This is a genomic window from Streptomyces malaysiensis subsp. malaysiensis (genome assembly GCF_040653035.1).
Classification (GTDB): Bacteria; Actinomycetota; Actinomycetes; order Streptomycetales; family Streptomycetaceae; genus Streptomyces; species Streptomyces malaysiensis.
The window spans coordinates 169,786-227,456 of sequence record NZ_JBEZNG010000017.1 but is presented as its reverse complement, the minus strand read 5'-3'; the positions used below and the strand labels follow the sequence as shown (position 1 = coordinate 227,456).

At 72.8% G+C, this 57,671-nt stretch carries 17 protein-coding genes (2 of these 17 only partly in view); 2 read left to right on the top strand and 15 right to left on the bottom strand.

Annotated elements, in window-relative coordinates:
• From AB0E24_RS29875 to AB0E24_RS29850, 6 genes are all read right to left on the bottom strand, one after another.
• Positions 1-4,586 carry part of the coding region annotated (locus AB0E24_RS29875) for a type I polyketide synthase (protein WP_359381573.1) on the bottom strand (this coding region is incomplete at its 3' end). 16,023 nt of the annotated region lie to the left of the window's left edge, so 4,586 of the 20,609 annotated nt are shown.
• A 25-nt stretch (positions 4,587-4,611) separates the two neighbouring features.
• The gene (locus AB0E24_RS29870) at positions 4,612-14,991 is read right to left on the bottom strand and encodes a type I polyketide synthase (protein ID WP_359381571.1); all 10,380 of its coding nucleotides are present in this window, start codon (positions 14,989-14,991) and stop codon (positions 4,612-4,614) included.
• A 47-nt stretch (positions 14,992-15,038) separates the two neighbouring features.
• A complete protein-coding gene (locus AB0E24_RS29865; protein ID WP_435865336.1) occupies positions 15,039-39,656 on the bottom strand; it encodes a type I polyketide synthase in 24,618 nt (8,205 codons plus the stop codon).
• Positions 39,657-39,955: 299 nt separating this feature from the next.
• On the bottom strand, positions 39,956-41,500 hold the full coding sequence (locus AB0E24_RS29860; protein ID WP_069864140.1) for a PH domain-containing protein: 1,545 nt from the start codon (positions 41,498-41,500) through the stop codon (positions 39,956-39,958).
• A complete protein-coding gene (locus tag AB0E24_RS29855; RefSeq protein ID WP_173963290.1) occupies positions 41,497-41,997 on the bottom strand; it encodes a PH domain-containing protein in 501 nt (166 codons plus the stop codon). Before AB0E24_RS29855 ends, AB0E24_RS29860 begins: the two co-directional genes overlap by 4 nt.
• Before the next feature lie 78 nt (positions 41,998-42,075).
• Positions 42,076-42,621, bottom strand: a complete 546-nt coding sequence (locus AB0E24_RS29850; RefSeq protein WP_231981448.1) for a hypothetical protein — start codon at positions 42,619-42,621, stop codon at positions 42,076-42,078.
• A gap of 188 nt (positions 42,622-42,809) precedes the next feature.
• Here AB0E24_RS29850 and AB0E24_RS29845 point away from each other — a divergent pair, with 188 nt between their 5' ends.
• A complete protein-coding gene (locus tag AB0E24_RS29845; protein WP_079152983.1) occupies positions 42,810-44,054 on the top strand; it encodes a sensor histidine kinase in 1,245 nt (414 codons plus the stop codon).
• The gene (locus tag AB0E24_RS29840) at positions 44,047-44,706 is read left to right on the top strand and encodes a response regulator transcription factor (protein ID WP_079152982.1); all 660 of its coding nucleotides are present in this window, start codon (positions 44,047-44,049) and stop codon (positions 44,704-44,706) included. The genes AB0E24_RS29845 and AB0E24_RS29840 overlap by 8 nt, the downstream gene beginning before the upstream one ends.
• A 52-nt stretch (positions 44,707-44,758) precedes the next feature.
• Here AB0E24_RS29840 and AB0E24_RS29835 read toward each other — a convergent pair whose 3' ends face one another.
• The 9 genes from AB0E24_RS29835 to iolC all read right to left on the bottom strand — a co-directional run.
• The gene (locus AB0E24_RS29835) at positions 44,759-47,572 is read right to left on the bottom strand and encodes a helix-turn-helix transcriptional regulator (protein ID WP_069864128.1); all 2,814 of its coding nucleotides are present in this window, start codon (positions 47,570-47,572) and stop codon (positions 44,759-44,761) included.
• 100 nt (positions 47,573-47,672) lie between these two features.
• Entirely contained in the window at positions 47,673-48,434 is a 762-nt protein-coding gene (locus AB0E24_RS29830; protein ID WP_069864125.1) for a thioesterase II family protein, read from the bottom strand.
• Between the two features lie 141 nt (positions 48,435-48,575).
• Complete coding sequence (locus tag AB0E24_RS29825; RefSeq protein WP_099013793.1) at positions 48,576-50,690, bottom strand: FUSC family protein; 2,115 nt, start codon at positions 50,688-50,690, stop codon at positions 48,576-48,578.
• A 124-nt stretch (positions 50,691-50,814) separates the two neighbouring features.
• Positions 50,815-51,279 (bottom strand): hypothetical protein, encoded by a 465-nt coding sequence (locus AB0E24_RS29820; RefSeq protein WP_087684214.1) that lies wholly within the window; start codon positions 51,277-51,279, stop codon positions 50,815-50,817.
• 208 nt (positions 51,280-51,487) lie between these two features.
• Complete coding sequence (locus AB0E24_RS29815; RefSeq protein WP_347234928.1) at positions 51,488-52,984, bottom strand: CoA-acylating methylmalonate-semialdehyde dehydrogenase; 1,497 nt, start codon at positions 52,982-52,984, stop codon at positions 51,488-51,490.
• Positions 52,985-53,011: 27 nt separating this feature from the next.
• The gene (gene iolD, locus AB0E24_RS29810; protein ID WP_359381564.1) at positions 53,012-54,898 is read right to left on the bottom strand and encodes a 3D-(3,5/4)-trihydroxycyclohexane-1,2-dione acylhydrolase (decyclizing); all 1,887 of its coding nucleotides are present in this window, start codon (positions 54,896-54,898) and stop codon (positions 53,012-53,014) included.
• Positions 54,895-55,827, bottom strand: a complete 933-nt coding sequence (gene iolB, locus AB0E24_RS29805; protein WP_069864118.1) for a 5-deoxy-glucuronate isomerase — start codon at positions 55,825-55,827, stop codon at positions 54,895-54,897. The genes iolD and iolB overlap by 4 nt, the downstream gene beginning before the upstream one ends.
• A 42-nt stretch (positions 55,828-55,869) precedes the next feature.
• Complete coding sequence (locus AB0E24_RS29800) at positions 55,870-56,757, bottom strand: Cgl0159 family (beta/alpha)8-fold protein (protein ID WP_079257706.1); 888 nt, start codon at positions 56,755-56,757, stop codon at positions 55,870-55,872.
• Positions 56,758-57,015: 258 nt separating this feature from the next.
• Positions 57,016-57,671, bottom strand: the 3' portion of a protein-coding gene (iolC, locus tag AB0E24_RS29795) for a 5-dehydro-2-deoxygluconokinase (RefSeq protein WP_069864114.1). Its footprint extends 292 nt past the window's final position; 656 of the gene's 948 nt are visible here — the last part of the coding sequence; its start codon lies beyond the right edge, outside the window; its stop codon occupies positions 57,016-57,018.

The window sequence follows — 57,671 nt, the reverse complement described above, 5'->3', positions numbered from 1 at the left end:
ATGGCGGCCAGGGTCGCGGCGAGCGCGTCGCGGTCCGCGGCGTCGCAGGCGGCGAGAGTGATCTCGGCGCCGCGCTCGCGGAGTTCGGCGGCCAGCTCGGTGGCGCCATCGGCGTCCGCGCCACGGCGGCTGGTCAGCAGCAGATGGCGTACGCCGTGCTCGGCGACCAGGTGGCGGGCGAGCAGCCGGCCCAGGGCGCCGGTGCCGCCGGTGATGAGCACGGTGCCGTCGGCGTCGAACGCGGTCGCGGCGGGCCGGGAGTTGGCGTTCGGAGCCGGGGCCGAACCGGAGCCCGCGGCCGGGGCGGTGGCGCGGGTCAGTCGGGGGGCGAGGGCGCGGCCCGCGCGCAGGGCGAGTTCCGGCTCGCCGGTGGCCAGTGCGTCGGAGAGCGCGTCGGCGAAGGTACCGGGGACCTCGGCGGCGCCAGCGGTCCCAGCGGCCTCGGCGGCCCCGACGCCCCCGGCGGCTTCAGCCGCCCCAGCTGCCTCGGCGGCCTCGTCTACGTCCAGGAGGACGAAACGGCCGGGGTTCTCGGTTTCGGCGGAGCGCACCAGACCCCACAGGGGCGCATGCACCAGGTCGGTAACGCCCTCCTCCGCGTCGGCGGCCATCGCGCCCCGGGTGACGATCACCAAGCGCGCGTCGCCGAACCGCTCATCGGCCAGCCAGCCCTGCACCAGGGCCAGCGCACACCGCGCCGCCCGGTGCGCGGCCTCGGCCACACCCTCGTCCGACCCGCCGGATACGGGCGTGGAGGATACGGGCGCGAAGGACGCGAGGACGAGCTCGGGGGCGGCGGTTTCGCCCGCCTCGACGGACGCGCCCAGCGCGGCCAGATCGGGCGCGGAGGTGGCGGCCACTCCGGCCGTGACCAGCCCGAACGGGTCGTCGCCCAGGACGATGCGGCGGGTGGCGGCGTCCGGACCGGCGGAAGCGGTCTGCGGGGCCACCCAGTCCAGCTGGAACAGGCTCCGCCGCGCCACGTCCGCGTCACCCGCGAGGTCGTCCGGGAGCGGACGGCAGCGCAGCGCGTCAACGGCGGCGACCGGCTCGCCCGTGGCGTCGGCGAGCGCCACGCTCACCGTGTCGGCTCCGGCGGGCGCGATCCGTACGCGCAGCGCGGACGCGCCCTCCGCGTACAGCGAGACGCCCTGCCAGACATCGGTCAGCCGGGCTCCCTCACGGCCGTGGAGGGCGTGCAGGGCGGCGTCCAGCAGCGCCGGGTGCACGGCGAACTCCTCGGCGCCCGGCTTGGCGTCGTCGTCCAGCCGGACCTCGGCGAAGAGCTCGTCCCCGCGCCGCCAAGCTGCCGTGACCCCCTGGAACAGCGGGCCGTACCGCAGCCCTGCCTCGGCCAGCCGGGCGTAGAGCGCCTCGGCCTCGATGACCTCGGCGGCGGTCGGCGGCCACTGGGCCAGGTCGAACGACGGGCCGGGGGCACCGGAGGCCAGCACACCACCGGCGTTCCGCAGCCACACCGTGTCGGCGGCGGCGTCCTCCGCGCGGGAGGAGACGGTGAACGAGCGGCGCCCGTCCCCGTCCGGCGCGCCGACCGTGACCTGAAGCCGGACGCCACCGCGTGCGGGCAGCACCAGCGGGGCGTGCAGGGTCAGCTCGTCGAGCAGATCACAGCCGACCTGGTCACCGGCGCGAACGGCGAGTTCCACGAACGCCGAACCCGGCACCACCACCGCGTCCCGGACCGTGTGCTCGGCCAGCCACGGATGGGTGTCCGGACCCAGCCGCCCGGTGAACACCAGCCCATCGGACTCCGCCAGCGGCACCGCCGCGCCGAGCAGCGGATGGCCCGCCAACTCCAGCCCCACGGAAGCCACATCACCCACGGAGGCCGCACCCGGCTCCAGCCAGAACCGCTCCCGCTGGAAGGCGTACGTCGGCAGGTCGACGCCGTGCGCACCGGTCCCGGCGAAGTACGCGGCCCAGTCCGGGGCCACACCACGGACATGCGCGCGGGCGACGGCCGTGGTCAGCGCCTCGGCCTCGGGGCGGTCCTTGCGCAGCGCGGCGATGAACCCCGCGTCCTCGCCGGTCACACAGTCCTGGGCCATGGCGGTGAGCACACCGTCGGGGCCCAGCTCGATGAACGTGGAGACGTTCTGCGCCTCAAGAGTCCGCACACCGTCGAGGAAACGCACGGCCTCGCGGACATGGCGCACCCAGAAGTCGGCAGTCGTGATCTCCTCGGCGGACACCACACCACCGGTCAGATTCGACACGATGGGAATACGCGGGGCCTCGTAGGTGAGCCCCTCGGCCACCTCGCGGAACGCGTCCAACATGCCGTCCATACGCGGCGAGTGGAACGCATGGCTTACGGTGAGCCGCTTGGTCTTACGACCCTGCGCCTCGAAGCCCGCCGCAATCGCGACAGCCGCGTCCTCGTCACCCGCGATGACCACCGACATCGGCCCGTTGAGCGCGGCAATGCTGACCCGCTCGGTCAGCAGCGGCGCCACCTCGTCCTCCGACGCCTGCACCGCGATCATCGCGCCACCCGCCGGAAGCTCCTGCATCAAACGGCCACGCGCCGCCACCAACTTCGCCGCGTCCGCCAGCGACAACACACCCGCCACATGCGCGGCGGCAAGCTCACCAATCGAATGCCCCGAAAGGAAGTCCGCCTTCAGACCCCACGCCTCGACAAGGCGGAACAGCGCCACCTCAACCGCGAACAACGCGGGCTGGGTGAAGCCGGTCCGATCCAGCGCTTCGGCGTCGCTCCCGAACAGCACATCCCGCAGCGGCCGCTCCAGATGGGCGTCCAGCTCCGCACACGCCGCGTCCAGCGCCTCGGCGAACACCGGAAAGGCGTCATACAGCTCACGCCCCATCCCCAGCCGCTGACTCCCCTGCCCCGTGAACAGGAACGCCACCTTGCCACCGGCCACCGAGCCCTCGACAAGACCCGGCGCGGACTCATCCCGCGCCAGCGCACCCAGCCCCGTCAGCAGCCCCGCGCGGTCCTCGGCCACCACCACCGCACGGTGCTCGAAGGCCGCCCGGCTCGTCGCCAGCGCGTACCCCACATCGACCGGGCGCAGTTCGTCGTGGGCCTCCACATGCGCGATCAGCCGCTCGGCCTGGGCGCGCAGCGCGGCGGCGCCCCGGCCCGAGAGCACCCACGGCAGCACGGCCGGAGTCACGGCGGGGGCCGCGGAAGTCTCCGCCGGTTCGCTCTCCGGCGCCTGCTCGATGATGGTGTGGACGTTGGTGCCGCTCACGCCGAAGGACGAGACACCGGCCCGGCGCGGCCCGCCGGTCTCGGGCCACGGCCGCGCCTCGGTCAGCAGGGACACCTCGCCCGCCGACCAGTCGACATGCGGGGTGGGCTCGTCCACGTGCAGCGTCCGCGGCAGCACACCGTGCCGCATCGCCATGACCATCTTGATGACGCCGCCGATACCGGCGACGTTCTGGGTGTGGCCGATGTTCGACTTCAGCGAGCCGAGCCACAGCGGCCGCCCCTCCGGCCGCTCCTGGCCGTAGGTGGAGATCAGGGCCTGCGCCTCGATGGGGTCGCCCAGCGTGGTGCCCGTGCCATGGGCCTCCACCGCGTCCACGTCGGCGGGGGTGAGCCGGGCGTTCTCCAGGGCCTGGCGGATGACGCGCCGCTGCGAGGGGCCGTTCGGCGCCGTCAGGCCGTTCGACGCGCCGTCCTGGTTGACGGCCGAGCCACGGACGATGGCCAGCACCGGGTGGCCGTTGCGCCGTGCGTCCGACAGCCGCTCGACCAGCAGCACGGCGACGCCCTCTGACCAGCCGGTGCCGTCCGCCGAGGCCGCGAAGGACTTGCAGCGGCCGTCGGCGGAGAGCCCGCGCTGACGGCTGAACTCCACGAACACATCGGGGGAGGACAGCACGGTCGCGCCCGCCGCCAGCGCGAGCGAGCACTCGCTCTGCCGCAGCGCCTGGACGGCCAGGTGCAGCGCGACCGAGGAGGACGAGCAGGCGGTGTCGATGGTGGCCGCCGGGCCCTCGAGCCCGAAGGCGTACGAGAGCCGCCCGGACGCGACGCTGGAGGCGGTGCCGGTGAGCAGATGGCCCTCGACACCCTCCGGCAGGTCGTACTCCCCCGCCCCGTACGCCTGTGTGGACGCGCCCACGAAGACACCCGTGCGCGAGCCCCGCGCCGACGCCGGGTCGATCCCGGCCCGCTCGAACGCCTCCCACGAGGTCTCCAGCAGCAGCCGCTGCTGCGGGTCCATCGCGAGCGCCTCACGCGGCGAGATCCCGAAGAAGCCCGGGTCGAAGCGGCTCGCGTCGTACAGGAAGCCGCCCCCGCGGGCGTAGAACGTGCCCTCGCGCTCCGGGTCCGGGTCGTACAGCGACTCGATGTCCCAGCCGCGGTCGGTGGGGAAGCCGGAGATGGCGTCCTGGCCGTCCGCCACGAGCCGCCACAGCTCCTCGGGGCTGCCGACGCCGCCGGGGAACCGGCAGCTCATGCCGACGATCGCGATCGGTTCCCGGGACGCGTCGGTGAGCTGCTGGTTCTGTTTCCGCAGCCGCTCGGTTTCCTTCAGCGAGGCCCGCAGCGCGTCAACGAGCTTTTCGTTGGGGGTTGTCATCGTGTACTCCGTGCTTGGGCCCGCGTCAGGATTCGTTGCCGTCGAGGCTGTCGAGGTCGAGCGCCATGTCGATGAGGTGCTGGACGTCCATCTCGTCGATGGACTCCGCGTCGTCCTCGACGCGATTGGGGTCGGAAGTGGTGGCTTGTGGATCGGCCAGCCGGAGCAGCGTGTCCAGCAGCCCGGCCTCCCGGATCCGGCTCATCGGGATGGTGGCCAGGGTGCGGCGCAGCTCGGCGTCCTGCGGATCGGTGTCCGCGTAGGCCGGGGTATAGCCGTGGCCGTGGCCGGGGCCGTGGCCCGGTCCGTCCGGGATCAGCTCGGTCAGCAGATGCTCGGCGAGCGCGGCCGGTGTCGGGTAGTCGTAGACCAGGCTCGCGGGCAGCTTGAGGCCGGTGGCCGCGCCGAGCCGGGTGCGGAGTTCGACCGCGGTGAGCGAGTCGAAGCCCAGCTCGTTGAAGGCGCGGCGGGCCTCGACCTCATCGGCGGAGGCGTGGCCGAGTGCGCTGGCCACATGGCCGCGGACCACCTCGAGCACCGCGTCCTCGCGGTCGGCCCCGGACAGTCCGGCGAGCCGCTCGCGCAGCGCCGACGCGCCGTCCTTCGCCGCCGTGTCCGCCGACTCGCCCTCGCCGCCGCCCCGCAGGACCGTGGCAACCTGCGGCACATCGTCGATCAGCGGGCGGGGCCGGGCGGCGGTGAAGGCCGGGGCGAAACGCTCCCAGTCGACATCGGCCACGGTCACGGCGGTCTCCTCGCGGGAGAGCACCCGCTGGAAGGCGACCATGTTCAACTCCGGTGCCATCGGCGGCAGTCCACGGCGGCGCAGCTGCTCCTCCGCGTCGCCCTCGGCGGCCATACCGCCCTCCGCCCACGGGCCCCAGGCCACCGAGGTGGCGGTGAGACCGCGCGCCCGGCGCTGTTCGGCCAGCGCGTCCAGGAAGGCGTTCCCGGCCGCGTAGGCGCCCTGGCCGCCACTGCCCCACACCCCGGCGATCGAGGAGAAGAGCACAAAGGCGTCCAGCGGGTCGGCGTCCTCGCCGAAGAGGGCGTCGAGGTGGACCGCGCCGGTCGTCTTGGCCGCCACGATCCGGGCGAACTCCGGGAGTTCGGTGCCGGTGCCCGGCTCCTGCGAGATCCCGGCCGAGTGCACCACGGCCCGTACCGGAGTGCCGCCCACGGCCAGCTTCTCCACGAGCACGGCGAGCGCGTCCCGGTCGGCCACATCGCACGCCTCGACGGACACGGCGGTGTCGGTGCCGGACAGCTCGGCCACGATCTCGGCCGCGCCCGGCGCGTCGGGGCCACGGCGGCTGAGCAGCACCACGCGCTCGGCCCCGTTGTGAGCGAGCCAGCGGGCCACATGCCGCCCCAGGGCGCCCGTACCACCGGTCACCAGCACGGTGCCGCGCGGCGTCCAGGGCTCGGCGGCGGAGGTGGCGGCGGTGCGCGGGGCCGGGGCGAGGCGGCGTACGAACACACCGGTGGCGCGGATCGCCACCTGGTCCTCGTCGCCGGACCCGGCGAGCACGGCCGCGAGCCGGTCCAGCGCCCGCTCGTCCACCGTCTCCGGCAGATCGATCAGACCGCCCCAGCGCTCGGGCTGCTCCAGGGCGACCACCCGGCCGTAGCCCCAGACCTGGGCCTGGGTGGCGCTGTCCAGCCGGTCGGCGCCGCCGGTCGAGACCGCGCCCCGGGTGGCGCACCACAGCCGCGCCGGGCCGTCGTCGCCCCGCCGCGCCAGCGCCTCGGCCAGCGCACCGGTCAGCGCGAGGCCGACCGGCACCGCCGGATGCTCCGGATGCGGCCGCTCGTCCAGCGCCAGCAGGGACAGCACTCCGGCCACCGGGCCGTCGGCCGTCGCCGCGGCGAGGCGGTCGGCCACGGTCGCGGGGTCGGTGTCGACGGCGTCCAGTTCGACGCGTACGACCCGTACTCCGCGCCGTGTCAGATCGTCGGCCACCGCGGCGATCCGCGGATCGTCCGCGTGGCTCGCGGGGACGACGGTCAGCCAGGTGCCGGACGGGGCCGGGGAGCCCGACGGGCCCTGCGGACGCGGCTTCCACACCACGTTGTAGAGGTGGCCGTCGGCCGCGGACCGCTCGCGCTGGGCGCGGCGCCACGACGACAGGGCGGGCAGCACCGCGCTGAGCGGCTGATCGCCCTCGACCCGTAGCTCGGTGGCGAGCGACTCCCAGTCCTCGCTCTCCACGGCCTCCCAGAACCGCGCGTCCACCGTGTCCACGGCGCCCTCGGCCCGCGCCCCGGTCTCCAGGGCGTCCGGCCAGTAGCGGCGGCGCTGGAACGCGTACGTCGGCAGGTCCACGCGGTGTGCGCCGGTCCCGGCGAAGTACCCGGCCCAGTCCACCTCGGCGCCCCGGACATACGCCTGGGCGAGCGCGGCGGTGACGGTCTCGGCCTCGGCGCGGTCCTTGCGCAGCGCGGCGGCGAACCCGGCCGCGTCGGCGTCGGTGACGCACTCCTGGGCCATCGCGGTGAGCACACCGTCGGGGCCCAGCTCGACATAGGTGGTGACCCCCTGGGCCTCCAACGTCCGCACGCCATCGAGGAAGCGCACGGCCTCCCGGACGTGGCGCACCCAGAAGTCGGGGGTCGTGATCTCCTCGGCGCGGACGACGGTCCCGGTGAGGTTGGAGACGATCGGGATCCGCGAAGCCTCGTACGTGAGCCCCTCGGCCACCTCGCGGAACGCCTCCAACATGCCGTCCATGCGGGGCGAGTGGAAGGCGTGGCTCACGGCGAGGCGCTTCGTCTTACGGCCCTGCGCCTCGAAACCGGCCGCGATCGCGAGGGCCTCGTCCTCATCACCCGCGATGACGACGGAGTTCGGCCCGTTGAGCGCGGCAATGCTCACCCGCTCGGTCAGCAGCGGCGCCACCTCCTCCTCCGACGCCTGGACGGCGAACATCGCGCCACCGGCGGGCAGCTCCTGCATCAGACGGCCACGCGCGGCCACCAACTTCGCCGCGTCCGCCAGCGACAACACACCCGCCACATGCGCGGCGGCCAGCTCACCAATCGAATGCCCCGAAAGGAAGTCCGCCTTCAGACCCCACGCCTCGACAAGACGGAACAACGCCACCTCGACCGCGAACAGCGCGGGCTGAGTGAACCCGGTCCGGTCCAGCGCCTCGGCGTCCTCCCCGAACAGCACATCCCGCAGCGGCCGCTCCACGTGCGCGTCCAGCTCCGCACAGACCGCGTCCAGTGCCTCGGCGAACACCGGGTAGGCGTCGTACAGCTCACGCCCCATCCCCAGCCGCTGACTCCCCTGCCCGGTGAAGAGGAACGCCAGCTTGCCACCGGACACCGAGCCCTCGACGAGCCCCGTGGCGTCGCGCCCCTCGGCCAGCGCCGCGAGCTGCTCGCCGAGCAGGTCGCCGTCCCGGCCGAGCAGGACGGCCCGGTGTTCCAGGGCGGCGCGGGAGGTGGCCAGGGAGTAGGCGAGGTCGAGCGGGCGCGGCGACTCGGCCCCTGCGTCCGCGTCCACGGAGGGGCGCAGCCGTGCGGCCTGGTCCCGTAGCGCGTCCTCGGTACGGGCCGAGACCGGCCAGGCGAGGACGGGCAGGGAGCGCTCCGGAGCGGGTGCGGAGACCGCGTTCGCGGCCGGGGCCTGCTCGATGATGGCGTGCGAGTTGGTGCCGCTGAAGCCGAACGAGGACACGCCCGCGCGGCGCGGACGGCCGGTCTCCGGCCAGGGCCGGGCCTCGGTCAGCAGCTCGATGTCGCCCGCCGACCAGTCGACGTGCGGGGTGGGCTCGCTGACGTGCAGGGTCCGCGGCAGCACCCCGTGGCGCATCGCCATGACCATCTTCATGATGGCGGCGGCGCCCGCCGCGGCCTGGGTGTGGCCGATGTTGGACTTCGCCGAGCCCAGCCACAGCGGCCGGCCCTCGGGCCGGTCCTGGCCGTAGGTGGCGAGCAGCGCCTGTGCCTCGATCGGGTCGCCCAGCGCCGTACCGGTGCCGTGGGCCTCCACGACGTCGATGTCCGCGGGCGACAGCCCGGCGTTGGCGAGGGCCTGCCGGATGACGCGCTGCTGGGACGGGCCGTTGGGCGCCGTCAGACCGTTCGACGCGCCGTCCTGGTTGATGGCGGTGGAGCGCAGGACGGCGAGCACCGGATGGCCGTTCCTGCGGGCGTCCGAGAGCCGCTCCACCAGGAAGACGCCCGCGCCTTCGGCCCAGTTGGTGCCGTCCGCGTCACCGGAGAACGCCTTGATCCGGCCGTCGGCGGCCAGTCCGCGCTGCCGGCTGAACTCCAGGAAGGCGCCCGGCGTCGACATCACCGAGACGCCACCGGCCAGCGCGAGCGAGCATTCGCCGCCGCGCAGCGCCTGCGCGGCCAGGTGCAGCGCCACCACCGACGACGAGCAGGCGGTGTCGATGGTGACCGCCGGGCCTTCGAGCCCGAAGGCGTAGGAGAGGCGGCCGGAGGCCACGCTGGAGGAGTTGCCGGTGCCGAGGTGTCCTTCGAGGCCCTGCGGCTCGTTCAGCCACAGCGTCAGATAGTCCCGGTCGTTGGAGCCGATGTAGACGCCGGTGCTGGTGCCGCGCAGCGTGGCCGGGTCGATCCCGGCCCGCTCGAACGCCTCCCAGGACGTCTCCATCAGCAGCCGCTGTTGCGGATCCATGGCGAGGGCCTCACGCGGCGAGATGCCGAAGAACGAGGCGTCGAAGTCGGCCACGTCGTGCAGGAAACCGCCCTCGCGGGTGTAGCTGGTGCCCTCGCGGTCGGGGTCGTCGCTGTAGAGGGTGGCGAGGTCCCAGCCGCGGTCGGCGGGGAACGGGGTGATCGCGTCCTCACCGGCCAGCAGCAGCTGCCACAGCTCCTCGGGCGACCGTACGCCGCCGGGGAAACGGCAGCTCATCGCGACGATCGCGATCGGGTCCTCGCGGTCCACGGCGCTGAGCACCCGGTCGGGGACGATCGCCGCGGCCGTGTCCCCGACGATCTCCTCGCGCAGATGGCCCGCCAGGGCGGTCGAGGTGGGGTAGTCGAAGACGAGCGTCGGCGGCAGCCGCAGCCCGGTCGCCTCGCGCAGCAGATTGCGCAGTTCGACGGCGGTCAGGGAGTCGAAGCCCAGGTCCTTGAAGGCCCGACCCTCCTCGACGGCCTGCGGGCCCGCATAGCCGAGGACGGCCGCCACCTGGGTACGGACCAGGTCCAGCAGCAGCCGGTCCCGCTCGGCCTCGCTCAGCCCGGCCAGCCGCTCCGCCAGCGCGGAACCGCCGCCCGCGGCGGCGTCCACCGCGCGGCGCACCGGGACCCGCACCAGCCCGCGCAGCAGCGGCGCGAGCGCGCCCGCGGCGGCCTGGGCGCGCAGCGCCACGGCGTCCACCCGCATCGGGACCGGTGCCACCTCGTCCGTGGTGAGCGCCGAGTCCAGGAGCGCCAGGCCCTCCGCCGGGGACAGCGGCGGCAGTCCGGCGCGCCGCATCCGGCTGATGTCGGCCTCGTCCAGGCCACCGGCCATACCGGCGCCCGCCCAGGGGCCCCAGGCCAGCGAGACGGCGGGGCGGCCCTCGGCCCGGCGGTGTGCGGCCAGGGCGTCCAGGAAGGCGTTGGCGGCCGCGTAGTTGCCCTGGCCCGGGGTGCCGAACACGCCCGAGGCAGAGGAGAAGAGGACGAAGGCGGTCAGGTCCAGGTCGCGGGTGAGCTCATGGAGGTTCCACGCCGCGTCCACCTTCGGACGCATCACATGGTCGACACGCTCGGGCGTCAGCGAACCGATCACACCGTCGTCCAGCACACCGGCCGTGTGCACCACGGCCGTCAGCGGATGCTCGGCGGGAACGGTGGCGAGGGTCGCGGCCAGCGCGCCCCGGTCCGCCACATCACAGGCGGCCCAGACCACCTCGGCACCCAACCCGGTGAGCTCGGCGGCGAGTTCAGCGGCACCCGGCGCCCGCTCACCACGCCGGCTCACCAGCAGCAGATGCCGAACACCACGCTCCGCCACCAGATGCCGGGCCACCAGACCGCCCAGCGAACCGGACGCACCGGTCACCAGCACCGTCCCGGCCGCGCCGAAGTCGGCCGCCATGCCCGCCTCTTCCGCGACCGGCACCCTGGCCAGCCGCGGGATGCGGACCACGCCCGCACGGACGGCGAGCTGCTCCTCGCCCGCCGCCAGCGCGGCCGGGAGCGCCGCGAGCGACGTGTCCTGGCCGTCGATGTCCAGGAGCACGAAGCGGTCCGGGTTCTCGGCCTGCGCCGTGCGCAGCAGACCCCACACCGCGGACTGCGCCGGATCGCGCACCGGCTCGCCCTCGCCGAGGGTCATGAACACCAGCCGCGAGGTGGCAAACCGCTCATCGGCCAGCCACTGATGGAGCAGGCCCAGCACCTGGGTGGTGGCCTGGTGCGCCGTGGTGGCGGGCGAGGGGCTTTCCCCCACCCCGCCCCTTCCCGCGGCATCGATATGCGGCTCCGCCGCGTGGAGGGGCTCCGCCCCTTGAACCCCACCGGGGCTCCGCCCCGGACCCCGGTCCTCAAGCGCCGGACGGGCTTGAATTGCCGCACCCGGTCGTTCAAGTGCCGGGCACACCACTACGTACTCCGGCAGCGCCATTCCGGAATCGACGGCCTCGCCCAGCTCCGCGAGGTCCGCGTATGCCGTGGCACCCAACCCGAACGCATCCGTGCCCAGCACCGCCCAGCGACCGCCGCCGGACGCGCCGGCGCCCGCTCCGGCCGGGAGTTCGATCCACTCCACGCGGAACAGCGACTCGTGGTAGGCCGCCCGCGCGGCCCGCACCTGCTCCGCCGATACGGCGCGCAGGACCAGCGAGTCCACGGCGGCGACCGGCGCCCCGGCCGAGTCCGCGATCTCCAGCCGGACGCCGTCCGCGCCCCGCAGCACCAGCCGCACCCGCAGCGCCGAGGCACCGCTCGCGTACAGCGCCACACCGCTCCAGGCGAACGGCAGCCGCCCCTGGTCGTCGCCGTCGCCCAGGCCGAGCGCGTGCAGCGCCGAGTCCAGCAGCGCCGGGTGCAGCCCGTACGCCTGCACCTCGGAGGCGATGGACTCGTCGAGCCGGACCTCGGCGAAGAGTTCGTCCCCGCGCCGCCAGGCGGCCGTGAGCCCCCGGAACACCGGGCCGTACCGCAGCCCGCCGTCCGCGAGGGCCGCGTACAGCTCCTCCGTACGGGCCGCCTCGGCGCCCTGCGGCGGCCACGCGGTCAGCGCGAACGAGGGCCGGGGCGCGCCCGAGGCGAGCACACCGTCGGCGTGTCGCGTCCACGGCTCCTCGGCCGGGGCGTCCTCCGCGCGGGACAGCACGGTCAGCGACCGCCGCCCGGCGCCGTCGGGCGCGCCGACGGTGAGCTGAAGCCGGATACCGCCGTGTGCGGGCAGCACCAGCGGGGCGTGCAGGGTCAGCTCGTCGAGCAGGTCACAGCCGACCTGGTCACCGGCGCGGACCGCCAGCTCCACGAAGGCGGTGCCGGGCAGCACCACGGCGTCCCGCACCACATGGTCGGCCAGCCACGGATGGGTGTCGAGACCCAGCCGTCCGGTGAACACCAGGCCATCGGACTCCGCCAGCGGCACGGTCGCGCCGAGCAGCGGGTGCCCCGCCAACTCCAGCCCCACGGACGCCACATCACCCACGGAGGCCGCACCCGGCTCCAGCCAGAACCGCTCGTGCTGGAAGGCGTACGTCGGCAGATCCACGCGGTTGGCGCCGGTCCCGGCGAAGTACGCGGCCCAGTCCACCGCCACACCGCGTACGTGTGCGCGGGCGACGGCGGTGGTCAGCGCCTCGGCCTCCGGGCGGTCCTTGCGCAGCGCGGCGATGAACCCGGCGTCCTCGCCGGTCACACACTCCTGCGCCATCGCGGTGAGCACACCGTCCGGGCCCAGCTCGATGAACGTGGTGACGCCCTTGGCTTCGAGGGTGCGCACACCGTCGAGGAAGCGCACGGCCTCGCGGACGTGGCGCACCCAGAAGTCGGCGGTCGCGATCTCCTCGGCGGACACCACACCACCGGTCAGATTCGACACGATGGGGATCTTCGGCGCCTCGTACGAAAGCCCCCGCGCCACCTCGCGGAACGCGTCCAACATCCCGTCCATGCGGGGTGAGTGGAAGGCGTGGCTGACCGTGAGCCGCTTGGTCTTACGGCCCCGCGCCTCGAAACCGGCCGCGATCTCAAGCGCCGCGTCCTCGTCACCCGCGATGACGACGGAAGTGGGTCCGTTGAGCGCGGCGATCGACACCCGCTCGGTCAGCAGCGGCGCCACCTCGTCCTCCGACGCCTGCACCGCGACCATCGCGCCACCCGCCGGAAGCTCCTGCATCAACCGGCCACGCGCGGCCACCAGCTTCGCCGCGTCCGCGAGCGACAGCACACCCGCCACATGCGCGGCGGCCAACTCACCAATCGAGTGCCCCGACAGATAGTCGGCCCGCAGACCCCACGCCTCGACAAGACGGAACAGCGCCACCTCGATCGCGAACAAAGCGGGCTGGGTGAACCCGGTCCGGTCCAGCGCCTCGGCGTCCTCCCCGAACAACACATCCCGCAGCGGCCGTTCGAGATGCGCGTCCAGCTCCGCACACACCGCGTCCAGCGCCTCCGCGAACACCGGATAGGCGTCGTACAGCTCACGCCCCATCCCCAGCCGCTGACTCCCCTGCCCCGTGAACAGGAACGCCGTCTCCCCCTCGGCGACCGTCCCCTCGACAAGACCCGGCGCGGACTCACCCCGCGCCAGCGCCTCCAGAGCGGCGGTCAGCCCGGCGCGGTCCTCGCCCACGATCACCGCGCGTCGCTCCAGCGCCGCCCGGCCGGTGGCCAGTGAGTGGCTCACATCGGCGGTGCTGAGGGCGGGTTCGCGGTCGAGGTGGGAGGCGAGGCGGCGGGCGTTGTCGCGCAGCGCCGCCGCGTTCCTGGCGGACAGGGTCCACGGCAGCACGGCGGCGGTGACCTTCGCGGCGTTCACGGCCGGGGTGGTGTCCCCGTCCGGTGCCGGAAAGTCTTCCGGTGCGGGGGCCTGCTCCAGGATGGTGTGGGCGTTGGTGCCGCTCACGCCGAAGGCGGAGACTCCGGCCCGGCGCGGCCTGCCGGTCTCGTCCCAGGGGCGGGCCTCGGTCAGCAGGGACACCTCGCCCGCCGTCCAGTCGACGGTCGGGGACGGCTGGTCGACGTGGAGGGTCTTGGGCAGGACGCCGTGGCGTATGGCCATGACCATCTTGATGATGCCCGCGACACCCGCGGCCGCCTGGGCGTGGCCGAGGTTGGACTTGAGCGAGCCCAGCCACAGCGGCCTGCCCTCGGGGCGCTCCTGGCCGTAGGTGGCGAGCAGCGCCTGCGCCTCGATGGGGTCGCCCAGTGTGGTGCCCGTGCCATGCGCCTCGACGACGTCGATCTCGGCGGCGGACAGCCGGGCGTTCTCCAGGGCCTGGCGGATGACGCGCCGCTGGGAGGGGCCGTTGGGCGCGGTCAGACCGTTGGACGCGCCGTCCTGGTTGACCGCGCTGCCGCGCACCACGGCCAGCACCGGGTGGCCGTTCTTGCGCGCGTCGGAAAGCCGCTCGACCAGCAGTACGCCGACGCCTTCGGACCAGCCGGTGCCGTCCGCCGACGCGGCGAAGGACTTGCAGCGGCCGTCGGGGGCGAGGCCGCGCTGACGGCTGAACTCCACGAACACATCGGGGTTGGGCATCACCGTGACGCCGCCGACGAGTGCGAGCGAACATTCGCGCTGCCGCAGCGCCTGGGTCGCCCAGTGCAGGGCGACCAGCGACGAGGAGCATGCGGTGTCGATCGTGGCGGCCGGACCTTCGAGGCCGAAGGTGTAGGCGATACGGCCGGACAGCACGCTGGTGGCACCGCCGGTGAGCAGCAGGCCCTCCAGCTCCTGCGGCGCGCCCTGGACATCGGAGCCGTAGCCCATGGCCGCGGCGCCCACGTAGACGCCGGTTCGGCTGCCCTTGACGGAGGTCGGGTCGATTCCCGCGCGCTCGAACGCCTCCCAGGACGTTTCCAGCAGCAGCCGCTGCTGCGGGTCCATGGCGAGGGCCTCACGCGGTGAAATACCGAAGAATCCGGGGTCGAATTCGGCGACGCCGTCGAGGAATCCACCGCCGCTGTTGTAGAAGGTGCCCTTGCGGTCGGGGTCCGGATCGGCCAGTCCCTCGATGTCCCAGCCGCGGTCGGCGGGGAATCCGGAAATGGCGTCACCGCCCTCCGCGACCAGCTGCCACAGGTCCTCGGGCGAACCGACGCCGCCGGGGAATCGGCAGCTCATCGCGGTGATCGCGATCGGTTCCTGCGCGTCCGCCTCCACCTCGGTCAGGCGGCGACGGGTCCGGCGCAGCTCAGTGGTCATCCACTTCAGATTGTCGAGGAGCTTCTCTTCGTTCGCGCTAGCCACGGAAACGTCACCTCCTGAGGTCAGTTGAATTGTGGGCGGTCATCACGTCAGGACCTTCCGAATTCATTGTTGATGATGTCGAAAATGTCTTCGGCGGAGGCGGCGTCGAGGTCGAGTTCATCGTCGTCGGCACCGTCGGCACCCGCCGCGTTTCCGGTTTCGTTCCAGGTCCGCAGCAGCGCTTCGAGCCGCGCGGTGACCCGCTCGCGTTCCGTCGCGTCGTCGGAGACATGGGAAAGGGCGAATTCCAGCTTGTCGATTTCGGCGAGGGCCGGGAGTTCGGGTGTGGTGTCCTCGCCGAGGAGGTCGGCGCGCAGCACACCGGCGAGCACGCCGGGCGTCGGGTGGTCGAAGACCAGGGTGGCGGTGAGCTGGAGCCCGGTGGCCGCGTTGAGCCGGTTGCGGAGTTCGACGGCGGTGAGCGAGTCGAAGCCCAGCTCCTTGAAGGCCCGGCCCGCCTGGACGGCCGTGGTGTCGTCGTGTCCGAGGACGGCGGCGACCTCCGTACGGACGAGGTCCAGCAGGGCCCGCTCGGCCTCGGGCCCGGTGAGCCCGGCGAGCCGCTGCCGCAGGGACTCCGCCGGTGCCTCGGCGGTGCCGCCGTCCGCGCCCTCCGCCGGGTCCGGTGCGAGGGCGGCCCGGACCTCGGGCAGGTCGGCGATGAGCGGACGGGGGCGGGCCGCGGTGAAGGCGGGGGCGAAGCGGCCCCAGTCCACGTCGGCCACGGCCACGGCGGTCTCGTTCCGGTCCAGCGCCTGCTGGAGGGCGGCGATGGCGTCGTGCGGGGCCATCACCGGCAGACCGCGGCGGCGCAGTTGCTCGGCTGCCTCGTCATCGGCGACGAGCCCGCCGTCCGCCCACGGGCCCCAGGCCACGGAGGTGGCGGTGAGACCGCGCGCCCGGCGCTGTTCGGCCAGCGCGTCCAGGAACGCGTTCCCGGCCGCGTAGGCGCCCTGGCCGCCACTGCCCCACACCCCGGCGATCGAGGAGAAGAGCACAAAGGCGTCCAGCTCGGTGTCGCCGAGCAGCGCGTCCAGATGGGCCGCGCCCGCCACCTTGGCGGCCACCACATCGGCGACATCGGCCGGTGTGGTCTCCGCGAGCGGTGCGAACTGCCCGGCGCCCGCCGTGTGCACGACGGCGGTGAGCGGGTGGTGCGGGTGTGCGTCGCGGATGCGGGTCAGCAGCCCGGCGACCGCGTCCCGGTCGGTGACATCGCAGGCGACGACGGTCACCTGGGCGCCCTTCCCGGTGAGTTCGGCCGTGAGCTGGTCGGCGCCGGGGGCGTCGGGGCCCCGGCGGCTGGTGAGCACCACCTGCTCGGCGCCGTTGTCCACCAGCCAGCGGGCCACATGGGCGCCCAGCGCGCCGGTGCCGCCGGTGACCAGGACCGTGCCACGGGGCCGCCAGGGCGCGCCGGTGGCCGGGGTGGACTCGGCGTGGGCGATGCGGCGGGCCAGGATTCCGGCCGTACGGATCGCCAGCTGGTCCTCGTGGCCGTCGCCGTGTCCGCCGAGCACACCGGCAAGGCGGTCGGCGGCCCGTTCGTCCAGCGTGGCGGGCAGGTCGAGCAGACCGCCCCAGCGCTCCGGGTGCTCCAGCGCCACCACCCGGCCCAGGCCCCAGATCTGCGCCTGTGCGGCGCTGCCGACCGGCTCCGAGGCCGCGGTGGAGACGGCGCCGGTGGTGGCGCACCACAGCGGGGCGTCCAGGCCCGCGTCGCCGAGCGCCTGCACCAGCACTCCGGTGCGCAACAGCCCGGTGGGCACGGCGGGGTGGTCGGGGTGCGCCCGCTCATCCAGCGCGAGCAGCGAGAGCACACCGTGTACGGGCTCCTCCGCGGCGGCCCGGCGGATCCGGTCGGCCAGGGCGTCCCGGTCGAGGTCCGCGCCGTCGGCCGGGCCATCGGCCGGGGTGAGGCGCCGGATGTCGGCGCCCCGGTCGGCCAGCGCGTCCACGACGCGCCGCACGGCCTCGGCGTGGCCCGCGGCCGCGGCCGGTTCGGCCACCAGCCAGACGCCGGGGGCGGCCGCGAGCCGCGGCTCCTCCAGCGGCTTCCAGGTGACGCGGTAGCGCCGGCCGTCGAGCGCGGACTGCTCGCGCTCACGCCGCCGCCACGCGGACAGCGCCGGGAGCAGCGCGCTGAGCGGCTGGTCCACGTCGATGCCCACCGCGTCCGACAGCGAGGCGAGGTCATCGCTCTCGACCGCCTCCCAGAACCGGGCACCGGCCGTGTCGACGGCCGCGGCCTCCTCGCCGGACGTGTGCCGCGGGGTGCCCTCCAGCCAGTAGCGGCGCCGCTGGAACGCGTACGTGGGCAGGTCGACGCGGTGCGCGCCGGTCCCGGCGAACAGCGCCGCCCAGTCCAGGGCCGCGCCCCGCACATGCAGCGTGGCGAGGGCGCCGGTCAGCGTCTCCGGCTCGGGGCGCCCGGCGCGCAGCACGGGCACGAAGGCCACCTCCTCGGCGCCTTCGGCCCCGGCGGTGACGCAGTCCTGCGCCATGGCGGACAGCACCCCGTCCGGGCCCAGTTCGACGTAGGTGGTGACGCCCTGGGCCTCCAGCGTCCGCACCCCGTCGAGGAAGCGCACGGCGTGGCGGACGTGGCGCACCCAGTAGTCGGCGGCCATGCCCAGCTCGTCGGTCACCGGCTGCCCGGTGACGGTGGAGACGATCGGGATGCGCGGCGCGCCGTACCTCAGCCCCTCGGCGACCTTGCGGAACTCGGCGAGCATGCCGTCCATCAGCGGGGAGTGGAACGCGTGGCTCACGGCGAGCCGCTTGGTCTTGCGGCCCCGCGCCTCGAACGACGCGGCAACCTCGAGCGCCGCGTCCTCATCGCCCGCGATGACCACCGACGTGGGCCCGTTGAGCGCGGCGATGCCGACGCGGTCGGTCAGCAGCGGCTCGACCTCATCCTCCGCCGCCTGCACCGCGATCATCGCGCCACCCGCGGGCAGCTCCTGCATCAGACGGCCGCGGGCGGCCACCAGCGCGGCGGCGTCCTCCAGCGACAGCACCCCGGCCACATGTGCCGCGGCCAGCTCGCCGATCGAGTGCCCGGCCAGGAGGTCCGGCCGCAGCCCGGCGGCCTCGGCCAGCCGGAACAGCGCCACCTCGACGGCGAACAGCGCGGGCTGGGTGAACCCGGTCCGGTCCAGCGGGGCCTTGTCGTCGCCGAACAGCACGTCGTACAGCGGCCGTTCGAGGTGGCGGTCCAGCTCGGCGCAGACCGCGTCCAGCGCCTCCGCGAAGACCGGGCTGGCCTCGTACAGTTCACGGCCCATGCCGAGCCGCTGGCTGCCCTGCCCGGTGAAGAGCACGGCGGTGCGCCCCTCGGCGGGGACGCCCCGGATCAGCTGCGCGGCGGACTCGCCACGCGCGAGGGCGGTGAGGCCCGCGAGCAGCCGGTCCCGGTCCGGGCCGAGGACCACCGCGCGGTGCTCCAGGGCGGACCTGGTGGTGGCCAGGGAGTACGCCACGTCCACCGCGTCCAGCCCGGCCTCGGCCTCGACGTGGGCGCGCAGCCGCTCGGCCTGGGCCCGCAGCGCGTCCTCGCCCTTGGCCGACAGCGGCCAGGCCACCACATCGGGCCGCATGAGCGGGCGCCGTGGTGTGCTTTCGGCCGGCTCGTCGTCAACCGGGGCCTGCTCCAGAACGGTATGGGCGTTGGTGCCGCTGAAGCCGAACGAGGAGACGCCGGCCCGGCGCGGACGGCCGGTCTCCGGCCACTCCACCTGCTCGGTCAGCAGCGACACCGCACCCGTCGACCAGTCCACATGCGGCGACGGCTCGTCCACGTGCAGGGTGCGCGGCAGCACACCGTGGCGCATCGCCAGCACCATCTTGATGACACCCGCGACACCGGAGGCGGCCTGGGTGTGCCCGATGTTGGACTTGATGGCGCCGAGCCACAGCGGCCGCTCCGCGTCCCGGTCCCGGCCGTAGGTGGCCAGCAGCGCCTGCGCCTCGATCGGGTCGCCGAGCCGGGTGCCGGTGCCGTGCGCCTCCACCGCGTCCACATCGCCGGTCGTCAGTCCGGCACCGGCCAGCGCCTGGCGGATGACGCGCTGCTGGGCGGGGCCGTTGGGCGCGGTCAGACCGTTGGAGGCGCCGTCCTGGTTGATGGCCGAGCCACGGACGATCGCCAGTACGGGGTGGCCGTTCTCGCGGGCGTCCGACAGCCGCTCCACGAGCAGCATGCCGACGCCCTCGCCCCAGCCGGTGCCGTCCGCACCCGCCGCGAACGCCTTGCAGCGCCCGTCGGCCGCCAGCCCGCGCTGACGGCTGAACTCGATGTACGCGCCGGGGCTGGACATGACCGTCACACCGCCCGCGAGCGCGAGCGAGCACTCGCCCTGGCGCAGCGCCTGGATCGCCCAGTGCAGCGCCACCAGCGACGACGAGCAGGCCGTGTCGACCGTGACCGCCGGGCCCTCCAGACCGAAGGTGTAGGCGAGCCGGCCGGAGACCACGCTGGCCGCGTTGCCCGTGCCCAGGTAGCCCTCGACGCCCTCGGGGACGGTGTGCAGCGAGGCGTCGTAGTCCTGCCCGTTGGAGCCGACGAAGACCCCGGCGGAGGTGCCGCGCAGCGTCGCCGGGTCGATGCCCGCGCGCTCGAACGCCTCCCAGGACGTCTCCAGCAGCAGCCGCTGCTGCGGATCCATGGCGAGCGCCTCACGCGGCGAGATCCCGAAGAACCCGGCGTCGAAGTGGCCCGCCTCGTAGAGGAAACCGCCCTCGCGGGCGTAGAAGGTGCCACGGTGGTCGGGGTCCGGGTCGTACAGCGCGTCCAGGTCCCAGCCGCGGTCCGCCGGGAACTCGGCGATCGCGTCCCCGCCCGCGGTGAGCAGCTGCCACAGCTCCTCGGGCGACCGCACCCCGCCCGGGAAGCGGCAGCTCATCGCGACGATCGCGATCGGGTCGTCATCGGCCGCCGTCGTCACGGCCGTCGAGCGCGTGGACTCGGCGGCGGTGTCGGCGCTCGCGCCCGTGTCCGTGCCGATGAGCTCGCCGCGCAGATAGCCCGCGAGGGCGGAGGCCGTCGGATAGTCGAAGACCAGGGTCGCGGGCAGCTGGACGCCGCTCGCGGCACCGAGCCGGTTGCGCAGCTCGACGGCGGTCAGCGAGTCGAAGCCCAGCTCGCCGAAGGCCCGGTCGGCCCCGATGGACTCCGAGCCGTCGTGTCCGAGCACCGCGGCCACCTGCGTACGGACCAGGTCCAACAGCAGCCGGTCGCGCTCCGCCTCGCCCAGCCCGGCCAGCCGGGCGGCGAGCGAGGAGCCGTCGGCCGCGGGCTCGGCGGCGGCGTCCTCCGCCGCCGCGCGGATCTCGGGGAGGTCCGCGAGCAGGCGGCTGGGCCGTGCGGCGGTGAAGTCCGGCGCGAACCGGTCCCAGTCGATGTCCGCGACGGTCACCACGGTGTCGTCGAGATCGAGCGCCCGCTGGAGCGCGCCGATCGCCAACTCGGCGTCCATCGGCGGCAGTCCGCCCCGGCGCAGCCGCTGCTCCAGCGCGCCGTCCGTGGCCATCCCGCCCTCGGCCCACGGGCCCCAGGCGATCGAAGTGGCGGGCAGGCCCTCGGCGCGCCGCCGCTCGGCGAGCGCGTCCACGTAGGCGTTGGCGGCGGCGTAGTTGCCCTGCCCCGGGGCGCCGAACGTGCCGCTGGTCGAGGAGAACAGCACAAAGGCCGACAGCTCCCGATCGCGCGTCAGCTCGTCCAGATGCGCCGCGGCGACCGCCTTGGCACGCAGTACGGCCGTGAAGCGCTCGGGGGTGAGCGAGTCCAGTACGCCGTCGTCCAGCACCCCCGCCGTGTGCACCACACCGGTCAGCGGCAGCTCGGCCGGAATGGCGTCGAGGAGCCGCGCGAGCGCGTCCCGGTCGGCCACATCGCATGCGGCCACCGTCACCCGGGCGCCGGAGGCGGCGAGTTCATCGCGGAGTTCGACCGCGCCGGGGGCGTCCAGGCCACGGCGGCTGGTGAGCAGCAGGTGCCCGGCGCCGTTCGCCACCAGCCAGCGGGCCACCTGCGCGCCCAGCGCGCCCGTACCGCCGGTGACCAGGGTCGTACCGGCGCCCGGCGTCCAGGAGCCACCGTCGGAGCCGGGCGCGGACGCCCTGACCAGACGGCGTCCGAACACGCCCGACGCGCGCACCGCGACCTGGTCCTCGCCACCGGCACCGGCCAGCACCTCCGCCAGCCGCCCCAGCGCACGCTCATCGGCCGCCGCCGGGAGGTCCACCAGACCGCCCCAGCGCTCGGGCACCTCCAGCGCGGCCACCCGGCCGAGACCCCACAGCCGCGCCTGCGCGGGGCTGACCATGCCGTCCGAACGGCCCACGGCCACCGCGCCCCGCGTGGCCACCCACAGCGGCACGCCGACACCCATGTCGCCCAGGGCCTGCGTCAGCGCGGCCGTCCGCGGCAGCCCCTCTCCGTCGCCGTCCGCGAGGGCGAGCAGGGACAGCACACCGCCGGTCACGGCCTCGTCGCCGATGGCGGCGGCCAGCCGTTCGGCCAACGCCGCGCGGTCGTCGCCGGCGGGCAGCTCCACGCGGTGTACGTCGGCACCGCGGTCGTTCAGCATCCGTACGGCGCCCTCGACCCAGGCGTCCTCGGCCGCCTCGGCCGGGACCACCACGAGCCAGCCGCCGCTCGGGGACGCGGTGGCGCGGTCGGTCACCGGCTTCCACGACACCCGGTAGCGCCAGCCGTCCACCGTCGAACGCTCCGACTGCTGCCGCCGCCACGAGGAGAGGGACGGCAGCAGGGCCTCCAGCGCGCCGTTGCTCTCGGTGCCGAGGTTCAGGGTCTCGGCGAGCGAGGCCAGATCCTCGCGCTCGACGGCCTCCCAGAAGCGGGCATCGACCGCGTCCTGAGCCGTGGCGCCGGGGGTGGCGGTGGCCGCCGACCGTACGTCCAGCCAGTACCGGCGGCGCTGGAAGGCGTACGTCGGCAGCTCCACGCGCCGGACGGCGGTTCCGCCGTAGAACGCCTCCCAGTCCAGGGCCACGCCCCGGACGTGCAGGGCGGCGAGGGCGGTGGTGACGGTCTCGGCCTCGGGGCGGTCCTTGCGCAGCGCGGCGGCGAACGCGGCGTCCCCGCCGGTCACACACTCCTGCGCCAGCGCGGAGAGGACACCGTCGGGGCCGAGTTCGAGGTAGGTGGTGACGCCCTGGGCCTCCAACGTCCGCACACCGTCCAGGAAGCGGACCGCTTCACGGACGTGGCGCACCCAGAAGTCGGGGGTCGCGATCTCGTCCGGGGAGACGATGGTGCCGGTGAGGTTGGAGACGATCGGGATACGCGGGGCCTCGTACGACAGGCCCTGCGCCACCTCGCGGAACGCGTCCAGCATGCCGTCCATACGCGGCGAGTGGAACGCGTGGCTCACGGTGAGCCGCTTGGTCTTACGGCCTCGAGCCTCGAACGACGCCGCGATCTCCAGCGCCGCGTCCTCGTCACCGGCGATGACGACCGAGGTGGGACCGTTGAGCGCGGCGATCGAGACACGCTCGGTCAGCAGCGGCGCCACCTCGTCCTCCGACGCCTGGACGGCGACCATCGCGCCACCCGCCGGAAGCTCCTGCATCAGACGGCCACGCGCCGCCACCAGCTTCGCCGCGTCCGCGAGCGAGAGCACACCCGCCACATGCGCGGCGGCCAGCTCACCGATCGAATGGCCGGAGAGGAAGTCGGGCCGCAGCCCCCACGCCTCCACCAGCCGGAACAGCGCCACCTCGACCGCGAACAAAGCGGGCTGAGTGAACCCGGTCCGATCCAGGGCAGCCGCGTCGTCCGCGAACACCACGGTCTTCAAAGGCCGCTCAAGATGTGCGTCCAGCTCATCGCAGACCGCGTCCAGCGCCTCCGCGAACACCGGATAGGCGTCATACAGCTCACGCCCCATCCCCAGCCGCTGACTCCCCTGCCCCGTGAACAGGAACGCCAGCTTCCCGGCCACCGGCGAGCCCTGCACCAGGCCATTGGCCGGTTCGCCTGAGGCCAGCGCCTCCAGGGTGCGCAGGAAGCCCTCGCGGCCGTCGGCCACCAGCACCGCGCGGTCCTCGAACGCGGCGCGCCCGGCGGCCAGGGTGTAGCCGATGGCGGCCAGGTCCGTGTCCTCGTCGGCGGAGCGCAGCCGGTCGCGCAGGCGGCGGGCCTGGTCGCGCAGCGCGTCCTGGCCCACGGCCGACAGCGGCCACGGCAGCACCGGCGGTACGGCGGACGGCCGCGCCACCGCGCCGTCGTGGTCCTCGGCGGCCGGGGGCTGCTCGATGATGGTGTGCGCGTTGGTGCCGCTGATGCCGAACGAGGACACGCCCGCGCGGCGCGGACGGCCGGTGTCCGGCCACTCCATCCGCTCCGTCAGCAGCGAGACCGCGCCGTCTTCCCACTCGACGTTCGGCGACGGCTCGTCCACGTGCAGCGTCTGCGGCAGCACACCGTGGCGCATCGCCATCACCATCTTGATGATGCCCGCGACACCCGCGGCGGCCTGTGTGTGGCCGATGTTGGACTTGATGGAGCCGAGCCACAGGGGCTGGTCGGCGTCCCGCTCCCGGCCGTAGGTGGCCAGCAGTGCCTGCGCCTCGATCGGGTCGCCGAGTGTCGTACCCGTACCGTGCGCCTCGACGACGTCCACCTCACCGGCCGACAGCCCGGCGGCGGCCAGCGCCTGCCGGATGACGCGCTGCTGGGACGGACCGTTCGGCGCCGTCAGACCGTTGGAGGCACCGTCCTGGTTGATCGCGCTGCCCCGCACGACCGCCAGCACCGGGTGGCCGTTCTTCCGCGCGTCCGAGAGCCGCTCCACGAGCAGCATGCCCGCGCCCTCGCCCCAGCCCGTGCCGTCCGCCGACGCCGCGAACGACTTGCACCGGCCGTCGGTGGCCAGGCCGCGCTGACGGCTGAAGTCGATGAACGTCTCGGGTGTGGCCATGACCGCCACACCACCGGCCAGCGCCATCGTGCACTCGCCCGCGCGCAGCGCCTGGATCGCCCAGTGCAGCGCCACCAGCGACGACGAGCACGCCGTGTCGACCGTGACCGCCGGGCCCTCCAGACCGAAGGTGTACGCCACCCGGCCGGAGGCGATGGAGCCCGCGTTGCCGGTGCCGATGTAGCCCTCGACACCGTCGGGGATGCCGTCGAGGCCGGTCACATAGTCGTGGTACATGACGCCCGCGAACACACCGGTCCTGCTGCCGCGCACGGTCGACGGGTCGATGCCCGCGCGCTCGAACGCCTCCCAGGACGTCTCCAGCAGCAGCCGCTGCTGCGGATCCATGGCGAGCGCCTCACGCGGCGAGATCCCGAAGAAGTCCGGGTCGAAGTCGGCCGCGTCGTGCAGGAATCCGCCCTCGCGGGTGTACGAGGTGCCCGTGTGGTCGGGGTCCGGGTGGTACAGACCGTCGAGGTCCCAGCCACGGTCCACGGGGAAGCCGGAGATGCCGTCGCCACCGGTGGCGACGAGCTCCCACAGCTCCTCCGGGGTGCGCACCCCGCCGGGGTATCGGCAGCTCATGCCGACGATGACGATCGGGTCGTCGTCGACCGCCGGAGTCGCCCCCGCCCGTACGGGCACGAGCGGCGCCGCGACCTCCTCCTCGGCGCCCAGCAGCTCCTCGCGCAGACGACCGGCCAGGGCGGAGGGGGTCGGGTAGTCGAAGACGAGCGTCGCCGGGAGCCGCAGCCCCGTGACGGTCTTGAGGTCGTTGCGGAGTTCGACGGCGGTGAGCGAGTCGAAGCCCAGCTCCTTGAAGGCACGCCCGGCCTCGACCGCCTCCGGGCCCGCGTAACCGAGCACCGCGGCGACCCGCCCGCACACCAACTCCAGCAGCTCACGGTCCTGTTCGGACCGGGCGAGCCCGGCCAGGCGCTGGGCGAGCGAGGAGCCGTCGGCGGTGGCGGCCACGGCGGCGGCCCGCCGGACCGGGGTCCGCACCAGGCCGCGGAACAGCGCCGGGACGGTGCCGGTCGCCGTGGCCTCGGTGCGCAGCCCCGCGTGGTCGAGCCGCATCGGGAACAGCACGGGGGCGCCGTCGGCGCGAGCCGCGTCGAAGAGCGCGAGCCCCTCGTCGGCGGCGATCGGGGCGACCCCGCCGCGCGCGATACGCCGCAGATCGACCTCGTCAAGACCGCTGCCCATGCCCGCACCGGCCCACAGGCCCCAGGCCAGCGCGGTGGCGGGGAGCCCCTGGGCGACGCGGTGCTGGGCGAGCGCCTCCAGGAAGGAGTTGGCGGCCGCGTAGCTCGCCTGTCCGGGCGCACCGAACACGGCGGCGGCACCGGAGAACAGCACGAACGCGGACAGCTCCTGGTCGCGGGTCAGCTCGTGCAGGTTCAGCGCCGCGTCCACCTTCGGGCGCATAACGTGTGTTACGCGCTCGGGCGTCAGCGAACCGAGGATGCCGTCGTCCAGGACGCCCGCCGTGTGCACCACGGCGGTCAGCGGATGCTCGGCCGGGATGGCGGCCAGGGTCGCGGCCAGGGCGTCGCGGTCGGCCACATCGCAGGCCGCCCAGGTGACGGTGGCACCGGCCGCCGTGAGCTCGGCGCCCAGCTCCTCGGCGCCGTCGGCCTCGGCGCCACGACGGCTGACCAGCAGCAACCGCCGTACGCCATGGGCGGAGACGAGGTGGCGGGCGAAGAGACCGCCGAGGTTTCCGGTGGCGCCGGTGATCAGTACGGTCCCGTTGGGGTCGTACGACGGGGCACCGGACTCCGCGCGAGTGCCGACGGCGTCGGTGTTCTCGGTGCGATGGGTGTTTTCGGCGCCGTCGAGGCTCTCGGTGCCATCGGTGTTTCGCGCGCCGTCGATGGCCTCGGTGCCACCGGTGCTCTCGGTGCCACCAGTGCTCTCGGTCACCGGCACCCGGGCCAGCCGTGGCGCGAGCGCCGCGCCCGCGCGCAGCGCCAACTCCGCCTCGTCCACACCGAGCGCGGCGGGCACCGTACGGTACGAGTCCTCCTGGCCGTCCACGTCCAGCAGGACCAGCCGGCCGGGGTTCTCCGACTGCGCGGAGCGGAACAGACCGCGCACAGCGGCGTACGGCAGATCCGCCACGCCCGCCCCCGGCTCGGTCGCCACCGCGCCCCGGGTCAGCAGCACCAGCCGCGACGCCGTGAACCGCTCATCGGCCAGCCACTCCTGGAGCAGGCTGAGCACGGCCTGTGTGGCCTCGTGCACGGCCGACGCGTCGCCGCCGCCACCGATACCGGCCAGCAGGACGGTGTCCGGCGCGGGCGCCCCGGCCTCGACGGCCGTCCGCAGCACCGCCAGATCGCGGTAGGCGGCGAGCCGGATGCCGGTCCCGAACGCGCCCTCCAGCGTGGCCAGTTGGGCGCCGTCCGCACCGAGCACCGCCCAGTCGCCCGTGGCCGCGCCGGTCGCGGGCGCCGGAACCGCCGTCCAGTCCAGCCGGAACAGCGACTCGTGCAGCCCGCCGCGCGCCGCGCGCACCTGGTCGGCCGAGGCCGCCCGCAGCGCCACGGACTCGACGGTGGCCACCGCACGGCCCGTACCGTCGGCCACCAGCAGCGAGACCGCGTTCGCCGACCGCTCGGACAGCCGCACCCGGAGCGCACCGGCCCCGGCCGCGTGCAGCTGAACGCCGTTCCACGCGAACGGAAGCAGCGCGCCCTCGGCCAGCGCCGCCTCCCGGTCGGCGCTGTCGAGGCCGATGACGTGCAGCGCGGCATCGAGCAGGGCCGGGTGCAGCCCGAACCGCTCGGCCTCGGCGCCCGACGTCAGCGGCGTGTCCTCGGGGAAGCCCACCTCGGCGTAGAGGTTCTCGCCGAGCCGCCAGGCGCCCTTGAGCCCCTGGAACACCGGCCCGTAGCCGAGGCCCGCCCCGGCCAGCTCCTCGTACAGCCCCTCGACCGGGATCGGCGTCGCGCCCCGCGGCGGCCAGACGGCGAGCTCATCCGGCTCGCCGGACATCCGGGTGCCGGGCGCGAGCACACCGGTTGCGTGGCGCGTCCACGGCTCGGTGCCGAGCGCGTCCTGCCGACGCGAATGCAGGCTGAAGGAACGGCGGCCGGACTCATCCGGACCGTCCACGACGAGCTGCACCCGCACCCCGGTGTGCTCGGGCAGTACGAGCGGCGCCTCCAGGGTCAGTTCGTCCAGCCGCTCACAGCCGACCTGGCCGCCCGCGGCGCCCGCCAGCTCCACGAAGGCCGTGCCGGGCAGCAGCACAGTGTCCATGACCGCGTGGTCCGCGAGCCAGGGGTGAGTGCGGAGGGAGAGCACTCCGGTGAGCAGAAGCCCATCGGCGTCCGCGAGCGCGACGGCGGCGCCGAGGAGCGGATGATCGATGTCGCCCAGCCCGATCGACTCGGGGTCGCCGGCGGCGAGGGCGGCGGCGCTGGGCCAGTAGCGCTGCCGCTGGAATGCGTAGGTGGGCAGGTCGGCCGGGTCCACGGGAGCGGCGCCCGTACCGGCGAAGACGGCCGCCCAGTCCGGTGTCACACCGCGGACATGCGCCCGCGCGAGGGCGGTCATCAGCGCCTCGGCCTCGGGGCGGTCCTTGCGCAGCACGGCGGCGAACGCGGCGTCCCCGCCGGTCACACACTCCTGCGCCATCGCGGAGAGGACACCGTCGGGGCCGAGTTCGAGATAGGTGGTGACGCCCTGGGCCTCCAGCGTCCGCACACCGTCGAGGAAGCGGACCGCTTCACGGACGTGGCGCACCCAGAAGTCGGCCGTCGCGATCTCCTCGGCGGAGACGACGGACCCGGTGAGGTTGGAGACGATCGGGATGCGCGGAGCCTCGTAGGTCAAGCCCTCGGCCACCTCGCGGAACGCCTCCAGCATCCCGTCCATACGAGGGGAGTGGAACGCATGGCTGACCGTGAGCCGCTTGGTCTTACGCCCCTGCGCCTCAAAACCGGCCGCGATCGCGACGGCATCGTCCTCATCGCCCGCGATGACGACGGAGTTCGGGCCGTTGAGCGCGGCGATGCTGACCCACTCGGTCAGCAGCGGGGAGACCTCGTCCTCCGACGCCTGCACGGCGACCATCGCGCCACCGGCGGGCAGCTCCTGCATCAACCGCCCACGCGCGGCCACCAACTGCGCGGCGTCCGCGAGCGACAGCACATCCGCCACATGCGCGGCGGCCAGCTCACCGATCGAGTGCCCCGACAGGAAGTCCGCCTTCAGACCCCATGCCTCGACAAGACGGAACAGCGCCACCTCGACCGCGAACAAAGCGGGCTGAGTGAACCCGGTCCGGTCGAGAGCCTCTGTGTCCTCCCCGAACAGCACATCCCGCAGCGGCCGCTCAAGGTACAGATCCAGATGCGCACACACATCATCCAGCGCATCCGCGAACACCGGATAGGCGTCATACAGCTCACGCCCCATCCCCAGCCGCTGACTCCCCTGCCCCGTGAACAGGAACGCCACCTTGCCCTCGGCGACCGTCCCCTCGACCACGGACGGGACGGACTCGCCCCGGGTCAGCGCGTCGAGCGACCGCAGAAGTTCGTCCCGGTCGCCGACGGTCAGCACCGCACGCCGCTCCAGGGCGGCGCGGCCAGTGGCCAGGGCGTGGGCGATGTCGAGCGGCGCCGACTCCGGCCGCGCCGCGATGTGGGTGCGCAGCCGCGCGGCCTGCTCCCGCAGCGCTTCCGCGTTCTTGGCCGACAGGACGAACGGCAGGCGACCGCCGAGGCCGTTCCGCTCGGGTGCCTCGGCCGGTGTGTCGACCGCCGGGGCCTGCTCCACGATGGTGTGCGCGTTGGTGCCGCTGATGCCGAACGAGGAGATACCGGCGCGGCGCGGGTGGCCGGTCTCCGGCCACTCCACCTGCTCGGTCAGCAGCGACACCGCACCCGTCGACCAGTCCACATGCGGCGACGGCTCATCCACATGCAACGTCCGCGGCAACACACCATGCCGCATCGCCAACACCATCTTGATGATGCCCGCGACACCCGCCGCCGCCTGCGTATGCCCGATGTTGGACTTGATGGAGCCGAGCCACAGGGGCTGGTCGGCGTCCCGCTCCCGCCCATACGTGGCAAGCAACGCCTGCGCCTCGATCGGGTCACCCAGCGTCGTACCCGTACCGTGCGCCTCGACGACATCCACATCGCCGGTGGTCAGCCCGGCGCTGGTCAGCGCCTGGCGGATGACACGCTGCTGGGACGGACCGTTCGGCGCCGTCAGACCGTTCGACGCACCGTCCTGATTGATGGCGGAGCCCCGGACCAGCGCCAGCACCGGATGGCCGTTGCGCCGCGCGTCCGACAGCCGCTCCACGAGCAGCATGCCCACGCCCTCGCCCCAGCCGGTGCCATCGGCCCCGGCCGCGAACGCCTTGATCCGGCCGTCGGCGGCCAGTCCGCGCTGGCGGCTGAAGTCAATGAAGTTCTCGGGGGTGGACATCACCGTGACGCCGCCTGCGAGCGCCATCGTGCACTCGCCCTGGCGCAGCGCCTGCACCGCCAGATGCAGCGCGACCAGCGACGACGAGCAGGCCGTGTCGACCGTGACGGCCGGGCCCTCCAGGCCGAAGGTGTACGACAGCCGACCGGACACCACGCTCGCCGCGTTGCCCGTGCCGAGGTGGCCCTCCAGGCCCTCGGGCGCCTGCATCAGCAGCGACAGATAGTCCTGGCCGTTGGTCCCGGCGAAGACACCGATCTGCTGACCGCGCAGCGCGTCCGGGTCGATGCCCGCGCGCTCGAACGCCTCCCAGGACGTCTCCAGCAGCAGCCGCTGCTGCGGATCCATGGCGAGCGCCTCGCGCGGCGAGATCCCGAAGAACGACGCGTCGAAGTCGGCGACGTCGTAGAGGAAGCCACCCTCACGCGTGTACGTCGTCCCCTGACGGTCCGGATCCGGGTCGTACAGCCCCGCCAGATCCCAGCCACGGTCGGACGGGAACTCCGCGATGGCATCCCCGCCCGCCGTCAGCAGCTCCCACAGCTCCTCCGGCGACCGCACCCCACCCGGGAAACGGCAGCTCATCGCCACGATCGCGATCGGATCGTCGGCCACCGCGACCGTGGGTGCGGCCACGCCTCCGGTCACCGCGGCGTCCGTGCCGAGCAGTTCGGTGCGCAGGTGGTCGGCGAGGGCGGTGGCGTTGGGGTAGTCGTAGATGAGCGTGGCGGGCAGCCGCAGGCCGGTTGCCGCGTTCAGCCGGTTGCGGAGTTCCACGGCGGTGAGCGAGTCGAAGCCCAGCTCCTTGAAGGCACGCCCGGCCCCGACCGCATCGGCCCCACCGTGCCCCAGCACCGACGCGACCTGCGCACGCACCAGCTCCAGCAGTGTCTGTGCGCGCTCGTTCTCCGTTAGCCCGGAGAGCCGCTCCGCCAGCGTGCCGGTCCCGCCGGTGGCTGCCGGGCGCGGTACGCCCTCGACCGCCGGCGCCGGACGCGCGGCGCGCACCTCGCCGAACAGGGCGCTGGGCCGTACGGCGGTGAACTCGGCGAGGAACCGGTCCCAGTCGATGTCCGCGACCGTCACGGCGGTGTCATCGAGGTCCAGCGCCTGCCGCAGCGCGGTGAGCGCCGACTCGGGCGCCATGGGCGGCACTCCGTCGCGGCGCATCCGCCGCTCCAGCGCCTCGTCCGCAGCCATGCCGCCCTCGGCCCAGGGGCCCCAGGCGATCGAGGTGGCGGGCAGCCCCTCGGCGCGCCGCAGCTCGGCCAGCGCGTCCAAGTAGGCGTTGGCCGCCGCGTAGTTGCCCTGCCCTGCCGCGCCCACCGATCCGGCGAACGAGGAGAAGAGCACGAACGCCGTAAGGTCCAGGTCACGCGTCAGCTCATGGAGGTTCCGCGCGGAGGTGGCCTTGGCGCGCACCACCCGCTCCAGGCGCTCGGCGTCCAGCGTGTCCACAAGGCCGTCGTCCAGCACACCGGCCGCGTGGACGACGGCGGTCAGCGGGAACTCGGCCGGTATGGACGCCAGCAGTTCGGCGAGCGCGTCCCGGTCCGCCACATCACACGCGGCCACGGTTACCCGTGCACCCGACGCGGCCAGCTCGTCCCGCAGCTCCACCGCGCCCGGGGCGTCGAGGCCCCGGCGGCTGGTGAGCACCAGATGCTCGGCACCGCACTCCACCAGCCAGCGGGCCAGCTGCGCACCCAGCGCACCCGTACCGCCCGTCACCAGCACCGAACCCGAGGCACGCCAGTCCTCATCGCCCGATGTCCGGGCCCCGGAAGCCTCCGTCAGCCGGCGCCCGAAGACGCCCGAGGAGCGCACCGCGACCTGGTCCTCGCCGCTTGCCCCGGCCAGCACACCCGCCAACCGGCCCAGCGCACGCTCGTCGGCCGTCTCGGGAAGGTCGATCAGACCGCCCCACCGCTCCGGCAGCTCCAACGCCGCCACCCGACCAAGCCCCCACACCGACGCCTGACCCGGATCCACCACACCATCGGAGCGCCCCACCGACACCGCACCCCGCGTCGCCACCCACAACCGCGCACCCACACCCACATCACCCAACGCCTGCGCCAAAGCAGCCGTACGCAACACACCCGACTCACCCCCGACGGCCAGCAGCGAGAACACCCCCGCCACCGAACCGCCCGCAACCGCCGTACGCAGCTCATCCGCCAACCCGGCACGGTCCACCGCATCCGACTCGACCACCCGCACATCAACACCACGCCCAGCCAACGACCGCACCACACCCCCGGCCCACACACCCCCAGCCTCACCCGCAGGCACCACAACCACCCACGAACCACCCAACACACCAGCCGCCGACAACCGATCCGTCACCGGCCGCCACAACACCCGATAACGCCAACCATCCACCACAGACCGCACCGACTCCTGCCGCCGCCACAACGACAACGCAGGCAACACCTCACCCAGCGAAACCCCCGGATCCACCGCAAGCTCCGCCGCCAACGCGGCCACATCCCCGCGCTCCACCACATCCCAGAACCGACCGTCGACGGCGCCGCCAAGCGCGGTCTCCGCCGCCGGGGCCTCCTCCCACCAGTACCGGGTGCGCTGGAAGGCATACGTCGGCAGCTCGACCCGCCGGGCCCCGGTGCCCTCGAAGTACTCACGCCAATCCGGCGACTGGCCCCGGACATGCGGCACGGCGAGGGCGGCGGTCACCGACTCGGCCTCCGCACGCCCCTTCCGCAGCGCGGCGGCGAACGCGGCGCCGTCGCCGGTCACACACTCCTGCGCCATCGCCGAAAGCACGCCATCGGGGCCGAGCTCGACGAAGGTCGTCACACCCTGGGCTTCCAACGTCCGCACACCGTCGAGGAAGCGCACGGCCTCCCGGACATGGCGCACCCAGAACTCGGGGCTCGTGATCTCCCCGGCGGACACCACCCCACCGGTGAGGTTGGAGACGATCGGGATCCGCGGAGCCTCGTACGTCAGGCCCTCGGCCACCTCGCGGAACGCCTCCAGCATCCCGTCCATACGCGGCGAGTGGAACGCATGGCTCACCGTGAGCCGCTTCGTCTTACGGCCCTGGGCCTCGAACGACGCGGCGATCTCCAGCGCCACGTCCTCGTCACCGGCAATCACCACCGACGTCGGCCCGTTGAGCGCGGCGATGCTGACCCGCTCGGTCAGCAGCGGCGCCACCTCGTCCTCCGACGCCTGCACCGCGACCATCGCGCCACCGGCCGGAAGCTCCTGCATCAAACGGCCACGCGCGGCCACCAACTGCACCGCGTCGGCGAGCGACAGCACACCCGCCACATGCGCGGCGGCCAGCTCACCAATCGAGTGCCCGGAGAGGAAGTCCGGTGTCAGACCCCATGCCTCGACCAGCCGGAACAGCGCCACCTCGACCGCGAACAGCGCGGGCTGAGTGAACGCCGTCTGATCCAGTACGGCCGCGTCCTCCCCGAACAGCACATCCCGCAGCGACCGCTCAAGGTACAGATCCAGATGCGCACACACCTCATCCAGCGCATCCGCGAACACCGGATAGGCGTCATACAACTCACGCCCCATCCCCAGCCGCTGACTCCCCTGCCCCGTGAACAGGAACGCCACCTTGCCCTCAGCGGCCGTCCCCTCCACCACATCCGGGACGGACTCGCCACGGGCCAGCGCGTCCAGGCCCGCGACGAAGGTCCCGCGGTCCGTGGTGACGAGCGCCGCGCGCCGCTCCAGCGCGGCGCGGCTGGTGGCGAGCGAGAAGGCGATGTCGGTCGCGCTCAGTTCGGGGTGGGTGCGGAGATGAGTGGCCAGCTGTGCGGCCTGGGCGTGCAGCGCCTGCCCGTCCTTCGCCGACAGCAGCCACGGCAGCACGACCGGCTCACGCGGCTCGGGCTCCTCGACTGAGGCGGCCGGAAGGGCCGGGGCCTGCTCGATGATGGTGTGCGCATTGGTGCCGCTCAGCCCGAAGGACGACACGCCCGCACGGCGCGGGCGGCCGGTCTCCGGCCACTCCACCTGCTCGGTCAGCAGCGAGACCGCACCCGTCGACCAGTCCACATGCGGCGACGGGGCATCCACATGCAACGTCCGCGGCAACACACCATGCCGCATCGCCAACACCATCTTGATGATGCCCGCGACACCCGCCGCCGCCTGCGTGTGGCCGATGTTGGACTTGATGGAGCCGAGCCACAGCGGCCGGTCCCCATCCCGCTCCCGCCCATACGTGGCAAGCAGCGCCTGCGCCTCGATCGGGTCACCCAGCGTCGTACCCGTACCGTGCGCCTCGACCGCGTCCACATCACCGGCCGACAGCCCCGCACCGGCCAGCGCCTGGCGGATGACGCGCTGCTGGGACGGACCGTTCGGCGCCGTCAGACCGTTCGACGCACCGTCCTGGTTGATCGCGCTGCCCCGCACGACCGCCAGCACCGGATGGCCGTTCTTCTCCGCGTCCGACAGCCGCTCGACCAGCAGCATGCCGACGCCCTCGCCCCAGCCGGTGCCATCGGCCCCGGCCGCGAACGCCTTGATCCGGCCGTCCTCCGCGAGCCCGCGCTGACGGCTGAAGTCCACGAACGCGTCCGGCGTGGACATCACCGTGACACCACCGGCGAGCGCCATCGTGCACTCGCCCGAGCGCAGCGACTGAACGGCCATGTGCAGGGCCACCAGCGACGATGAACACGCCGTGTCCACCGTCACCGCCGGGCCCTCCAGGCCGAAGGTGTACGACAGCCGACCGGACACCACACTCGCCGCGTTGCCCGTGCCGAGGTGGCCCTCCAGCCCCTCGGGCGGGGTGGCGACGAGCCCGGCGTAGTCCTGGCCGTTGGTGCCCGCGAAGACACCGGTACGGCTGCCGCGCAGCGTTGCCGGGTCGATGCCCGCGCGCTCGAACGCCTCCCAGGACGTCTCCAGCAGCAGCCGCTGCTGCGGATCCATGGCCAGCGCCTCACGCGGCGAGATGCCGAAGAACGACGCGTCGAAGTCCCCGGCGTCGTAGAGGAAGCCGCCTTCACGCGTGTACGTCGTCCCCTGACGGTCCGGGTCCGGGTCGTACAGCCCCGCCAGATCCCAGCCACGATCCAACGGGAACTCCGCGATGGCATCCCCGCCCGCCGTCAGCAGCTCCCACAGCTCCTCCGGCGACCGCACCCCACCCGGGAAACGGCAGCTCATCGCCACGATCGCGATCGGATCGTCGGCCACCGCGACCGCCGATGGCGCCACCACACCGCCGTCCACCGCGACATCGGCGCCCAGCAGCTCCGTACGCAGATGGTCGGCGAGGGACGTGGCGTTCGGGTAGTCGTAGATGAGCGTGGCGGCGAGCCGCAGGCCCGTCGCCGCGTTCAGCCGGTTGCGCAGCTCGATCGCGGCCAGCGAGTCGAAGCCCAGCTCCTTGAAGGCGCGGCCCGCCTCGACCGCATCGGCCCCACCGTGCCCCAGCACCGACGCGACCTGCGCACGCACCAACTCCAGCAGCGCACGGTCCTGTTCGGCCTTCGGAAGGCCGCTCAGCCGCTCGCCGAGGGGGGAGGCGGCGTCGGCGTCGGTGACGACCTTCGCGGTGTCGGCGCCGGTCGCGGCGCGCTGCCCGGCCTCCGCCGCCAGCTCGGCGATCAGCGGGCTCGGCCGTACGGCGGTGAGGGTGCCGGTGTAGTGCTCCCAGTCGATGTCCGCGACCGTCACGGCGGTGTCATCGAGCTCCAGCGCCTGCCGCAGCGCGGTGAGCGCCGACTCGGGCGCCATCGGCGGCATGCCCTCGCGGCGCATCCGCCGCTCCATGGCGTCGTCACCGGCCATGCCGCCCTCGGCCCACGGGCCCCAGGCGATCGAGGTGGCGGGCAGCCCCTCGGCGCGCCGCAGCTCGGCCAGCGCGTCCAAGTAGGCGTTGGCCGCCGCGTAGTTGCCCTGCCCGGCCGCGCCCACCGACCCCGTGATCGAGGAGAAGAGCACGAACGCCGAGAGGTCCAGGTCGCGCGTCAGCTCGTCCAGATGGCGCGCGGCGTCCACCTTGGCCCGCAGCACCGAGGCGAACCGCTCGGGCGTGAGCGAGTCCAGTACGCCGTCGTCCAGCACACCGGCCGCGTGCACGACGGCGGTCAGCGGAAGCTCGGCCGGAAGCCCGGCGAGCAGCTCGGCGAGCGCGTCCCGGTCCGCCACATCACACGCAGCCACGGTCACCCGGGCACCCGACGCGGCCAGCTCGTCCCGCAGCTCCACCGCGCCCGGCGCCTCCAGCCCACGACGGCTGGTGAGCACCACATGCTCGGCACCGCACTCCACCAGCCAGCGGGCCAGCTGCGCACCCAGCGCACCCGTACCGCCCGTCACCAGCACCGAACCGGCGCCCGGTGTCCATGAGCCGTCCGAGGCCGCACCCGTCGCCGAACCCGGCGTGGCCGCCCGCACCAGCCGGCGTCCGAAGACGCCCGAGGCGCGCACCGCCACCTGGTCCTCGCCACCGGCCCCGGCCAGCACACCCGCCAACCGGCCCAGCACACGCTCATCCACCGACTCCGGCAGATCGACCAGACCGCCCCAGCGCTCGGGCAGCTCCAACGCCGCCACCCGACCAAGCCCCCACACCGACGCCTGACCCGGATCCACCACACCATCGGAGCGCCCCACCGACACCGCACCCCGCGTCGCCACCCACAACCGCGCACCCACACCCACATCACCCAACGCCTGCGCCAAAGCAGCCGTACGCAACACACCCGACTCACCCGCGCCCATCGCCAGAAGCGACACCACACCCGTCACCGAGGCGTCGCCCACCGCCGTACGCAGCTCATCCGCGAGCCCCGCGCGGTCCACCGCGTCCGACTCGACCACCCGCACATCAACACCGCGCCCAGCCAACAACCGCACCACACCCGCGGCCCACACTCCCCCAGCCTCACCCGCAGGCACCACAACCACCCACGAACCACCCAACACACCCGCCGACAACCGGTCCGTCACCGGCCGCCACAACACCCGATAACGCCAGCCATCCACCACAGACCGCACCGACTCCTGCCGCCGCCACAACGACAACGCAGGCAGCACCTCACCCAGCGAAACCCCCGGATCCACCGCAAGCTCCGCCGCCAACGCGGCCACATCCCCGCGCTCCACCACATCCCAGAACCGACCGTCCACCGCCGAGCCCGGTGCGGCCTCGGCCGACGATCCCGCCGGGGCCGGGGCGTTGAGCCAGTACCGCTGGCGCTGGAAGGCGTAGGTGGGCAGGTCGATCGGGCGGGCGTCGGTGGCAGCGTACGGGGCGGCCCAGTCGGCCTTCTTGCCCCGGACGTACGCCAGCGCCAGGGCCGCGGTCACGGTTTCGGTCTCGGGGCGCCCGCCGCGCAGCGCGGGGGCGTACGCGGCGCCCTCGGCGTCGGGCAGACAGTCCTGGGCCATGGCGGTGAGCACGGCGTCGGGGCCGAGCTCGAGGAAGGTGGTGGCGCCCTTGTCGGCGAGCGTACGCACTCCGTCGAGGAAGCGGACGGCCTCGCGGACATGGCGCACCCAGTACTCGGGCGAGCACAGCTCCTCTGCGGTGGCCACGCGCCCGGTGACGGTGGAGACCACGGGGATGCGCGGCGGGGCGTAGTCCAGCACTTGGGCGACGCGCCGGAATTCGGCGAGCATGCCGTCCATCAGCGGCGAGTGGAACGCGTGGCTGACGGTGAGCCGCTTGGTCTTACGGCCTCGCTCCTCGAAGGCCGCCGCGATCTCCAGCGCGTCCTCCTCGGCGCCCGAGACGACGGTGGACCGCGGGCCGTTGACGGCGGCGATGCCGATCCGGTCCTCGCGTCCGGCGAGCAGCGGCAGCACCTCGTCCTCCGACGCCTGCACCGCGACCATCGCGCCACCGGCCGGAAGCTCCTGCATCAAACGGCCACGCGCGGCCACCAGCGCGGCGGCGTCCTCCAGGGACAGCACACCCGCCACATGGGCCGCGGCGAGCTCACCGATGGAGTGTCCGGCGAGCAGTTCGGGGCGCAGCCCCCAGGATTCGAGGAGGCGGTAGAGCGCGACCTCGACGGCGAACAGGGCGGGCTGGGTGTAGTCGGTGCGGTCGAGGAGGTCGGCCTCGGGGGTGCCCTCCTCGGCGAAGAGCACGTCGAGGAGCGGGCGTTCGAGCTGCTCCTCGAGGTACCAGCAGGCGTCGTCGAGGGCTTCGGCGAAGACGGGGTAGGCGCCGTAGAGCTCACGGCCCATGCCGAGGCGCTGGCTGCCCTGGCCGGTGAACAGCAGGGCCAGCTTTCCGGCGGCGGGGGCGCCGCGCACGACGGACGGTGCGTCGCCGCCGTCGGCGAGGGTGCGCAGGGCGGAGCGGAAGCCGTCGCGGTCTCCGGCGAGGAGCACGGCACGCTGTTCGAAGGTGGCGCGGGTGGTGGCCAGGGAGTGGCCGATGTCGGTGAGGGCGAGCCCGGGGTCGGCCTCCAGCAGCGCGTACAGCCGCTCGGCCTGGCCACGGAGGGCGTCGGTGGTCTTCGCGGACAGCGTCCAGGGCAGCAGGGCGGGTGCTGCGGCGGCCTCGTCGTCAGGGTCCTCGGCATCGGCCCGCTCCTCGGCGGGGGCCGGAGGCTGCTCGATGATGGCGTGGGCGTTGGTGCCGCTCATGCCGAACGACGACACGCCCGCGCGGCGCGGGCGGTCGCTCTCCGGCCAGGGCCGCGCCTCGGTCAGCAGCTCGACGTCGCCGCCGGTCCAGTCGACATGCGGGGTCGGCTCGTCGATGTGCAGGCTGCGCGGCAGAACGCCGTGGCGCATCGCCATGACCATCTTGATGATGCCGCCGACACCGGCCGCGGACTGGGTGTGGCCGATGTTGGACTTGAGCGAGCCGAGCCACAGCGGGCGGTCCGCCTCGCGGTTCTGGCCGTAGGTGGCGAGCAGCGCCTGGGCCTCGATGGGGTCGCCGAGGGTGGTGCCGGTGCCGTGGGCCTCCACCGCGTCCACCTCACCGGCCGTCAGACCCGCGTTGGCGAGGGCCTGACGGATGACGCGCTGCTGGGCGGGGCCGCTGGGGGCGGTGAGACCGTTGCTGGCGCCGTCCTGGTTGATGGCGGTGCCACGGACGACGGCGAGGATCCGGTGGCCGTTCCGCTGGGCGTCCGAGAGCCGTTCGACCAGCAGCATGCCGACGCCTTCGCCCCAGGCGGTGCCGTCGGCCGCGGCGGCGAACGGCTTGCAGCGGCCGTCGGCGGCGAGGCCGCGCTGGCGGCTGAAGGCGATGAACGAGCCGGGGTTGGCCATGACCGCCGCGCCACCGGCGAGCGCCATGGTGCACTCGCCCGAGCGCAGCGCCTGGACGGCCAGGTGGAGGGCCACCAGGGAGGAGGAGCAGGCGGTGTCGACGGTGACGGTGGGGCCTTCGAAGCCGAAGGTGTAGGCGATCCGGCCGGAGGCGACGCTGGCGGCGTTGCCGGTGACCAGATAGCCCTCGAAGCCCTGCTCGGCCTCGTGCAGCCGGGGGCCGTAGTCCTGGGTCTCGGCGCCGACGAACACACCGGTCCTGCCGCCCCGGAGGATCGCGGGGTCGATACCGGCGCGTTCGAAGACCTCCCAGGAGGTCTCCATCAGCAGCCGCTGCTGCGGATCCATCGCCAGCGCCTCGCGCGGGGAAATCCCGAAGAACGCCGGGTCGAACTCATCGGCGTCGTGCAGGAATCCGCCTTCGCGGGTGTAGCTGCTGCCCGGCCGGTCCGGGTCGGGGTCGTAAAGTCCGGCGAGATCCCAGCCCCGGCTCTCCGGGAATTCGGAGATGACGTCTTTTCCGCCCGCGACGATTTCCCAGAGTTCTTCGGGAGAGCCGACCGCACCGGGGAATCGGCAGCTCATTCCGACGATCGCGATGGGCTCGTCGGCGGCGATCGGGCCCATTCCGGCGTCGGCCGGGGAAACGTCGGAGTCGTCGTTCCCGCCCAGCAGTTCGGTCCGCACATGGCGGGCGAGGTCGGCGGGGGTGGGGTGGTCGAAGGCGAGGGTGACCGGCAGCCGCAGCCCGGTGGCGGCGGTCAGCCGGGCATGCAGGTCGACCGTGGCGAGGGAGTCGAAGCCCAGGTCGAGGAAGGGACGCTCGGGGTCGAGGACATCCGGTGCCTTGTCCTTGAGTGCCTGCTCGACAATCTCGCCGACCCATGCGGTGAGGGCCTCGGCGCGTTCGGCCTCGGGGAGCGCGGCGAGCCGGTCGCGCCACGGGGACGCTCCTCGGGGGCTCGCGTCCCCCATTTCGGTGTGCTCGGGCGTGAAATCCACGGACTCACTCACCATCGCGTGCCCCATTACCCTCGCAGACATAACACCAAGACCGTACGTCAGCTTTACACAGGGCAGTGCGGCTAGAAACCCCTTCAAACCCCCTATGGACCCCTATCATCCCTTTGGGGTCCCGTATCGGAAGGGCATCGCGATATGGCCACGCTTAATTCACCAGAGTGCATGAGAATTGCGGTGGCGACAAGGATTTCGAGCAAATAATGCGCCCAGTATTCGATTGTTTCAGAGGTGGAGGGGCGGCCTTTCGGTCCGCCCCTCCACCTCTCGGGGGATCGCCAGTTGGTCTTGGGGGGTCAGCCGCGGTCCGGGGCTCTCTCGATGAACGGGGCGAGCAGCCCCGGTACCGCGGTCTCCGCGAGGGCGATTCCCTGGCCTTCGGTCAGGTCGTGCACGTGGTAGACGCCTTCGCCGGCGGCGGTGGTGGCGCCGAGGGTGATCAGCCCGACGCGGCGCTGGAAAGGCGTCCGGGAGAGCTTCCAGCCGATGATCCCGTCGCGTTCGAGGGCGACGGTGCGGCGGGCGAACGCACCGGAGCACGCCACCAGGAAGCGGCCGCGCAGCCCGTGGCCGAGGCTGCGGTAGGCGCCCATGGCGAACGCCACCAGCACCGGCACCAGCACCACACCGGTGATGACGCCGGTGACGACGAGCCAGGAGCCCAGCCACAGGCCGAGGCCCACCGGGACGGCCGCGATCAGGACCGACCAGATGAGGGCGCGGTTGATCCGGCGCCGCAGAGCCGCCTTGGGGTGCGGGAGGAGGCCCTTGCGCTCGATCAGACCGGGGCCGACCGGCAGCGCCTCCGCGGCGACCCGCAGGGCCTCGCCGCGCGGGGTGGGCGGGGTCATACCGCGGCGCCTGCGGTTGTCCTCCTGGTTGCCCAGGCCGCTGGCGACCGCGTTGAGCTTGGCGCCCTTGGCCCAGCGCAGCGGGACGGGCTCGACGAGTTCGAGGCCGCGCAGATGGCGTTCCTCGATGCTCACCGAGCGGGTGGCCAGCAGTCCGCGGCGGATGCGGAGGATTCCGCCGTCCTCGCGGCGCAGTTCGTAACCGGCCCAGTTCTCGATGAAGGTGGCGGTGGAGCCGATCATGCCGAGGACGACGATGACGACGGCGGCCAGCAGGATTCCGTACCAGAGCGGAATGGTGCCAAAGCGGTTCTCGAGGTCCTTGATGACGCCGAGTTCGAGCGGGTCGACCTGGAGTTCGCTCAGGGTGCGGTACGTACTGGCCACGGCGATGAAGACACCGCCCACGCCCCATACGGTCAGCGGGCCGTAGCGCAGCCAGGACCAGTCCAGCCGGCTGAGGACTCCGTCGCTGTCGGCCACCGGCCGGGACTGCCCGGCGTCGCGCAGGGCGATGATCCGGCTCCGCAGCTCCAGCGCCTCGGCCTTGGTGATGCCGTCGAGGGCGAGCCTGCGCGCCGCGGCGTCGCTCTGGTCCCCGCTGTCGATCCGCAGCGTGGTGAGGCCGAAGATCCGGTGAACCGGGTTGGCGGTGAGGTCGACACCGCGGATGCGGCCGATCTGGATCGACCGCTCGCTGCGGAAGAGCAGACCGGTATGGAGCTCGAAGCGCTCCTCGGTGAGCCGGTAGCGGGTGGTGAACAGCCGCATCAGCCCGATACCGCTGATGACCAGGAAGGTCACGAACAGCGAGCCGAGGGTGATGATGACCTGGAGGTTGGTCTTGCCGCCGCTGATCGCGAGGGTGGCCAGGAACATGGCCACCGGCGCGGCGAGGATGGAGAGGTTGACCAGGAGCAGCCGCCCGTTGAGCCGCCCCCAGTCGCCGGCCGCGTGGGACGACGGCCGCACGGTGGTCTCGGACCTCATGTGGCGTCTCCCGGGACCGCCTGGGTGCACTTGGCGAGGTACTCGACCAGATCCCCGGCGAGCTTGTGGTCGATGCCCTTGATCTTCACCGCGCCCGCGGCGGAGGCGGTGGTCACGGTGATACCGGAGAGCCCGAACATCTGCTGGATCGGGCCACGCAGGGTGTCCACCGTCTGCACCCGGGACAGCGGAACCACCCGCCACTGCTGCCAGAGCCAGCCGGAGGCCGCGTAGACCGCCTCGTCGGTGGCCTCCCAGCGGTGGACCCGGTAGCGCCAGGCCGGCATGACGGCCATGTAGAGCAGCCCGGGGACCAGCGAGATCAGCGTGGCCCACATGAAGAACTCACGCGTGGGGGGAATGGAGGCCCACAGGATCCCGAAGACGAGCGGCAAGGGCAGGGCGAAGACCGCGGACTGCACGGTCCACCAGCCGATCGCACGGCGGTCGACCCGGTGCCGAGGCGGTCGGAGCCTCAGGTTGTCATGGCGTTCCACTGCTTCCACCCTGCTCTTGCGTCTGAAGGGTGCCGGGTTCGGGCCCGGCGGGGTTCGGTGGACTATAAAACAGGCGGTTCAGACCGACGCACCGGTGGCGGTCTGCTGCGGCAGCTGACCACTCCCGGCGTCCTGGCCCTTCAGCTTGCGCATCTTGGCCAGCAGGACGGCGGTACGGGTCAGCACCATGGCCAGCGACATGAAGACGAAGGCGTTGGCGTAGGTGTCCTGGCCGCTGATCTTGTAGTCGATGGAGAACTTGATCAGGTCCATGGTGAACCAGTGCTCGGCGCCGTAGGCGAAGAGGATGCGTCCGCCGGAGAGGACGATCCACACCAGGGCGTAGCCGATGCCACCGATGGTGTAGAGCTCACCGGAGGTGGCGTCCTTGTAGGCGGGCAGCAGCACTCCGGCGATCAGACCGCAGATGACGCCGGTGCCGACGCCCACGAGCTGGAGGGACAGGTCGTTGCCCTTGGTCGGGAAGGACTCGACGAAGATCGCGATGACGATGGCCACGGCGATCACCGAGCGCACCATCCGCATCGTGGTGATGCGGCGGCGGCCGATGTCGGTCGCCAGGATGATGATGAGGATCGTGCCACTGGCGATCAGTGCGGACATGAACTGGCTCATCTGTGGCATATGCGACGTTCTCCAAGCCAAACGGTGATGTGCGTTCGGTGTGACGGTTCTCCGCCCCACCTAGCTCAACGCTAGAAGCGGACGAGCCACCGCGAGACGACTGAACGGTGGGTTCCGGCTGTCAACCGACCGGTGGACACGGTGGACACGCGTGGTAGTACTGAGCCGTGCGCAATCACTCTCCGGGGGAGGGCTCGCAGACCGGGGCATACTACGGTCCGGAGTCCGGCACCCGCTGGTTCGGCCTGTGGGACGGCTTCTTCGCCGTCTCCTATCTCGTCACGGCGATCCTCCTCTTCCTCTCCAGCGGTTCCCAGGTCAGCCACTCCATCCCGATCGCCGCGCTGACGCTGACCGTGCCGTGGTACGCGGCGGTCGGCCGCACCCTGATGATCGAGGACACCTACGGCCCGCGGAACCTGGTCTTCGCGGCGGGGCTGGTGGCGCTGTTCTGTGTCACCACCGCGTTCAACCTCATCGGCGCTTTCGCCCTGTTCGCGGTCATCCCGATGCTGATCATGAGTCTGCCGATGGGCTGGGCGGTGGTGCTGGCCACGGTGGCCAACCTCTGTCCCGTACTGGTGGTGGCGTTCATCGGTGAGGACCTGGGGCTGAGCGTCCTGGGTGTGTTGCCCATCTCGTTGCTGAGCATCGCGCTCTCGGTGCTGCTGGGGCTGTGGATCAAGCGGGTGGTACGGCAGAGCAAGGGGCGCGGGCAGCTCATCGAGGAGTTGCGGCGCAGCCGGGAGCGGGTGGCCAGGCTCTCCCACGAGGCCGGTATCTCCGCCGAACGCGAGCGGCTGGCCCGGGAGATCCACGACACTCTGGCACAGGGCCTGACCAGCATCATCAGCCTGGTACAGGCGGCCGAGTCGGAGGTGCGCGAGGCCCCGGACCAGGCGGTGCACCATCTGTCGCTGGCCGGGCGGGTGGCCAAGGAGTCGCTCGCCGAGGCCCGCGACTTCGTGGCCGCCCTCACCCCGCCCGCGCTGCGCGGCGGTTCGCTGTCCCAGGCGGTGCGCCGGCAGGCCGAGGGGCTGATCGCCGAGACCGGCCTCGAGGTGCGGTGTTCGGTGATGGGCGAGGAGAAGTCGCTGCCGATGGCGGTGAGCGTGGTGCTGCTGCGCACGGTGCAGGAGGCCATCGCCAATGTGCGCAAACACGCCAAACAGGCCCGTACGGTGGATGTGATCGTGGTCTTCGACCAGGGCGGCGTCCGGCTGCTGGTCCGCGACGACGGCGAGGGGTTCACCCCGGACGGCACCCAGGAAGGCTACGGGCTGCGCGGAATGCAGGCCCGGGTGGCGGAGATCGACGGGGTGGCATCCGTCACCAGCAGCCCCGGACGGGGCACCACCGTGGAGGTGAGCGTGCCGATGACGGCGCTGACCGGGGAGGCAGTGAGTGGCTGAGGGTACGCCGGGCGGGCCGAGCGGGCCGGGCAGCCCCATCAGGGTCCTGCTGGCCGATGACCATCCCGTGGTGCGGGAGGGGCTGAGCGCCATGCTGGACTCCGCCGAGGGGATCACGGTGGTCGGGCAGGCCGGTTCCGGTGAGGAGGCGGTGGTCCAGGCGGTCGCGCTGCGGCCGGACATCACCCTGCTGGATCTGCGCATGGGCGGGATGGACGGGGTCGAGGCCACCGGGCAGATCCTGCGTCAGGTGCCGGGCTGCAAGGTGGTCATCGTGACCACGTACGAGGACGACTCCGACATCCTGCGGGCGGTGGAGGCGGGCGCCGCGGGCTATCTGCTGAAGGGCAGTTCACGGCAGGAGCTGATCGACGCGGTGCAGACCGCGGCGCGTGGCGAGACGGTGCTCACCCCGTCCCTCGCGGGCAAGCTCTTCCGCAGCCGGGCGCCCGAGCCGTCCCCGCTCTCCGGCCGGGAGCGCGAGGTGCTGCGGCTGGTCGGCCGCGGGCTGACCAACGCGGAGATCGGTGCCGAGCTGTTCGTCAGCGAGGCCACCATCAAGACGCATCTGCTGCGCTCATATCGGAAGCTCGGTGTGTCCGACCGCACGGCAGCGGTGCTGAAGGCCATGGAGCACGGTTTACTGACCTGAGCTGACCTGAGCTGGGTTGATCTGGTCAGGCCCGTACGGTCGAGGACCGCACTCACACCGTGCCCGTGAGGCTGCTGTCCGAGAGCTTCGCGGGGAGGTCCCGGCGGCGTTTGACGTTCAGCTTGCGGTAGATACGGGTCAGATGCTGCTCCACCGTGCTGACGGTGACGAACAGCTTGGAGGCGATCTCCCGGTTGGTGTTGCCGTGCGCGGCCAGCACCGCGATCCGCACCTCCGCCTCGGTCAGGGCCTCCACCTCGCGCTGGGTCTCGGTCCCCTGGCCCGGCTGGGCGGCGGCCGCGGCGAGTTCGCCGGCCTCCGCGTGCCGGGGCATCAGCTCACGGCACAGCGGATCGGCGCCACAGGTCTTGGCCACGTGCCAGGCCTTGCGGACGAACACCCGGCCCCGGTTGAAGTCGCCCAGCGAGCGGTAGGCACGGCCGAGTTCACCGAGGGCGATGGCCAGCTGGACGCGGTCGTCGCCGCTCTCCAGGATCTCGACGGCCTCCTTGAGCCGGGGCACCCGGCGCTTGAGCTCGTCGGTGCGGGCCAGGACGACCAGCAGGGCGCCGCGCAGCCGGGCGTCGTCGGGGCCCAGCCGCAGCTGTTCCTCGGCCAGTGCGCGGGCGCGCTTGGGGTCGCCGAGGGCCAGCCAGGTCTCGGCGGCGTCCAGCCGCCAGGGGGAGAGCAGGGGGATGTCCATCCGCCAGGTGTCCATCAGCTCACCGGCGGCCGTGAAGTCACCGAGCGCGGCGTGGTAGCGGCCGGTGGCCAGATGGCAGCGGCCCCTGGCCCGCAGGTAGAACAGCCCGGGGAGGGTCTGGAAGAGCTCGCCGGGCAGGGGCTGTTCGAGCAGCGCCATGGCCTCGTCGTAGTGGCCCATCCCGGTCTCGGCCTGGATCAGGGTGGACAGGAGCAGCCCGATGCCCACGCCCCAGCCCTGGACCGAGATCCGCGACATCGCGGTGCGCGCCTGGTGCGCCGCGACCTGGAGGTCGCCCTGGCGCAGCGCTATCTCGGCCCGTACGGCGGACAGCAGGGCCTGCCAGGTGGGGACGCGGCGGGCGGAGCACTCCCCTTGCAGCCGTTCGCACCAGGACAGGGCGAGGTCGAGCCGGCCGGCCAGGACCAGCGCCAGCAGCGCGACGACCAGCGGCTGGAGGGTGGAGTCGCTCAGGTGGTAGCGCTGGAGGACCCGCTCCGCCTCGATGACGGCCCGGTCGGCCTGGCCCTCGGTGAGCGCGGCGGACATGGTGGCGGCGGCGTGGGCGTGGGCCAGGTCGGCCATGTCGCGCGGGGCCCCGGCGGCGGCCGCCGTGATACCGGCCCCGACGGTGGGGAGCCGGTCGCGCAGCGGGGGGCTGAGCATCGTCAGCCACTGGGCGGAGGCGGCGATGGCCGCGGTCATCGCGGGGTCGTCGCCGGGGGCGGCCGAGCGGGCGAGCGCGGCGACGGCGTCGGCGGCCCCGTCGAGCCGTCCCGACCAGGCGAGGTAGGAGGTGATCGGGGCGACGTCGCGCGGGGCGAGGCGGCCCTGTTCGGCGGCCTCGGTGAGCTCCGGCAGATGGCTTTCGGCGGCGGCCGGGCCGATCCGCCAGGCGATGCTGACCAGCCGGGCCTTGAGCGCGGTGCGCTCGGGGCCGGGCGCGCAGGCGTGGTGGGCGTGTTCGAGGCAGCGGAGCGCGAACTCCAGCTCCTCCTCGACCAGGGCGAATTCGGCGGCCTCGCGCAGGACGGGGACGGTCCAGCGCTCGGCGTCCTGCCGGACGGCGACCAGTTGGCGGGCGACGTCGAGCGCGGAGGCGCCGTCGGTGTGCAGCAGCCGGGCGGCGCGGGCGTGCAGTGCGGCGCGGTCGGCCGTGGGGGTCGCGTCGAGCACCGCGGTACGGGCCACGTCGTCGCGGAAGCCGTTGTGCTCGAGGATGGCGCACTGGTGCAGGTCCTGGACGCCCTGCTGGACCGTGGTGACGCTCAGGTCGAGGAGCTGGCCGAGCAGTCGCGGGGAACGGGCGTCGCCGAGGACGGCCACACCGCGGGCGATCTGGAGGACCTCGGGTTCGCCCCGGTGCAGACAGCCGAGGACGGCGTGGGCGAACGCCTCGCCGGGGGTGGGGCGCTGCTGGGCCTCACCGTGCTCGCCGACGGTCCGCCAGTCCTCCAGCAGGGCGCGCAGCAGCAGCGGGTTGCCCCCGGAGATGCGATGGCATTCGGGGGCGAGGCGGGCGGCGACGGTGGCGGACAGCGAACCGGACAGCGCCTCGGCGACGCCCGACTCGGTGAGCATGTGCAGCCGCATGCGTACGCACTTGGGCTGGCGGAGCAGTTCGGCGTGGAAGGTGAACTGTTCCTGGCGAAGTCGGGGGGATTCGGTGAGGACGATGAGAACCTTCGCCTGACGCACCCGGCGGGCCAGGTGCAGCAGGAATTGCAGGGACTGATCGTCACCGCTGTGCACATCGTCGACAAGGACGACAAGAGTGCGATCGTCGACCATCCGCAGCAACGCCGAGGAAATCTGGGACATCACGTGCATGCGCCCCGCGGCGGTGCTTTCCAGTGCGTTCCCGTCAAGCAGCGCGATCACTTCGGATCGCACATCGGCGGGCATCGCACCGTTATCGAAAATCTTTCGGACAATCCCGAAGGGAAGGTCCTTCTCGGCCCGCGAACCGGTCGCTTCCAGGAGCAACGCGCCATTTTCGATGGCCTGTTCGGCAAAGGTGTTCAGCAGCGTCGTCTTACCGCTGGCCACCGCTCCGCTGACAAGAGCCAGCCGGCCCCTGCCCAGGGTCGCGCCGCGCAGCATTTCGCGCAGCGCGGAGAGGTGGTTCTCCCATTCGAAGAGGTTCGCAGGCAAAGAATTCATCCCCCGATGAAGCCACTTGACGCCTCCAACGGGCCGCCGGGGGCATCGATCGTGACGAGTGGTGTTTTCCAGTACGTCGGTCAGGTTCCGGAAGGGCGGCTCAGGGTCTCGGCCCCGAAAGCGCCTCCGCGACGAGACTCATAATCGGCTCTTGATGGTCGGCCAAGAAGAAGTGACCACCCGGGAACACCCGGATGTCAAACGCGGCGGTGGTGTGCGACCGCCATGCCTCCGCCTCTTCGAGGCTGGTCCTGGGGTCGTTGTCGCCGGTCAGCGCGGTGATCGGCGAGCGGACTGCGGCGCCGGGCACGGAGCGATAGGTCTCGATCGCCTTGTAGTCACCGCGAATCGCCGGCATCGCCATGCGCAGAATCTCCTCATTTCCGAGGACGCGCGAATCGGTGCCGCTCAGCAGCTTCATCTCGCGTACGACACCGTCGTCATCGCGCCGGTGCACATTCTCGTCGCGGTAACGGGACGGCGCCCGGCGGCCCGACGCGAAGAGGGCGCGCGCGGAGAACTCCGCGTCGGCCTCCTCCAGCCGCCGGGTCACCTCGAACGCGAGAACGGCGCCCATGCTGTGCCCGAAGAAGACGATCGGGAGATCGAGCCAGGGCTTCAACTCCGCGGCGATGGCGTCGGCGTACTCATCGATGTTCTCGATGAGCGGGTCGTGCCGCCGGTCCTGACGCCCCGGATACTGCACACACAGGACATCAGCGGATGACGAAAGCGTTTGGGACATCGGGAAGAAGAACGACGCAGAACCGCCCGCATGTGGCAGGCAGATCAGACGGGCGCGACTCTCCGGCGCCGGGTGGAATCGTCGTATCCAGACGCTGTCTTCTTGCTGTGCACCCATGCGTGGGGAAAGTCTTTCACTCGTCAAGCAAACCGTGCGGGACAGGCGGCAGAGCTTACCGGGCATGCCTCCCGGAACGCGCCGGCGCAACACTGCCCCTTCATGATTAACACGCCCATTGATGTAGGGGGCACCCCTAGTCTAGGGGGATTCTCCTTGACTGGGGTCCCGGGGCGTGTGCGACTGTCGCGCACTCCTGTTGAGCGCCTCCGCCAGATCGTCCAGGGCGTCCATGAGTTGCCCCGCGTCGCGCAGCGCCACCCCCGGGCGGTCCCCGGACTTCTCCCGCCACCGCTCCAACGACCGGCGCACCGCCTCCCAGTTCAGCGGCCGCCGCTTCCGCACCGCCTCCACCGCCTCCGGCATCGCCCGCCGCAGTGCCGCGGCGAACTCCCCGGCCTCCTCCGTGGGCGCCGCGTCCCGCTCCGGCAGATGCGCCTCCAGCAGCATGACGGTGCGTCCCATCATGGACAGCGCCGTCTGCGCCGCCCGCGCCGCGGCCCGCGAAAGGCCGCGGTGGCGCACCGGTTCCCGATGGGCCTGTGCCTCGCTCTGCTCCCAGGCCGCCCGTGCCGCGCGGGCGTCCAGCAGGGCGTCCCGCACCTGCCGGGGGCGGCGGTCGGCGGGATGGGCGTAGGCGTCGAAGACGGCGGTGGCGAAGGCGCCGTTGGCGGCCAGCCAGTTCGCGAGCCGGTCCCGCAGCCGCGGGGTCTCCCAGGCGGGGAAGACCGCGTACGCGACCATCGCCAGCAAACCGCCGAGCAGGGTCAGCGCCACCCGCGCCTGCACGGTCTGCCCCCATGCCTCGCCCGCGATGCTGAGCAGGAAGACCACATACGCGCTCACACATGCCGAGGTCACGATGAAACCGGTGCGCAGCAGCAGATACATCGCCAGCACGGCCAGCACGGCCAGCGCGGCGCTCACCGAGGGCCCGGGGTGGACCAGCGCCACCACCCCGCCACCGACCAGCACACCCGCCAGAGTGCCCAGGAAGCGGGCGACGCCACGGGAGTAGGTCTGGGCGAAGTCCGGCCGCAGGACCATGGTGGAGGTCAGCGGCGCCCAGTAGGCGTGCCCCAACGGCAGGGCCGTGCTCAGCAGATAGCCGCTGACGCTGACCGCGCACAGCCGCACCGCGTGGCGCAGCACCGGCGAGGACCAGCGGGCCTCGCGGTGGACGGCGCGCAGCGCCATGGCCGCGGTGCCCGCGATCCCCGGGCGGGGCAGGAAGCGGTGGACCGTACGGCCTTCGGCGGACACCTCCTCGACCGGCTCATCGGACGCCTCCACCACATCCGCCACCAGTGAGAAGAGCCGCAGCGCCGCACGGCGGGCGGCGCCGCTCAGCTTCGGTCCGTCCTCCGGCATCCGCAGGACGGACATGGCCTCGGAGGGCACCCGTACCGGTGTGCCGTGGCGGATGGCGTGGGCGACCGAGTCCAGCACGGTCCCGGTGGCGGCCAGCAGTTCACGCACCCGGTCGCGCTCGGGCCCCTCCTCGGGGGCGCCGACCACCGGGTCGGCGAGCGAGGCGAGCACCGGGCGGATCCGCTCGGCCAGCACCCGGTAGCCGCGCAACTGCCGGGGCCGCCGCCGGGCCTGGCGGGGGGTGAGGGCGGCGGCGCCGCGGGCCTCCATCAGCGGCTTGGGGTCGAACGGCGCCACCGGGTCGTAACGCAGTCTGCGGGCGTAGTCCGCGACACCGGCGAGCGCGTCCGCGAGGGCGTCGCGCTGCACGCCCCACGGCCGTACCGGAAAGATCACGATCAGCGCGGCCTGCACCACACCGCCGAGCCCGACCAGCAGGGCGTGGCCCAGGGCGCCCATGGTCGAGGTCGGGAGGGTGACCGTGATCAGCATGACGGCCACCATCTGGGTGGAGACCAGCCCGGAGACCGGGCCGACCGCCCACGACATGCCCGTCATCAGCGTCCATACGGCGAGCATGATGACGAAGGTGAGGGTGTGGGCGGCGGCCAGATAGCCGAGGAAGGTACTCACCGCGAGACCGCTCGCGGCGGCCAGCGCCAGCCAGGGGCGGGGACGCCAACTGCGCTGGAAGGTGGCGATCCCGGCGGAGAAGGCACCGAAGGCCGCCGAGACGGCAAGCGTCGGCGAGCCCAGCCACAGCGCCACCCCGACGACGAGCGCGACCCCGCACGCGGCACGGACGGCGACCAGTGGTTCGGTCCTGGTGCGCTCGATCGCGAGGCCCGTCCGGGCGGTCTCCTTCAACGCATGCGACCAGGTCATACGGCGAGACTACGGGGTGGCCCCAGAAGAACTGAACCAACCGTTCCGGTCCGATCCACCGGGCCCGGACCGACCCCGGATCAGGCCGGGACCACCCACGGAAGTGGCCAGTACGGCCCCCGGATCAGTCCCCGGGCTCGCAGTCCACGTCGAGGAGCTGGATCGGCCGGGTGGCGTCGAGGTCCACATAGGCGGTGAAGGACCGGGTCCTGGGCGCCTGGGCCCAGCTGGTGGTGATGGTCGCCCAGCCGACCCGCGCGGACTGGGCCGTGGTCACCTCGCCGACCTCGATGTCCCTGGGCTCGTTCTGCGCGCACAGCAGCAGGTCGTAGTCCGGCGTCTGGGCGATCCGCTCCTTGAGCTGGTCCGATACCAGGTTCTCCCGCTCCCAGGGGCGCGGGCCGTGGTTGCCGTAGAAGCCCTCCAGGAAGTGGTGGATCTCCTCGGCGGTGTAGCGGTCGTTGGGGTCGGTCTGTGCGGCGGCCGAGGCGGGCGACCCGGCGGCCAGGGCGAATCCGAGGCCGAGCGCGGCCACACAGCCGCCGGCCACCGCGGCACGGGAACGAAGCGAACGCATCACATCAGACATGGCGAATCCCCCTGTGTACGGTCTTGCATTGATATTCGCCCCTTAAGCGGGCGAGCACACAGGAAGACCTGTCAGGACCTCGAATGGTTGTGCCTCAACTGTCCCTGGGACATGAGAACTTCCCCCGCGGCCCCCGTTCGCTGGGCCCCCGTGACGACGAAACCCCCTGCCGGACCGGGTCCGGCAGGGGGTGGGAAAACCACTCCCCTCAGTGGTTCTTCGGGAACCCGAGGTTGATGCCGACCTCTTCCGACGGCTCCGGCCAGCGGGTGGTGACGACCTTGCCCCGGGTGTAGAAGTGCACCCCGTCGTTGCCGTAGATGTGGTGGTCGCCGAAGAGCGAGTCCTTCCAGCCGCCGAAGGAGTGGTAGCCCACGGGCACCGGGATCGGCACGTTGACGCCGACCATGCCCGCCTCCACCTCCAGCTGGAAGCGGCGGGCGGCGCCGCCGTCGCGGGTGAAGATGGCCGTGCCGTTGCCCCACCGGGAGCCGTTGATCAGCGTGATGGCCTCGTCGTAGGTCTCGGCGCGCACCACGCACAGCACCGGGCCGAAGATCTCGTCACGGTAGGCGTCGGCCGTCGGCGGGACCTTGTCCAGCAGCGAGACGCCGATGAAGAAGCCGTTCTCGTGGCCCTCGACCGTGTACCCCGTACCGTCCACGACCACCTCGGCGCCCTGGGCCGCGGCCCCGTGCACATAGGAGGCGACCTTGTCGCGGTGCTCCTTGGTGATGAGCGGGCCCATTTCGGAGGCCGGGTCGTTTCCGGGGCCGATCCGCAGGCGGGCGGCCCGGTCGGCGATCTTCTTCACCAGTTCGTCGCCCGCGTCGCCGACGGCGACGACCACGGAGACCGCCATGCAGCGCTCACCGGCCGAGCCGTAGGCCGCGTTGATGGCGTTGTCCGCCGCGAAGTCCAGATCGGCGTCGGGCAGCACCAGCATGTGGTTCTTGGCGCCGCCGAGCGCCTGCACCCGCTTGCCGTGCTCGACGGCCTTGGACTGGATGTACTTCGCGATCGGCGTGGAGCCCACGAAGCTGACGGCCGCCACGTCCGGGTGCTCCAACAGCCGGTCCACGGCCAACTTGTCGCCGTTGACGACGTTGAGCACCCCGTCCGGCAGCCCCGCCTCGGCGGCCAGTTCGGCCAGCCGGTGGGAGGCCGAGGGGTCCTTCTCGCTGGGCTTGAGGACGAAGGTGTTACCGCAGGCGATGGCCACCGGGAACATCCACAGCGGCACCATCGCCGGGAAGTTGAACGGTGTGATGCCCGCGACCACACCGAGCGGCTGGCGGATCGAGGACACATCGACCCCGGTGGAGACCTGGGTGGACAGCTCGCCCTTCAGCTTCTCGGCGATCCCGCAGGCCAGCTCCACGATCTCCAGACCGCGGGCCACCTCGCCGAGCGCGTCGGAGTGGACCTTGCCGTGCTCGGCGGTGATCAGCTCGGCGATCTCGTCGCGGTGGGCGTCCAGCAGTTCGCGGTACTTGTAGAGGATCGCGGTGCGCTTGGCGAGGGACACCGTGCCCCAGGTGCGGAACGCCTCAGCGGCCGCGGCCACGGCCGCGTCGACCTCCTCCACCGAGGCCAGGGCGACCTGGGTGTCCTGGGCGCCGGTGGCGGGGTTGTAGACCGGACCGTAGGTGCCGGTCGCGCCCTCGGCGGTCTTTCCGCCGATCCAGTGGTTGACGGTCTTCATGGGTGCGGGCCTTTCTGTCGAAAAACGTCAGAGGTGGCGGCGGCGTGCGGCGGCCTGCCGGTCGTAGTCCTCACGGGCCTTCACGGCGGCCGGACGGGTCGCGGTCCGGGCGACAGGCACATCCCACCACGCCTGTGCCTCGGGTGCGCCGGACACTGTGTCGGCCGTTTCGGTCTCCACATAGACACATGTGGGCCGGTCCGAGGCGCGGGCCGCGGCGAGCGCCTCGCGCAGCTCGCGCACGCTCTTCGCACGCAGCACCTCCATGCCCAGCGAGGCGGCGTTGGCGGCCAGGTCGACCGGGAGCGGATCGCCGGTGTACTGCCCGTCGGCATCCCGGAAGCGGTAGGCGGTGCCGAAGCGCTCGGCGCCGGTGGCCTCCGAGAGTCCGCCGATCGAGGCGTAGCCGTGGTTCTGGAAGAGCACGATGTTGATGTTGACGCCCTCCTGGACCGCGGTGACGATCTCGGTGGGCATCATCAGATACGTACCGTCGCCGACCAGCGCCCAGACCGGCCGGTCGGGCGCCGCGAGCCGTACGCCGATGGCGCCGGGGATCTCGTACCCCATACAGGAGTAGCCGTATTCGAGGTGGTACTGGCGCGGGGAGCGGGTGCGCCACAGCTTGTGGAGGTCGCCCGGCAGCGAGCCCGCCGCGTTGATCACCACGTCCTCGTCGCCGACGACCGCGTCCAGCGCGCCCAGGACCTGGGTCTGGGACGGCCGGGCGGTCTCGTCCGCGGCGGCGTAGGCGGCGTCCACCCGGCGCTCCCACGCGGTCTTGCCGGTGCGGTACTCGGCCTCGTACGCCTCGTCGACCCGATGGCCCGCCAGCTCGGCGGTGAGCGCCTCGAGCGCGGCGCGGGCGTCGGCGACCACGGTGGTGGCGGCGAGCTTATGGGCGTCGAACGGTGCGATGTTGAGGTTGAGGAAGCGGACGGCCGGGTCCGCGAACAGGGTCGCGGAGGCGGTGGTGAAGTCGCTGTAGCGGGTGCCCACGCCGATGACCAGGTCGGCCGTGCGGGCGAGGTCGTCCGCCACGGCGGTGCCGGTGTGGCCGATCCCGCCGATGTCGGCGGGGTGGTCGTAGCGCAGCGAGCCCTTGCCCGCCTGGGTGGAGGCCACCGGGATGCCGGTCGCGTCGACGAGGGCACGCAACGCCTCCTCGGCCTCGCTGTGGTGGATCCCGCCGCCCGCGACGATCAGCGGCCGGCGGGCGGCGCGGACCGTCCGCACGGCGGCGGCCACCTCGGCCGCTTCGGGGGCGGGTCGGCGGACGTGCCAGACCCGGTCGGCGAAGAACTCCTCGGGCCAGTCGAACGCCTCGGCCTGCACGTCCTGCGGGAGGGCCAGGGTGACGGCGCCGGTCTCGGCCGGGTCGGCCAGCACCCGCATGGCCTGGAGCGCGGCCGGGATCAGCGCCTCGGGGCGCATCACCCGGTCGAAGTAGCGGGAGACCGGGCGCAGCGCGTCGTTCACCGAGATGTCGCCGGCGTACGGCACTTCGAGCTGCTGGAGCACCGGGTCGGCGGGCCGGGTGGCGAAGATGTCGCCGGGCAGCAGCAGCACCGGCAGCCGGTTGACGGTGGCGAGCGCGGCACCGGTGACGAGGTTGGTGGCGCCGGGGCCGATGGAGGTGGTGACGGCCTGGGCGGCGAGCCGGTTGTTCTGGCGGGCGTAGCCGACCGCGGCGTGCACCATCGCCTGCTCGTTGCGGCCCTGGAGATACGGCATGGTGTCCGGTCCGGACTCCAGCAGCGCCTGGCCGAGCCCGGCCACATTGCCGTGGCCGAAGATGCCCCAGGTGGCGTTGATCAGGCGATGCCGCCGACCGTCCCGCTCGGTGTACTGGTGGGCCAGGAACTCCACCAGCGCCTGGGCGACGGTGAGGCGGCGCACTGCCGAAGCGTTCATCGGGGGTCTCCAGCGGGTGCTCGATAGAGGGGCAGACGGGGGTCGACGGGCTGGTCCGGCCAGGTGGCGCGGATCCAGGCGTGGTCGGGGTGGTCGCAGATGAGCCAGGCGCGCTCCTCCCCCGGGCCCGCCATGACGTTGAGGTAGTACATGTCATGGCCGGGGGCGGCGATGGAGGGGCCGTGCCAGCCGTCGGGGATCAGGACGGTGTCACCGGAGCGGACCTCGGCGAGGACGTCGGTACCGCGGCCGTGGCCCGACGGGGAGACCCGCTGATAGCCGACGCCCTCGTTGCCGTGGGCCTCGGCGATCTCGAAGTAGTAGATCTCCTCCAGCTCGCTCTCCTCGCCCGGGCGGCACTGGTCGTGTTTGTGCGGCGGGTACGAGGACCAGTTGCCGCCGGGGGTGAGCACCTCCACGGCGATGAGCTTGTCGCATTCGAAACCGCCAGCTGACTTTCCGCCTCCGGCAGGGGCCGCGGCGGCGAAGTTGTTGACCTGGCGCGAGCAGTTGCCGCTGCCGCGCAGCTCGACGGGGACGGCGGAGGCCGGTCCGTAGCGTGCGGGCAGCCGGCGCTCGCAGCGGGCGCCGGTGAGCGCGAAACGGCCGCCGGCGCCGCTGGCGATCTGGGCGTGGGAGTCGCGCGGCAGATAGACGAAGTCGCTCACCCCGCTGAACACGCTCTCCCGGCCATGCAGTTCGAAGGTCTCACCCTCGGCGATCACGGTGCAGCCACCGCTCAGCGGCAGCACGATCCACTCGCTGTCACCGGTGGCCAGCGAGTGCGAACCGCCGGGCGGCAGATCGAGGACCCGCAGGCTGGAGTAGCCCCAGCCGGCCCGCTCGGGAGCGATGTCCACGGCGTAGGGGCCGTCGGCCGCCTTACCTGCCCGCACATGGAAGCCGGGGAACGGATCAGTGGTGGTCATGGCGTGAAGTCTCCGCCTTTCCTCGCATCACGTCGCGTAGCGTCACAACAGGCCGACGGCGGTGTCCACAGCGGTCTCGACGCTGCCCTCCGCCGGATAGAGCAGCGAGCGCCCGACGACAAGACCCTGCACGGTGGGCAGCCCCAGCGCCTTGCGCCACTTCTCGTACGCCTCCTCCTGGTCCTGCGGAGACTTGCCCACGTCGCCGCCGAGCAACACCGCCGGCAGAGTGCTCGTCTCCATCACCGCCGCCATCTCGTCGGCGTCCTCGGTGACCGGCACCTTCAGCCAGGTGTAGGCGGAGGTTCCGGCGAGGCCGGAGGCGATGGCGATGGACTTGGTGACGGCCTCCGCGCTCAGGTCGTTGACGACCTTCCCGCCCGTGCGCCGGGAGATGAACGGCTCGACGAAGACGGGCAGCCGCCGCTCGGCCATGTCGTCGATGGCGCGGGCCGCGGTGACCATGGTGGTCAGCGAACCGGCGTCCTCGTAGTCGATGCGCAGCAGCAGCTTGCCCGCGTCGAAGCGGAGGCGCTCGATGTCCTGGGGGCGGTGCCCGGTGAACCGGTCGTCGAGTTCGAACGAGGCCCCGGCGAGACCGCCGCGGTTCATCGAGCCCATGACGACCTTGCCGTCGAGGGCGCCGAGCAGCAGCAGGTCCTCCAGGATGTCGGCGGTGGCGAGCACCCCGTCGACCCCGGGGCGGGACAGCGCCATACACAGCCGCTCCAGCAGATCGACCCGGTTGGCCATGGCCAGCTTGTGGCCGCCGACGGCGAGGGAGCCGCGCGCCGGGTGATCGGCGGCCACGATCATCAGACGGCCGCTGTCGCCTATGAGGGGGCGGCGGACCCGGCGGGCGGCCGCCTCGGCGATGGCCTCCGGGTGGCGGCTCCGCACCGTCACAAGGTCCGAAACGCTGATACTCAAGGGAATTCCTCTCTTTTTCGAGGCTCGGTTCGCCTCCGGGGCGCTCCAGTCGCTGTCGACGGTCGACCGTGCTCGGTCGCCCACGCGGCGGAGCCGCATATCCATCGCAGCCCTCGCTCCCTGCGCGCGCTCTCCCTTTCGACAGCGACGCGCCCCTTCGGCTCGCCCCCAGCTACCGCTGGGAGGTACCCCCAGCCGGTCGGACGGGGACACCCCGTAACGATGGGCACCCAGCGGCCTCACCACTGGACCCCTGGGTCAGTCCCCACCGAGCAGGGCCTCGACCTCCGCTTCCGTGGGCATCGCGGAGGAGCAGGCGAGGCGGGACGCCACGATGGCGCCCGCCGCGTTGGCGTATCGCATGACGCGCTCCAGGGGCCAGTCCGAGAGCAGACCATGGCACAGGGCGCCGCCGAACGCGTCGCCCGCGCCGAGCCCGTTGACCACCTCGACCGGGACGGGCGGGACCTCCGCGGTGGTGCCGTCACGGTGCACGGCGAGCACCCCGCGCGGGCCCTGTTTGACGACGGCGAGTTCCACGCCCGCGTCCAGCAGCGCCTGTGCGCATGCCTTGGGCTCGCGCGCCCCGGTGGCGATCTCGCATTCGTCGACGTTTCCGACGGCGACGGTGGCGTGGCGCAGCGCCTCGGCGTAGAAGGGGCGGGCGGCCTCCGGGTCGGCCCAGAACATCGGCCGCCAGTCGAGGTCGAAGACGGTGGTGCCGCTCTTGGCGCGGGCGGCGAGCGCGGCGAGGGTGCTGGTGCGGCTGGGCTCCTCGCTCAGCCCGGTGCCGGTCATCCAGAAGATCCGGGCGGCACGGATGGCGTCGAGGTCCAGCTCATCGGAGTGGATCTCCAGATCGGGTGCCTTGGGGCGGCGGTAGAAGTACAGCGGGAAGTCGTCCGGCGGGAAGA

What these genes read in the sequence shown, in the direction of transcription:
- AB0E24_RS29860 (WP_069864140.1), bottom strand. Translation starts at nt 41,500, where the DNA reads ATGAGGTCCGAGACCACCGTGCGGCCGTCGTCCCACGCGGCCGGCGAC.
- AB0E24_RS29865 (WP_435865336.1), bottom strand. Translation starts at nt 39,656, where the DNA reads ATGGTGAGTGAGTCCGTGGATTTCACGCCCGAGCACACCGAAATGGGG.
- AB0E24_RS29850 (WP_231981448.1), bottom strand. Translation starts at nt 42,621, where the DNA reads ATGTCCGCACTGATCGCCAGTGGCACGATCCTCATCATCATCCTGGCG.
- AB0E24_RS29825 (WP_099013793.1), bottom strand. Translation starts at nt 50,690, where the DNA reads ATGACCTGGTCGCATGCGTTGAAGGAGACCGCCCGGACGGGCCTCGCG.
- AB0E24_RS29835 (WP_069864128.1), bottom strand. Translation starts at nt 47,572, where the DNA reads ATGAATTCTTTGCCTGCGAACCTCTTCGAATGGGAGAACCACCTCTCC.
- AB0E24_RS29815 (WP_347234928.1), bottom strand. Translation starts at nt 52,984, where the DNA reads ATGAAGACCGTCAACCACTGGATCGGCGGAAAGACCGCCGAGGGCGCG.
- AB0E24_RS29820 (WP_087684214.1), bottom strand. Translation starts at nt 51,279, where the DNA reads ATGTCTGATGTGATGCGTTCGCTTCGTTCCCGTGCCGCGGTGGCCGGC.
- AB0E24_RS29830 (WP_069864125.1), bottom strand. Translation starts at nt 48,434, where the DNA reads ATGGGTGCACAGCAAGAAGACAGCGTCTGGATACGACGATTCCACCCG.
- iolB (WP_069864118.1), bottom strand. Translation starts at nt 55,827, where the DNA reads ATGACCACCACTGATCCGTTCCCCGGCTTCCATGTGCGGGCAGGTAAG.
- iolD (WP_359381564.1), bottom strand. Translation starts at nt 54,898, where the DNA reads ATGAACGCTTCGGCAGTGCGCCGCCTCACCGTCGCCCAGGCGCTGGTG.